This window comes from Phocaeicola sp. HCN-6420 (genome assembly GCF_037890145.1).
Lineage (GTDB): Bacteria > Bacteroidota > Bacteroidia > Bacteroidales > Bacteroidaceae > Phocaeicola.
Genome location: NZ_JBBKBJ010000009.1, coordinates 115,344 through 156,789 on the forward strand (window position 1 = coordinate 115,344; position 41,446 = coordinate 156,789).

Sequence of the window (41,446 nt, forward strand, 5' to 3'; positions counted from 1 at the left end):
CTGCCCGGATACAGCCAGCTTTCACGGCCGTTAACTTTCTGATTACGATGCAAATGCCCCAACAAGGCTAACGTAACACTTTCATCTATTTCATCCAGACTGACCATTTCCGAACCACCTATCACGATACGTTCCGAAGAGTTTTCGGCAATCTCACTCCCCGTAGCATACAAATGCGCCATCAGAATCAGCGCCTCTTTGTTCCGGTCACGCCGGAGATTCGCCGCCTCAACCGCCCGACGCAGGAACTCTCCTACACCCTCTCCGTAACTCATTCCACGGGTAAAGTCCCCATCACGCAAGTAAGGCACGGCAAGCACCCAGGCACGTTCTTCCGGATGCGCTGCCGAACAGACAGGCAACAGCAAATCGTCCGGCAAGAAGTCACCTTCCTCCTGCCTGCGTATCAGCCCGCGCACATAGACCCGATGCCTTTCCAGCATCAGGCGAGGCGCCTCAAGCCGTGCAGCCGAGTCGTGGTTTCCGGCAATTATTATCGTCTGCAACTGCGGGAAACGCTGAGTCAGCGTATCGAGAAAACTGTAATACAACTCCTGAGAGGCAGCCGAAGGATTACTCGAATCGAATATATCGCCCGACACCAGCAAGGCATCAGGAGCTTTCTGTCCGACAGCACCGAGCAGCCACCGAAGAAAATCGGCATGCTCTTCCTGACGGTCGAAGCCGTGGAAGGTATTCCCCAGATGCCAGTCGCTTGTAGCCAATATCTTTATCATGGTAAGTTATCTGTTAATTCAGGATGATTCACTCCATAACCGAAAAGTGCGAAGTCGCCCAGACACGGATCGCCGGGAAACACTTCTGCCAATGCCTGCGTAATACACCGCGCAGCCGACAACGAAAAAGAAGGTTTATTGATCAATCCCAGCAGGAAAGCCACCCGACACACATGCGTATCAAGCGGAATGATCAGGTCGGCAGGGCTCATCCGCCGCCAGATACCGAAGTCGACAGCCGAATCGCGGCGAATCATCCAGCGCAGGAACATGTTGAGTTTCTTCTGCGGACTTCGGTCGGACACCCCTAAAAACGCGCAAAGCTTCTGCATCGGGTTTCCCGAGAAAGCCAGCAAGGCATCCTCCAGCGTACGATTTTCTGCATACACCGCATACAACTTCTCGAAATAAGTACGGAATGCCGCATACGAAACCATCCGGTAAAAGCTCCGTTGGTTCTCCCGACTGAAATCATTCTCCCAGCGTCTGGAAAGCACATACTGCAAGGGAGCATACCCCATCAGCTCATCCAGTTCGTCCACCTTACGGAGAATCATCCGGCGATTGCCGAAACTCAGAACAGCAGTCAGCAGTCCCATTATTTCAATATCTTCCTGCCGGACATAACGGTGCGGGAATTGTATGGGATCATTCGCGATGAAATCCGCCTGATGATAAGCTTCCGCCCACTCACGCAACTGCCGGTAAAGTTCCTCTGTCATAATCAAAACACCTATAAAACAACGATGAGATTCACCACAGAAACCTGATTATCCTGTAATGAATCTCATCATCCTATTCAAAATATCTACAGCCAGTATGCCGTCTATCAGTTGAAGTAATACAGGAAAGTAGCGATACCTTCGAGTGCTTTCTTCTTCTGTCCTTCAATTTCGATGGCAAACTTAATCTCAGCCTTAGCTGTTCCGCGCAAGTTAACCAACGAATGCAGTTCGGCAACCATACGGATTTTCTGTCCCGACAATACAGCCTGACCGAATCTCATCTTATCCATTCCGTAGTTTACCATCATCTTCAGGTTGTTTACTTCGATAATCTGATTCCAGAAATACGGAAGCAGTGACAACGTCAGGTAGCCGTGTACGATTGTGCTCTTGAAGGGGCTTTCCACTTTCGCACGTTCTACATCGACATGAATCCACTGATGATCCAGTGTAGCGTCGGCAAACTGGTTGATGCGCTCCTGTGTAACTTCCAGCCAGTCGGAAATATGATCCAGTGTAGCGTCGGCAAACTGGTTGATGCGCTCCTGTGTAACTTCCAGCCAGTCGGAAATTCCGATCTGCTGACCAATCATTTTTTCAAATTCTTCGTAAGAATTGATAATTACTTTGCTCATATAGTCAGATTTTAGTGACAAATTAATGAGCAAAGGTAAGCAAAATATCGGACATTAACCTATGCCGGGGCAGATTTTATCCTATCAGACCGAATTTCTTCAAATCTTCGTCGACAGTGGTAATGCCTCCTATTCCGAAGGTGTCGACCAGTACTTTTGCCACATTCGGCGAGAGGAAGGCAGGCAATGTTGGGCCTAAATGAATGTTCTTCACGCCCAGACTCAGCAAGGCAAGCAGTACAATCACCGCCTTCTGTTCGTACCACGCGATATTATAGGTAATCGGCAGTTCGTTGATGTCGTTCAGCTGGAAGACTTCTTTCAGCTTCAGGGCGATAACGGCAAGCGAATAACTGTCGTTGCACTGGCCGGCATCGAGCACACGCGGAATACCGTTTATATCGCCCAAAGGCAACTTGTTGTATTTGTATTTTGCACATCCGGCAGTCAGGATAACCGTATCCTGCGGCAATGCCTTGGCAAAATCAGTATAATAATCGCGGCTCTTCATACGGCCGTCGCATCCAGCCATCACCACAAAACGCCGGATAGCTCCACTCTTCACGGCCTCCACTACCTTATCGGCAAGCTGAAGCACCTGATTGTGCGCAAATCCACCGATAATCTCTCCGGTTTCCAGTTCCACAGGCGGCTGGCACTGCTTGGCAAGCGCAATCACTTCCGAATAATCCTTATGTCCGTCGGCACCCGTTTCAATGTGCTTGCAGCCCGGATATCCGGTCGAGTTTCCGGTAAACATACGCTCCTTATATGTTGCATTTGAGAGCGGCGGCACAATACAGTTGGTTGTAAACACAATCGGACCGTTGAACGCCGTAAACTCCTCACGCTGTTTCCACCACGCGTTTCCGTAGTTGCCTACAAAATGCTTGTACTTCTTGAAAGCAGGATAATAGTGTGCCGGAAGCATTTCGCTGTGCGTATATACATCCACTCCCGTTCCCTCGGTCTGTTTCAGCAAGTCCTCGATGTCGTGCAAGTCGTGTCCGCTGATCAGAATACCCGGATTCTTTCCTACCCCGATATTCACCTTTGTAATCTCCGGATTGCCGTAACGGGTCGTATTTGCCTCGTCGAGCAGTGCCATCACCTTGACACCCATCTCTCCCGCCTGCATCACCTGCGCCACCCATTCGTCGGCAGTCAGTCCGCCGACAGCAATCTTTGCCAGTGCCGCCTGCATGAACGCATGAATTTCCTCGCTGTTATACCCCAGACGCATGGCATGTTCGTGATAAGCCGCCATACCTTTCAGACCGTAAACAAGCAGTTCTTTCAGTGAACGCAAGTCCTCGTTTGCCTCACGCAATACACCAACCGTAGCCGCCTTCTCTTCGAACGAAGCTTTTTCTCCCTTCCACTCCAGCTCGTCTACTTCGGGAAGTGCAATACCCCGCGCAGCAGCCTCAGCTTTCAAAGCATCACGCAGAGCGATTCCTCTCTCTACGCGGCGCAAAATACTTTCATCGTCGAAATTGGCATTCGTAATGGTAGAAAACAAAGCATCCGTTACAAACGAATCGACTTCCGCCGACACCTTTACCGACTGCTCACGCAAAGCACTGGCAGCCACCGATACGCCTCTTACCGTAAAGAGCAGCAAGTCCATATAACGTGCTGTACTACTATTCTTTCCACACACACCTTTCAGTATACAGCCGGTACCCTTGGCTGCCTCCTGACACTGATAGCAAAACATATTTCCTTCCATAATTTAGATAGTCATTAGTGATTTTTTATTAAGTTTGTGCAAAGATGCCGCTTTCTGCCGGCAATAACTGTAACCTATGTTACAGCCATTCTGAATAATCGTTAAATATAGACAAAATGAACGCCATACAACTTTTACAGCTTCCCTTATTTCAGGGAATATCCGAAGCAGCAGCCCGACAGTTGCTTGCCGAAGCTCCCAACAGTGTCCGTCGCTATAAAGAAGGCGACTTCATTGCCCGTCAGGGAGATCCCTGCCGCTCGCTCTATATATTATGTACAGGAAACGTACGTGCACAAATGGAAAATGCGGAAGGGAAACAAGTTACCATCGACCGGATAAGTGCTCCCGAAGTACTCGCTCCAGCCTTTATATTCGCATCGGAGAACCGCTTTCCGGTAAACATAGAGGTGCAGGAAAACTGTGAAGTACTTGTGCTCGACAAGAACTACTTTCTGGAATTCATGCACAGCCAGCCTGTCATCATGAAGAATTTTATCGAAATGATTTCCGACCGCAGCCTTTTTCTAAGTAAAAAATTAAATGAATTCGCCCTGCAAAGCCTGAAGTCGCGTCTGCTGAATTACCTGAAAATCAACGGACGGATAGACAATCAGCAGGAAGTGGCCTTCATTCTGGGAGTAGCACGTCCTTCGCTGGCACGAGCCTTATCGGAGCTGGTAGCCGAAAAGAAAGTCAGCATGAACGGAAAAGAAGCCATCATTACAGAATGACCAGTCGTGCCGCATAACAAAAACTACGGCACGCTGCTTTCCAAACCCATGCAACTGAAAATTACTTTTTGTCAAAATGACATGCTGATTTCTCCATTATCGCAAAATCCGGGGAAGGATCAAGTCGGCTGCTAAAAATCAAATTCTCACCGTTCCTCCGGAATCCAGATAGACAGCCATTCCTTTCGCCAAGAAACATTATTCATAAAACAGAACACAATCGTATCACAGCGAGAAACTTTCTCGCCTGTTTTAATAGCACAATGCCATGAGTAATCCGTTTCATTTAAAAGAAATTCCAGAGGCAAAAACAGGAAATTTTAGCCTGATTCCTGCTTCAACATAAAAGATGCCGAGATTTTAGATAAAACAACGAGACGTTTTATAAAAACCTCGGCATCTTTTTGAGGAAACAACAGGTCATTTTCACTTCCACAAGCTTTAACATAAAGATTATTTTTAACCTTTACAGGGATTTAGACTGCAAAAATCCGAAGCAGATACAGGTTTGTCATTAACATTTCTCTCTATTTACAGGAGGAATTACGGACTTCCATGCCAGACAAATTTGTCGGAATGCCGTAAAATCGTATATTTGCACAGCCAAAAGAAATGCAATGAAGAAAACAGCTTACTTCCTGCTGTTGCTTCTGCTGATAGGAGCATGCGGTTGCCGCAACCGGAAAACATCCTACCCTCCCCTGATCAGACAGGCGGAGTACTGGGCAGAAGCTTGTCCGGACAGTGCCATTACCTGCCTGGACTCGATCGACGCATCCTTGCAGGAACTGACGGAAGAAGAACGGATGTACTGCCACATGCTACGAATCAAAGCCGAAGACAAACTCTATATTCCGCACACCTCCGATTCGCTGATAAACCGCATAGTACGCTTCTACGAGCAGCAAGGAGATGACCGGAGGCTGGCGGAAGCACTTTACTACAAGGCAGGAGTGTACCGCGATTGCAACGAACCATCAAGGGCAATACGTACATACCTGAGTGCAGCCGAGGTGGGCTGCAACTACGATACGCTGAACGGTCGCATCTACGGACAACTGGCGGCCCTGTATGCTTATCAAAAAGCATACCACGAAAGCATGAAAGCCTTACGGCAGGCATTGGTATATAACATAAAATGCGATGGTTATCTGGGAATTGCCTACAGCTGGAGAGATATGGCACGAATATTCGACCGGCAGTACAGTCCGGACAGCGCAGAAGTGTATTACAGCAAGGCATATAACCTGATGAAAGAAAAAGGATTCACCAGACCGGCATACGGTGTACTGAGCGAATGGGCCGACTTCAAATATGGAAACGGCAGAACAGAGCAGGCAAAAGACATGGCATACGAAGTGCTGGCACACCGTTTCAGTTCATTGTCAGCACTTACACTTGCCAAATCTTACCAGGCTGAAAACCATCCGGATTCTGCCGAAGCATATTGTCGCAAAGCATTACAGGGAACCGACATTTATCATCACCGCACAGCCTATGGCATATTGAAGGAAATAGCACTCTCACAAGGCAAACAGGAAGATGCACACCGTTACGCCCGCTGCTATCGGGAGGTGTCCGACTCCATCAGCAGAATGACACGTACAGAAGCGACAGTACGCATCAATCACGAGGCTGAAAAACTTGATCTGCTCTCGCACATGAAAAGGCTACGGTATATACTGGCGCTGGCACTAATTATGCTGGTGGCAGGAATGATTTATATGGGCAGGAATACCCGTGCCCACCGCAAAGGGGCACAGAAGGATGAGGCACATATACTAACAAAGAATCAGCATGAGGAAAGCCTAACATTCTCGACTGCCAGAGAATCTTTTGCTGCATTCCTCACCGTAACACGTAGTTCAGAACTGACTGATGAATACTGGCAACAGCTGACAGAGACCATAAACAAGGCTTATCCAGACTTTATATCCAGACTGTATCAGTACTACCCGAAACTCTCCTCGCACGAATTCCGTGTCTGCTGCCTGACAAAGATAGGCATGTCACGCACGCAGATGGCAGAACTGCTGAGCCACTCGGTTTCATCCATCAGCAATACCCTGAGCCGATTGTACACAAAGATAACCGGAGAAAAAGGCAGCGTGCAAAAAATGACCGAGTTCTTATATAAATTGGTATAGTTTATCTATTTCAACACTCAAGCATAGCCATTTTATCCAACTGAATATTAGCCATTTGTAAAATGTGAACAAATTGTGAACATTGTTTTTTCGGCAAAAAGCACTTTTCCCATACATTTGATTCTACAAATTCGTTCATTCACAAAACGACAAAACATATCCTGATACTGCAAGTTATACTTTGTAAAACCTTATTTAGAGTATTGAAAAAATTTAATTACTTATGAAATTTATAGTAGGACTTCTATTTTTCAGCAGTAGTTTGCTAACTGTTTCTCTTCAAGCACAGTCTATACTGAAAGGTATTGTAAAATCAGAAACTGGAACTGCTGTTCCTTATGCATCAATTCAATTATTACAACCGGATTCTACTTTTGTACAAGGAACAGCAACCGATAGTACCGGTAACTATAAAATGACAGTACGGAAAGGAGAATATTTGATGTCTGTCAGTTCAATCGGCTATCTTACCAAGACAATTCCTGTAATTAGCAATGGTGAGAATGACAGGACATTACCAGTCATTACCTTACAGACTAACAATATAATGCTAAACAATGTAGAAATTAAAGGAAGTTCATTCATCCGTAAAGACGACCGAATACTGATAATTCCCGACAAGCAGCAGTTGAAACACTCACATACAGGATACGATTTGCTCTATAATCTGATGATTCCGGGCATGGATGTCGACCGCCGGAAAGGAACAGTATCAGCCATGGGCGGAAACGCCACTTTATATATAGACGGACGCGAAGCAGACTATCGGGAAATAAAGAATCTACGCCCGAAAGATATTGAAAGGATAGAATACATGGATATGCCCACCGGAGAATATGCCGGAGATAAAACTTCCGTGAATTTTATTACTAGGAAACGAATAAGCGGAGGTTATGTGTCGGCAGATGCGGACCAGACAATCGGTTATCTGAAAGGAGATTATAACTTGGGAGTCAAGCTGTATAGTGGTAATACTTCATATACGTTGTTTGGCGGACATTCTATGCAAGAATATGAGAATGAGGGAGGCATAAATACAGAAACCTATTATTTCCCGGAACATAGTATTGTAAAACAAGGCAATACGGACTTAGACCGCAAGAAGAACAATAGACAATATGCACAGTTGAGTATATTGAACCAGACCGACAAACGAAAACTGATGGCCAAGATAGCGTTGGTACGCAGTGAGGAGCCGGGCAGTGAACAGGAAAGCAGCCTGACCTATTCGGAGCTATACCCCAGCTCATCCTCCCATAGCAGGATGGAACAGCGCTCGCTGAAACCGTCGTTAAACCTATATGGAGAATTCCGTTTCAATAAGAATCAGAAATTGCAGTGTACGCTGAATGGAGATTACACCGATAACAGTTATGATCGCTCGTATCTGGAAAACAAGTTTATTTCACATAGTAATGTGCAGGAAGAAATGTACACGCTTTCTCCTTCGGTGAAATATTATGCCAAGTTTAAACACGGTAACTCTCTGACAGCTCAAGTTCGTCATATACATCGTATCAGTTCGACTACCTATAAAGGTGATTCTCCTTCCTGGCAACATCTGTGGTCGGGTGAAACCTTATTGTTTCTTAATTATAATCACAAGTTGAGCAAGAAACTCACGTTAGATGCACAAGCGGGTATGTCTTCCTTACAGTATCGTCTGCATGGTCAAGACAAAATCAGCCGGATCAGCCCGCGAGGTTCTGTAGCCTTGATGTACAGCATCAGCAAGAAGCAGTTCCTTGGCGGAGGAATGGCAGTAGGTAATGCCTATCCCGAAATCAATACCATCAACACGGCTGAGCAGACAGTGGATATGCTTCATGTGAAACGTGGTAATCCATATTTGCCTAAGATTTCCATGTATTCGGCATCAGCCAACTATAGCGTACAGTTCGGGCGCTTTAACTTGTTTGGAATCTTCATGTATGATACGGAGATAAACACCACCCTGCCTGCTTTCTTTATTGAAGGGGATAAAGTGGTGGAAACATTCAGAGGTGACGGAGATTATCATTCGTTCCGTGGTGGATTGGATCTTTCGTACAAGGTGACTGATGCGTTACGTTTGAAAATTAGCGGACGCTGGCAGCGTGGATTGATAACAGGAACAGAAAAAGAACATGAAAACAGTGTGTACGGTAAACTGGACATCAATTACTTCTGGAAAGATTTTGCACTGAACATCTACGGACAAATGAAAAGCAAGGAGTTGAGTATGAGTGGTATTTACAGCGAACAGGACGGCTGTTATGGGCTGTCATTGAGTTGGAATCACGGCAACTGGTCACTGGAAGGAGGTACGAATAATCCGTTTATCGACAACAGCAAGACACGAAATTATCTGACTTCGGAGGTATATAGTTTCGACCGTTACCAATATTACCGATATAATCAGCAAAGCGGATACGTAAAGGTAGCCTATACATTCGAATTCGGAAAGAAAACTTCCCGTGACAGAAATGATGTTGATTATAATATCAATAGCGCAATATTGAAAGTGGAATAATAGAAATAGGCAGCAACACAAGTAAGCTGCACGACTTCTACGGACTTCCATGCCAGACAAATTTGTCGGAATACCGTAAAATCGTATATTTGCACAGCGTAAAGAAATGCAATGAAGAAAACAGCTTACTTCCTGCTGTTGCTTCTGCTGATAGGAGCATGCGGTTGCCGCAACCGGAAAACATCCTACCCTCCCCTGATCAGACAGGCGGAGTACTGGGCAGAAGCTTGTCCGGACAGTGCCATTGCCTGTCTGGACTCGATCGACGCATCCTTGCAGGAACTGACGGAAGAAGAACGGATGTACTGCCACATGCTACGAATCAAAGCCGAAGACAAACTCTATATTCCGCACACCTCCGATTCGCTGATAAACCGCATAGTACGCTTCTACGAGCAGCAAGGAGATGACCGGAGGCTGGCGGAAGCGCTTTACTACAAGGCAGGAGTGTACCGCGACTGCAACGAACCATCAAGGGCAATACGTACATACCTGAGTGCAGCCGAGGTGGGCTGCAACCACGATACGCTGAACGGTCGCATCTACGGACAACTGGCGGCCCTGTATGCTTATCAAAAAGCATACCACGAAAGCATGAAAGCTTTACGGCAGGCATTGGTATATAACATAAAATGCGATGGTTATCTGGGAATTGCCTACAGCTGGAGAGATATGGCACGAATATTCGACCGGCAGTACAGTCCGGACAGCGCAGAAGTGTATTACAGCAAGGCATACAACCTGATGAAAGAAAAAGGATTCACCAGACCGGCATATGGTGTACTGAGCGAATGGGCCGACTTCAAATATGGAAACGGCAGAACAGAGCAGGCAAAAGACATGGCATACGAAGTGCTGAAACACCGTTTCAGTTCATTGTCAGCACTTACGCTTGCCAAATCTTATCAGGCTGAAAACCGTCCGGACTCTGCCGAAGCATATTGTCGCAAAGCATTACAGGGAACCGACATTTACCATCACCGCACAGCCTATGGCATATTGAAGGAAATAGCACTCTCACAAGGCAAACAGCAAGATGCACACCGTTACGCCCGCTGCTATCGGGAGGTGTCCGACTCCATCAGCAGAATGACACGTACAGAAGCGACAGTACGCATCAATCACGAGGCAGAAAAACTTGATCTGCTCTCGCACATGAAAAGGCTACGGTATATACTGGCGCTGGCACTAATTCTGCTGGTGGCAGGTATGATTTATATGGGCAGGAATATCCGTGCCCGCCGCAAAGAGCCACAAAAGGATGAGGCACATATAATAACCGAAAATCAGCATGAGGAGGAAAACCTAACACCCTCCACTGCCAGACAATCTTTTGCTGCATTCCTCTCCGTAACACGCAGTTCAGAACTGACTGATGAATACTGGCAACAGCTGACGGAGGCCATAAACAAGGCTTATCCTGACTTTACATCCACACTGTATCAGTACTACCCGAAACTCTCCTCGCACGAACTCCGTGTCTGCTGCCTGACAAAGATAGGCATGTCACGCACGCAGATGGCAGAACTGCTGAGCCACTCGGTTTCATCCATCAGCAATACCCTGAGCCGGTTGTACACAAAGATAACCGGAGAAAAAGGCAGCGTGCAAAAAATGACCGAGTTCTTATATAAACTGGTATAATTTCTCCATTTCAACACTCAAGCATAGCTATTTTATTCTACTGAATATCAATAATTTGCAAAATGTGAACAAATTGTGAACATTGTTTTTTCGGCAAAAAGTACTTTTCCCATACATTTGATTCTACAAATTTGTTCTTCTCCAAACGAAAGAGCATATCCTGATACTGCAAGTTAACCAAACGATTATTCAACATAACACATTTCTTATGAATAAAACCGGATTATTAATAATGTCATTGGCATTATTGGGCAACTCTATGCAAGCGCAGAATAAATTATACGGGACAGTAGAAAACAACGGAAAGCCATTGCCCTATGTAACAGTCCGCCTGCTAGAAACTGATTCAACTTTTGTTTCAGGAGTTACCACAGATACATTGGGGAAATATGTCTTCAGCAATATAGAGAAAGGAAACTATTTAGTAGCTCTCAGCTCAATCGGCTATAAGCCAGCGTTCATCCAGATAAAAATGTCTGATAAAAATTTAGAAGTTCCTCTTGTCACACTGGAAACAGAAAACGTTGTACTCGGAGAAGTCGTAGTAAAAGGTACTACATTCATCCGAAAGAAAGACCATACGTTAATTATTCCAGACAAGCAACAATTGAAGCACGCCTATTCGGGATATGATGTTTTGTATAACCTGATGATACCCGGAGTGGATGTAGATCCTCGCAGCAAGAGTGTTTCTACTTCACGGGGAGCTGTAACACTTTATATCAACGGTGTACAGGCAGACTTACGTGAAGTACAGAACCTGCGCCCCAAAGACATAGAGAAGGTAGAATACTATGATATCCCGAGTGGCATCTACACAGGTGATATTGCGTCTATTAATTACATTACAAAAGAGTATAAGGTGGGCGGTTACGTGACTTTAGATGCAGAACAGAATATAGGCTATACCAAAGGTGATTATAACATCGGAGCAAAAATAGCACATGGCAATACTAACTATACTTTTTTCGGTGGATACAATATGGCAGAGCATGACGGAGTACAAAATCAAAAGAATGAGCTGCTGTTTTTTCCAGACTATCAAGTCAATCGAAATCATATGAATGAAGGCGGCTTATACCACAACAATCAGCAGTACGCCCAATTCAAAGTGAATAACAAGACGGATAAGCGTAATCTGTATGCCCTAGTGTCGTTGACCCATAATGATACTCCGCATAATGACCAAAGCGAACAGTTAAATTATACCGGCTATGAAAATAAAAATGTAAGTTCATCGGAACGGGTAAGTGAAGAGAATCTGAAACCGTCCCTTTGTTTGGACGGAGTATTCTATCCCACAAAGAACCAACGTATACACGTCATGCTGAGAGGAAACTATGACCACAACACCTATCAGCGGAATTACTTGGAGGACGAACAGCGTCTGTTTACTAAAGCAGATGAAGACTTATACTCATTCAGAGCAATGGGTGTATATGGCATCAACTTAAAACATAATTCGTTTGGCGCAAGTTTTCTGCACGACCATCAGATTACTTCTTCCGCCTATACCGGAGATAATGAATCCTGGCAACACCTGTGGAAAGGCGAAACTCTATTTTATTTAAATTATACACAATATCTTTTTGACAAACTGACCATTACATTGTCACCCGGTGCATCACTGCTAAATTATAAGTTGCACGGACAGGACTTGCAAAAATATTGGACATTCCGCACTAACTCATGGATTCGTTACCTGATTAATGCCAAGCACCAGTTAGTAGGCGGTTTCGCCATGGGAAACTATCAGCCGGATATCAGCTATATTAATACAATGGATCAAAATATAGATTTTCTACAAATAAAACGAGGAAATCCTAATCTGAATAACCCGATCATACAAGAGCTTTTCTTCACTTATGATGCACAAGTGAAACCCTTTAATCTCCAGTTCAACTTCAACTATACGATTCTGAAAAATAATATTTGTGGGGATTATTATATTGAAAATAACAAACTTGTAAACAGCTACCGTTCAGATACTGACTATAAGAAATGGAAAGCTGAAGTTATATCATCTTGTAAATTGTCAAAGAATTTCCGTACAAACCTGAAGCTCAAATATGAGAAGCTGGACATTGCAAAGATTCCTATCTCGGAAGATAACTTTATGGCTACGCTTGATGTGAATTATTATTTCCATTCGTTTACGTTGAATGCTTACATGAAAACTCCAGAAAGAGGGCTTGACAGCGAATTGTTAGCACTCAAGAAATCACCGTGGAAGTATGGTTTCTCGCTTCGGTTTAACAAAAAGAACTGGCTGGCAGAAGCAGGTACAGATAGTCCATTTACCAAACATTCCCGCTATACGGAATATTCTCCTATCGGTATATATCAGTTCACGCAAGAAAGAACCAGCCGCATCTACCAGCGTACAGGTTACGTGAAACTTGCCTATACTTTCGATTTCGGACGGAAGACTTCGCGCGACAAGAACGATGTAGACCGAAGCATCAACTCGGCTATCATGAAAGTCAACTAAAATCATAGGCTGCTATGGAACACTTCCTGCTGGTATTCTATAGCAGCCTCACCAATTTATTCTCAAACCCTTTTCAATAGCGGACCAGTTTCTTCGGATTCCCGTGCCATGAACAGCCCAGGCAGAATACTTCGCTCACATCGAATCCGTCGAGCGACTCTTCCGGATTTTTAGGTATAACCTCTCCTCCCTCAACAACGTATACCAGACGGCGGTCGCCTGCTTCATTCTTTACATACATGGCAGCAATCTTACACTGCGGACAAAGCATTTTTCTCATTTCTCTATGCTGATTTTTATTAACTTTACAAAAATATAAGATAGAAACAAAAAAAGAATAGTTGTGGTTCTTTTAACAAAAGAAAATTCAGCAAACCGGCATATATTCATATTGAAAAGCTTTATTTTGCAGAAATTATTTTAAGACGCATGAACAATACAACGCTCTATATTAAAAACATGGTGTGCTACCGCTGTATTATGGTGGTAGAAGACTTGCTTGCCAAACTGGGCTTTACACCCTTGCATGTTGAGCTGGGAAAGGCTATCATACAGGAAACTGTCGAAAAAGCCGAACTGGAACATATCCGGCAAACGTTACAGTCTGTGGGATTTGAACTGATAGACGACAAACGCAACAGGCTGATAGAGCAAATCAAGCAGGAAATTATCCGGCTGGTACATAGCCAAAACGGTGAACTTAAAACAACTCTGTCGGACTTTCTTGCCGACAGGCTTCATCACGATTACAGCTCCTTAAGCAAACTGTTTTCGGAAACCAACGGAATCACCATCGAAAAATATTTCATCCTGCAAAAAATAGAACGTGTAAAGGAGCTGCTCGTATACGACGAACTGTCGCTCAACGAAATAGCTACTCTGTTGAACTACTCCAGTGCCGCCCACCTAAGCAACCAGTTCAAGAGCATTACCGGAATTACACCCAGCGAATTTAAAAAGCAGAAAACACATCCCCGCAAAGGGCTGGACCAAATCGTATAAATCATATCCATAATTTTGTAACATACATAAAGGTCTGCCACTGTATCTTTGCATCAGAATCAAAAGAAAAGAACAATGGCAAATCAACAAATAGTAAAACAGACATTTCCCGTACTGGGCATGAGTTGTGCCGCCTGCGCTGCGCGTGTAAGCAAAACACTGAACCGTCAGGAAGGAATGCATTCGGCCAACGTGAATCTGGCGGCAGCTATTGCCACCGTAGAATATGATCCGTCGCTCTGCTCGCCCGAAACAATGAAGCAGGCTGTACAAAAAGCAGGATTCGACTTGCTGATTGATACGACTAAAGAAGCTGAAAAAGAAGCTGAAGACGCACACGACGCTCACTACAAGCAACTGAAATTCCGTACAACATGGGCTATTATCCTGTCGCTCCCTGTCGCCATTATCGGCATGTTTTTCATGGATATGCCATACGCCAACTATATCATGTGGATATTATCGACTCCGGTGGTGTTCTGGCTGGGAAGCGGCTTCTATGTCAATGCCTGGAAACTGCTGAAACATCGTTCGGCCAACATGGATACGCTGGTGGCAAACAGCACCGGAATTGCTTACCTGTTCAGCTTGTTCAACTTGTTTTTCCCCGATTTCTGGCTGTCAAGGGGAGTGACTCCGCATGTGTACTTTGAAGCAGCCAGCGTGATTATCGCCTTCATCCTGCTGGGACGCACACTGGAAGAACGTGCCAAAGGCAATACATCGGCTGCTATCAAGAAACTGATGGGACTACAGCCTCATACGGTTATCCTCGACGACGGAACCGGCGAACGGGAAGTGAGTATTGATCAGATTGTTCCAAGCAACATGATTGTCGTGAAACCGGGAGAACGTATCGCTGTAGACGGAACCGTAACGGAAGGCAGTTCTTTCATCGACGAAAGTATGCTGAACGGCGAACCAATTCCTGTCTGTAAGTCGGCAGGAGCAAAAGTATATGCAGGAACCATCAATCAGAAAGGAAGTTTTCGCTTTCGGGCTGAAAAAGTGGGAGCCGATACGATGCTTTCTCACATTATTCATCTGGTACAGGAAGCTCAGGGAAGCAAGGCACCCGTACAGCAACTGGTCGACAAAATTGCAGCCGTATTCGTCCCTGTTATCATGACAATTGCCGTGCTTACTTTCATTGCATGGATCGTGCTGGCGGAGAACGGCTTTACGCACGGACTGCTGGCAGCCGTTACCGTACTGATTATTGCCTGTCCGTGCGCCTTGGGACTGGCTACCCCTACGGCTATTATGGTGGGTATCGGCAAAGGGGCCGAAAACGGTATACTGATCAAGGATGCCGAAAGTCTGGAAATGGCAAAAAAAATAGATACGATTGTGCTCGACAAGACGGGAACCATAACGGAAGGGAAGCCTGTGGTGACAGACATTGTCTGGGAGACAGAGAATGCTGATATGCAACGTGTCTTCTTGGAACTGGAAAAGCATTCCGAACATCCGCTGGCTACAGCTGTGGTACAGGCTTTGTCACGATTGGATTCCGAAAAGGGACAAGACATGTTGCTGACGGGTTTCGAAAGTATCACGGGACAGGGTGTAAAAGCAAGCTGTAACGGCAAGACGTATTACGCCGGAAACCGCAGTATGCTTACCGAAAAGGGAATCGCTATCTCTCCTGTCCTTTCGGCAAAGGCTGAAGCTTTCGCACAGGAAGCCAAGACCGTCATCTGGTTTGCCGACGAACAGCAGGCACTGGCAACCTGCGCCATTGCCGACCGGATAAAGGAAACATCGAAAAAGGCCATCGCCGAGTTACAGCAAAGAGGTATTTCGGTTGTCATGCTGACGGGTGACAATGAGCAGACTGCCCGTCGGATTGCTGCGGAGGCTGGTATCGCCGAATTCCGCGCGGAAGTGTTGCCTCAGCAAAAATCGGAGTATATCAAGCAGCTTCAAGCGGAAGGAAAACATGTAGCCATGGTAGGTGACGGCATCAACGACAGCGCCGCTCTTGCCCAGGCCGACCTGAGTATCGCCATGGGACAAGGAAGCGACATCGCCATGGATGTGGCAAAGATGACTATCATATCGTCCGACCTGACTAAAATAAGTGAGGCTATCCGGCTTTCGGTGCTTACCGTACGTACCATTCGCGAGAACCTATTCTGGGCGTTTATCTATAATTTGATAGGTATTCCCATCGCAGCCGGCATACTTTACCCTTTCACGGGATTCTTGCTGAACCCGATGATTGCCGGTGCAGCCATGGCCTTCAGCTCGGTTTCGGTAGTAACCAACAGCCTGCGACTGCGGATGAAACGAACCAGATAATCCTCTAAATCAATCAATAAAATCAACGCTGACGGCCTGCCTGCTGTCTTTTATGCATGAAACGTTTCGCAAGATATTTCCGCACCGGTTCATCGTATAACTTCAGACACAGGTAGGCTAAAGCTATGTTACCCGCCATCAACAAGGTTGCAACTCCCCATGTTTCTCCGAAAGTGAAATACTGATTCTTTATCAGCCACGCGTAAAACAGGTAATAGAAAGGATAGTGAATGATATAAACGGGGAAAGATATATCGCCCAAGAATTTACATACGGAAGAGGAAACCGTATCGGTGGTAGAACCGGAGGCACCCAACCATACCAGTATCGGGAAAACAATCATAATGCACACCATTTCAAACACGCCGTTGTAACAGATGGGTTCCAGGCCCGGAATAAACGGTACGTAAAACAGGCCTATCAACACCAGTGAACAAATCCAGAATGCGCCACGAACCTTCACGGGTTTAAAATAACGGCATACCAGCATACCAAGACTGAACGGGAAAAGCATGCGCAGCAAGCCTCCGATGAAATTGACAGAGTCGAGTGTCCATCCTACTCCGAGCGAACCGTAGCCCGAATAATCGGTCAGTGTAAAGAAGGCTAAACAAATTCCCATGACGGTCGTCCACACAGCCAATGCTTTGTTGCTGAAACGATGAATAAACAATGCGTACAAGATATTGCCTATATACTCGAAGAAAAGTGACCATGCAGGACCATTCAGCGGAAACATTTCGCCATTTCCGCGTATTTCGTAACTGCAACCCGGCACGGCAGGGATAAAGAACATAGCACACAATAGGGCAATCATCACTGCTGATGTGGCAACATGTGTTCCGTCCCACTGCACGCTGCCCTGTAACAAGAAGGTTATTACTCCCAATACAGCTCCCATTACGACCATGGGATGCAGACGAATCAAACGACGCTTAAAGAAGTTGCCGGAAGACATTGATTTTCCCCAGCGGTCGTCATACGCATAAGCGATAACAAATCCGGACAAGATAAAAAAGAAGTCCACGGCCAAATATGCATGATTAGGAGTTTCGATGATGGGGGCATTAGCCGCAAAAGCATATCCTTCAAAAACATGATACCATAAGACCAAGATAGCAGCTACTCCACGTAAGCCGTCAAACAGGTCGTAATGAGGCTTTGTATCAGAAAAGGCTGCAGATGCTTTCAATTGTTGCATGATTACTATTTTTAATTAGACAAAAATTCGTTTCGGTTAATCACCAAACAAAGTTAACACCTATCAGCCAATAAAAAGTTGTCCTACATCAAAATCGGCTGCTACAGCCCTCTATCGTTCTCATTCGACCGCAACCGGCTCAGCGTCGACAAGGTTATTCCCAAATAAGAAGCAATGTATCCCAAGTTCGTCCGCTGGCAAACGTAGGGGAACTGTTTCTGAAACTCTTCATACCGTTCTTTGGCGGGAAGTGTCAGCCGCTCCTTATGACTCCGGTGCAACCGCCGGTATTCGTTCTGGTGAATGATTCTTCCCCAGTTGCAGAACTCCAGATTGGTTTCAAACAAATGCCTCAAATCGGTCAGCTGTATTCTGTAAACTTCTACGTCTTCCAGTGTTTCGACAAACTCTTCGCTCTTCTTATTATAATACAATTCATCCATGCTGAAGACAATTCCACCTTCGCAGGAAAAGGAGGTCGTAATCTCTTCCCCGTCCACCAGCCAGAACGAACGTGTCATCCCCTTTTCAATGAAATAGGCATACTTGCAAAACATATTTTCTTTTATCAGCTGATACCTTTTGGGATAGTTACATTTTACGACAAGACTTTCCAGCTTCTCTACCGTTTCATCAGATATCGGGCACAAGGCTCGCATACACTCCACAACATGTTTCATAAGACAATCTCGTTTTTCATACCGACAAAGATAACAAAGAAAATATACAACATCAATCAAAACCTGCGACTTGCTTGTATTCTGACGCGAATCTCGCTCAAATAGACCCCGCTGCAAGCTAAATACGGCACGGAATTTACCATTCAACCCCCTCCTTTCGTATCAAACATCAAGTCCTCGATGTCTAAATACGGCACGGAATTTACTATCCCCATCCCAGCAAAAACCCTCTTCTCTGAAAGCGAAACGACCGTAAAAAGATGATACGGTTTCAGAAAATAGTTGTATATTTGAATCGTTATCTAAGTTTTTGATAAGTTTTTAATCCCGACATGCCCGTAAATTCGACCAACCATATAGAGTTACAGTCTTTCGATTTATATCACCGTATTGAACAAATACACCGGCAACCCGCCGCAGCTCTTGAAAATATCCGTGCCAAATATATTCTGCTTTACAAGGTTTTGGAACAAGCCTGTTACGAACTGACGACAGGGGTTACGTTTTCGTTTGCCAACTTGTTTTCGCGTCTGGACTATATTTGCAAGGAAAAACGGATGACTCCTTCCGACAAGTATGCCATACAGACCATGCGCCGCAATTGCAATGCAGCCATGCGCGACGACTTTCATCCGGTGATGGAAGAGTATTTATACGACCTGCGGGCGATTGTCCGCTTCGTATCGCTGGCTTTCGAGGAGGACATTCCGGCTTCGCTGATACCGGAAATTCCTCATTCCAACCGCCCCTACCACGGTACACGACATTCACGCATTCCGTATGTCCGCGCCGCAGTCAGCAGTTGGGACGATACAAAAATATTTGCCGCAACCGACAGTGACGAAGATCCTTTCATCATCATCGACTATGCCAAAGGCGGCTATAACGGCGACTTGCTGTACCTGAAAGAATTGCTGACAGAAAATCTTCAGTTGAATCTGCTGGACGTACGTGTAGACGAGGAGAATCATTACATCCCGAACCTGATAGTGATTCATCCTGATTATCTGATAGATATCAGTTCGCTGGCTGCCTGCTTCCGCGAATACGGGCATCATCCGCTGAACTTCTTCATGAATAAGGTAAAGCCTAAGGCTAATACGGCTCCGATCCTGATGGGTAACCTGGCAAGCCAGTTCCTCGATGATTACATCAACGAGCGGGACGACAAACCTGTAACTTATAAAGATACGATCAAGAAGTTCTTCGCTTCATCGGCACTGGAGTTCTGTACCTGCCCCATCCCTGCCAACTTTCACGAACAGGCGCAGGCGCAGATGATAAATATCCGGTCGTTTGTGCACGATATCTTACCGCATAACATTCAGGCTTTCGACAAGCACAATACCTTGCTCGAGGCTTCTTTCATCTGCGAACAACTTGGTTTGCAGGGACGTGTGGATATGCTTCAAAAGGATTTCAAGGTGCTTGTGGAACAGAAATCCGGGAAGAGGGATGAATACAACCACCGTCACAAGGAGGATCATTTCATCCAGATGATGCTTTATCAGGGGGTACTGATGTATAACTTCGGACGTAAGACGGAGGATTTGCAGACGTTCTTGCTTTATTCCAAATATACCGACGGTCTGATGATCGAGCACTTTGCCGAAACCTTGTTCCGTGAAAGTATCCGTCTGCGCAACCAGATTGTAGCACATGAGATTGCTTTCGGCGAAGGAGCCATCGCTCCCGTTACGGAAGAGCTGAATACCGACTTGCTGAACGAACTGCAAGTACACAGCAAATTGTGGAACGACTATCAGGAGCCGCAGTTGCAGGAAACCATCAATACGCTGAAACGTTGCACCCCATTGGAGCGGGCTTATTTTCAGCGTTTCTTTACGTTTGTTTCGAAGGAGCAGATTTTAAGCAAGACAGGCGGAAGAAACGATCCGTCCAACGGTTTTGCCGGACTCTGGCATACGCCTCTTGCCGAAAAGATAGAGTCGGGAAACATCCTGCTCGGGCTGACCATTACCGAAAAGCGCCAAAGCGCTCCGGGAAAAGGTTACGACATCATCGACTTGAACATTCCCGAACAGGGAGAGGATTTCCTGCCTAATTTCCGGACGGGCGATATCATTATCTTCTATGCCTATCGGGGAGAGCCGGATGTACGCCGGCAGATTCTGATGAAAGGGAATATTGTAGACATTCAGCCTCGGCAACTGACTGTACTTTTACGCAACGGTCAGCAGAATAAAGATATTATAGGTAAGGAGGATGAAGTCTTTGCCATAGAACATGATTCCTCGGATGCTTCGTCGGTGAATGCGATACGTGGACTCTATGCTTTCCTGTCTGCCCGTGCCGACCGCAAGGAGCTGCTGCTGGGACTGCGTACGCCTCAACAGCATCCGGAGCGTAGTCTGAATGGTTCGTACAAAGGTTTCGACGAACTGATCCTGAAAGAGAAGCAGACCGATGACTACTTTTTGCTGGTAGGCCCTCCGGGAACAGGAAAAACTTCGTGTGCTTTGCGCTACATGGTAGAGGAAGCATTAACCGATCCGGATGCCTCTCTCCTGCTGTTGTCGTATACCAATCGTGCGGTAGACGAAATCTGCAACATGCTGGTCGGTTCGGGAATCGCAGAAAAGACTCCTTTTATCCGCATAGGAAATGAGTTGTCGTGCGACAAGCGTTTTGTTCCTTATCTCTTAAAGTACAGCCTTGCTGACTGCCCGAAGCTGACGGATATTCAGAAGAAAATCTCGCAGACACGCATCTTTGTGGGTACGACCACTGCCATAAACAGTCGGTTGCATTTATTCAACCTGAAACACTTCACACTGGCTATCATCGATGAGGCGTCGCAGATACTGGAACCGGACTTGATTGGCATCTTGTCGGCACGCCACAACCGTGACAATGCCATCGACAAATTTATATTGATCGGCGACTACAAGCAGTTGCCTGCCATTGCTCAGCAAAATGAAGAAGAAGCCCGAATAGACGATCCGTTGTTACAGTCCATCGGACTGACCGACTGCCGTAACTCTCTTTTCGAGCGGCTATACAAACAAAGTGATGAGGCCTTCCGCAGCGTTCTGCACAAGCAAGGTCGCATGCATCCTGCCATATCGGAGTTTCCGAACAATACGTTTTATTATCGTGAGCAACTGGAACCTATTCCTCTGGCTCATCAGGAAGAAAGCCTGCCCTATCCGTCGGCACCTGCCCCTCAGGACAACCTGGACAGACTGATACAAACCCGGCGCATGGTGTTTATTCCTTCGGAAACGCCGGACAACATTGTTTACTCGGAAAAGACGAATATCAACGAGGCACGTATCGTCGCAACCCTCCTGACTCGTATCTACCGGATGACATCGGAAACATTTGATGCCAACAAAACGGTAGGCGTTATCGTTCCTTATCGCAATCAGATAGCCATGATACGCAGAGAAATCGCTCAAACCAACATTCCCGAGTTAAATAATATTTCAATCGACACCGTAGAACGCTATCAGGGAAGTCAGCGCGATGTGATTATTTACTCGTTTACCATCCAGAATTTCAGTCAGTTGAATTTCCTGACAAGCAATACTTTCCGGGAAGGAGAATACTTAATAGACCGTAAACTGAACGTAGCAATCACCCGTGCCAGAAAGCAATTGTTCCTGACCGGCAACCCGCAGATACTGGGAGCGAACATCACGTTTTACAAACTGATGGAATACATCCGTATGAACAACGGATACATCGATGTGGGTACCGAAGCTTTTTGTCGAGGAGATTTCGAATTGCCTGAATGTATCAGCGGCTGGGATGTGCAGTCGGATAGTTATCTGCTTCCGGAATCTTTCCGCAATGCGTTTCAGAAGATCGTGACAGTCGATGATGAAGTTCTGAACGATGAAGCTCGCAATCGGGAACTGACCGCTTACGGGAGGTACGACTTTTCCTCTCCGGATACTGAAATTCCAGCAAGCGAACGTCTGCAACTATACAACTATTATTATATGCGGCGGGCCTATTGTGCAGCTCGGGCATTGTATGAAACCAATGGCAACTGGCTGTTCAACGCTATCCGAAATGTATCGGGGCGTGTCGTTTTCTGCGATCTGAGTTATGAAAGCGGAGCTTCGGGACTGGCTTTCGTCGATGCCTGCCGTCGCCTTCCTCATTTAGACCTGACTTACTTAGGCATTTATCCCATAGAGGAAATGGATAAGGTAGCCCAACTTTTCTTTGAACAGGAAGCATACCGTTCGGTTATGTGCAGCTTCTATCCGAGAATCGGTGCCGTACCTTCCACTTTCTGGTCGACACACAGTGTACTGTCGGAACTGATTATATTCAATCTGTCCAGTCTGTTCGACCGTATTTCTCCTCGCGAGGCACGGGATCTGGCCTTACAGATTAACCAGTTGGTGCATGCCCGTCCGCTGAACCACTATGCAACTCTGTTCCGTGATGACGCAGGTGAACGTATGAACAATCATTCCTACAAGACATTCTGTGCACACCTCACGCAGGCAATCCGCCCGCTGAATGAACAAATGCCTTTTGCCGACCGGTTTTTCTATAGCCGTGAAGCCGAACATGTACCTGTATCTGAAACCTTCATGTACGAAATACGTAGTAACAAATAACTCCAAAACCTCAACTGCCATATGAATCCATCAACAACAAAACGTGCAATTATCATGGGAGCTACTTCTGGAATAGGCTACGAAGTGGCTAAATTATTAATAGCCGAAGGCTGGTACCTCGGGATTGCAGGCCGGCGTCTGGAAAAGTTACAGGCCTTTCAGCGGCAAGCCCCTGAAAGAATTCAGATCCGCCCCATTGATATTCGTAAAGAGGGAGCCGAAAAAGAGTTGGATGCGCTGATAGACGAAGTAGGAGGAATGGATTTGTATGTACACTGTTCCGGTATCGGCTTCCAGAATTTTGAGTTGGCTCCCGACATTGAGCTGAACACCTTGGAAACGAACGGAACAGGATTTACCCGCATGGTAGGACATGCTTTCCGCTTTTTCCTTCAACAAGGTAAGGGACATATAGCAGTTATCAGTTCCATTGCGGGAACGAAAGGACTGGGCATCGCTCCTGCTTATTCGGCAACCAAACGCTTTCAGAACCTATATATCGACGCACTGGAACAGCTTGCCCACATGCACCGCTCCCCTATCTGCTTCACAGATATACGTCCCGGCTTCGTTGCTACCGGACTACTCAACGACGGAAAACATTATCCCATGCTGATGAAACCGGAAAATGTAGCACGACACATCGTACGTGCCATCCATCGCAAGCAGCGCATTGCCATTATCGACTGGAGATACAGAGTGATGGTCTTTTTCTGGAAGCTCATTCCTGCCGGAATATGGAAACGAATGCGGGTTAAGAATTAAGCCTCTTTTGCTACAATAAGACGCAAACGACGGTATACATAAATAAATGCCGGAATCAGGAACAAGTTAGCGAAAAGCCATGCAGTAGGATCACCCATACAAACGCCGACGAATCCCCACATCGGAACAATGATCAGACTGACTAATATACGGGCAATCATTTCCGAAACTCCGGAGAACATGGCAAGTTTGGTATATCCCGCTCCCTGAATGGTGTAACGCAAAATACTAAGCATTCCCAATAAAGGGAAGAACGATACATTGATATGCAAGAACAAGGCTGTATCTGAGATAATTTCTGTTTCGTCGGGCGCAATAAACAACAGGGCAAACTTGTCGGCAAAGGCCCACATGATAGCAGCAACTACAGCCACATAAATGATCATCATCAGCGAAGCCGACTTGATGCCTTGCCAGATACGGTCTGGTTTCCCGGCACCATAGTTCTGACCGCTATAGGTTGCCATCGCCATTCCCAAGCTATCGAGGGCACACATCACGAACATCTTGATACGCATCGCCGCGGTGAAAGCTGCGACACATGCTGTACCCAGTGCGTTATTTGCACTCTGAAGCATGATACTACCGATAGCCGTTATGGAAAATTGAAGTCCCATCGGAACTCCGATATACATTAATTGTCGGGCAAGTTCCGGACGGAAACGACGATCGGAGGCCTCTGTTTTCAGAATATCAAACTTACGATACATGTAGAAATAGCATAGTACAGCCGATACTCCTTGAGAAAAGACAGTAGCCACGGCAGCGCCTGTTACTCCCCACCCCATAACCAATATGCAGAACAAGTCGAGGATAATATTCAATATGGTAGAGAAAAGCAAGAACCAGAAAGGTGTCTTACTATCTCCCAATGCACGGATGATACTGGAAAGCAGGTTATAAAAAAAGGTACACGGCACTCCGATAAAAGTAACCAGCAGATAATTGTAGGCTCCCTGAAAGATGTTCTCCGGAGTCTGCATGGTGCGAAGAATAAAAGCACACAATAAACTGGTCAATATGGCTATGACCACCGACATGACTCCGGCTATCTTCAAGCTGACGGAAACGTAACGCCGCATCGTCACATAATCGTGTGCCCCGAATTTCTGCGCTACCGGAATGGCAAATCCGCCACAACATCCGTTGCAGAAGCCTAAAATGAGAAAGACAACCGAAGTGCTTGCTCCTACGGACGCTAAAGCATTAATTCCAAGGAACTTTCCAACAATGGCAGCATCGACCAATGAATAAGTCTGCTGCAACAAGTTTCCCAACAATAAGGGTAAGGTAAAGTTGAAAATCAGCGGCAATGAAGGCCCCGCTGTCATCTCTCTCAATTGTGCCATATCTGTGTCTGTTTCTGAAATCGAATACAAAATTACGGAAACCCGCGCTTGATTGTGCTTTCAAATGAATATTTTTCTCATTTCAGGCCTCAAAATCTTGCGATAAATCAAGAGTTATCTCAATGTCCTTCCCTTGTCGCGTAAATAGATCAGGTGCTTGGGAGTTCCTACTACTTGTGATGTATAAATACCTGTATGTCCAGAAAATAAATAAGCTACTACGCAGGCTATTCCCAAATAAATGCCCGGTTCTATACCAAAAAGCTCAATGCCCATAAATGTACAAGCTATAGGGGTATTGGTTGCTCCGGCAAAAACGGCTACGAATCCCAAGCCTGCCAGTAAGCTCATTGGCAACGGAACTATGAATGATAACGCACTACCTAAGGTAGCTCCGACAAAGAACAGAGGAGTTACCTCTCCACCTTTAAAACCGACTCCAATGGTAAAAGTTGTAAAAAGCAGTTTCAGCAAAAAGTCGTACCACATCTGTTGCTCCGAAAAAGAAGCAACGATAGTCGGGACACCCAAGCCAATGTATTTAGTAGTGCCCAATGCCCAAACAGCCAAAGCTATGATTACTCCTCCTGCAACCGGGCGCAAAGGCGGATAGGAAATATACTTTTTAGCCAGTCCGCCCCAAAAGCCGATAGAACGAGAGAAAATCATCGCAACAATTCCGAATAATATACCCGAAAGAGCAACCCATAAAATACTGGCAACTCCCAGTGCCGGTACTACAGGTGCCGGATAAAGTGTATGCTCCACTCCCCACGCATGACAGGCCAACTGAGCAAAAGCAGCCGAAAGGAAAACCGGAAGAATCGCTTCATACCGCATTCGACCAACGACAATCACCTCCAAACCAAACACAGCTCCCGCCAAAGGAGTTCCGAATACAGAAGCAAAACCTGCACTGATACCGATTGCTACCATCACCTGATGGTCACGCTTAGGCAGACGGAACAGCTTGGAAAAACGATCGGCTATCGCTCCTCCCATCTGTACACCGGTTCCTTCACGTCCGGCAGAACCACCAAAAAGATGAGTCAACACCGTTCCGATATATACGAGAGGTGCCATACGGAAAGGAATAATATCGTGGGGAGAACGGATTTCCTCTATCAGAAAGTTATTCCCCCGTGCTGCTGTTCCCGCCAGATAATGATACATCAGTCCGATCAACAAGCCAGCTACGGGAAGCAAAGCGATAATCCATAAATGATGTTCACGATACTGAGTAGCCCACTCCAGAGAAACCAGCAAAAGTGCAGAAGCCGAACCTATGCAGGCTCCAGACACAGCTGAAAGAAAAAGCCATTTAATTAAATAAGGAAATAATGGAAATTGTTCCTGTCTCGTCACAAAGTTTTGTTTCTTTAAAATTTTCATCTCTTGTCTTTTTCAAATTTTTCTTATACCATAAATATATTTTCTCAAAAAATGAAAGCCGGAACTCTTTTCGGACAAGCAGATGAGGACATAATTACCCTGCCAGCCTTACAAAAGACTAACTCCGGCAGGAACTATCAGCTATTCTATTAGCGGTTTATAACAGGGAAGTCCCATTCCCCCGATTTCAGAAATCTGTCTGAATCTTCCAACAAATACCAGCCCGACTTAGGAAATCGGCCGCAAAGGTATAATAAAATCCAGAAATAAAAAAACTGTTTCTCGACTCACGTCGAGAAACAGTCACAACACAAACACAAAATAAAACACGACAAAACTACTATGCATAAACGCCCCGTCCCCTATAAGGGAACAGACAATACTTGTACATATTCACATACATCCAAGTACCTTAAGCGTCTGCATCAATAAAACATTTCTTCAAACGTTTTGGTTTTATATATTAACGTTTTTTATCAAAACAAATTTTAGCCACTTATTGTACTCCTCTTTCACGAAGTTTTAACTGCCAGTTCCAAGCTGAACGCAATGTTTCTTCTATTGAAGTTTCTGCTTTCCAGCCCAGCTCGTTATTTGCATAAGTAGGATCTGCCCATACTTTTTCAATATCACCGGCACGACGACCTGCAATCTGATAATTCAATTTAACACCTGTAGCAGCCTCAAATGCATGAATCAGTTCCAAAACGGAAACGCCTCTACCGGTACCGATATTGAATACTTCCACTTTATCCTTCTGCTTATTCTGCAGAATACGGTTCATAGCAATGACATGTGCCTTGGCCAAATCTACCACATAAATGTAGTCGCGAATACAAGAACCATCAGGAGTATTGTAATCATCACCAAAAACACTCAGTTTTTCACGAATACCAATAGCCGTCTGAGTCAGATACGGAATAAGGTTCTGCGGAACACCATTTGGCAATTCACCGATAAGAGCACTTGGATGAGCGCCAATCGGGTTGAAATAACGCAACAGGATAGCATGGATAGGAGAACCGGAAGCTACTGTATCACGAATAATTTCTTCATTAATCTGTTTCGTGTTTCCATAAGGAGACTCTGCTTTCTTAATCGGAGCTTCTTCCGTAACGGGAAGTTTGTCCGGCTGTCCATATACTGTACACGAAGATGAGAAGATAATGCCCGGCACATTGTGTTTAGGCATCAGTTCAAGTATATTGATCAATGAAACCAAGTTATTGCGATAATACAATAAAGGTTTCTGAACAGATTCGCCAACAGCCTTACTTGCTGCAAAATGGATAATACCTTTAATGCCCGGATATTTAGCAAAAACAGCATCCATTCCTGCATAGTCCAAGCAGTCTACCTGCTCGAATTCAGGACGAATACCTGTAATCTTTTCTATGTTATCGACTACGTCGGCACGCGAGTTCGAAAGATTATCTACGATAATTACCTCGTAACCACTATTCTGAAGTTCTACAACTGTATGAGAACCGATATACCCCGTTCCACCTGTAACCAGAATTCTTTCTTTCATATTGCTATTAAATTACGTCCTATAAATATTTGCTTCAACAAAAGTAGAAATAATTATCGAATATCACACAATCTGTCAGAAAAAACTATATCAAATTCTTTAAATAAATATACAGACATACAAAAAGAGCAGAGCCTCTTCATCCGTTCGGATATAAGAAGCTCTGCTCTCCTATATATATAAGGTGTACCTTATCCGTTATTGCAAGCCAAACAAAACAGCCAAACCTTTATCTACACCAGAGAATCCCATGAATGCCATTGCCAGCAAACCAGCAGTAACCAATGCAATAGACATTCCACGCATGCCTTTCGGAATATTGACCAAGCTGAGTTGTTCGCGAATACCTGCAAACACAATCAGCGCCAAAGCGAATCCGAGTGCCGTAGAGAATGCATAGATAACACCTGTCAGCAAATCATAGTTTTTCTGGATAACCAGAATAGTAACACCCAGAATACAGCAGTTTGTCGTAATCAGCGGCAAGAATACTCCCAGTGCCTGATACAAAGCCGGAGAAACTTTCTTCAAGATGATTTCCACCATCTGTACCAATGCAGCGATGACAAGGATAAATGCAATGGTCTGCAAATAACCCAGTCCGAAAGCATCAAGGACAAACTTCTGGATAACATACGTTACGATGGTAGCCAGTGTCAACACGAAAGCAACAGCAGCTCCCATACCCATAGCGGTTTCTACCTTCTTAGATACGCCCAAGAACGGACAGATACCGAGGAATTGTGACAACACAATGTTGTTCACAAAGATAGCGGTGATAAATATCAATATATATTCCATATCTTTTTCTTTTTAGGAGTTATGCCTTTTTCAGACGGTTTACGATAGCAATGAGGTAACCCAACACAATAAATGCACCAGGAGCCAGCACGAAAATCAACATGCCATAGTCTTCAGGCATGATGGCGATGTTGAACAACTTACCTGTTCCAAGGAATTCACGAACACCACCCAGCAATGTCAAGGCAATGGTGAAGCCAAGTCCCATACCCAGACCGTCGAAGAACGACGACAGCGGATTGTTCTTTGCAGCAAAAGCCTCTGCACGTCCCAGCAAGATACAGTTCACCACAATCAAGGGGATAAACAAACCAAGGGTAGCATACAGAGCAGGAACATATGCCTGCATAACCATCTGTAACAAGGTTACGAACGAAGCGATAACCACAACGAAGATAGGAATACGTACCATGTCGGGAACCAGATTCTTTATCAATGAGATTACCACATTCGAACAAATCAGTACGAACATCGTAGCCAGTCCCATACCCATACCATTGATGGCCGAAGAGGTAGTACCCAAAGTAGGACACATACCCAGAAGGAGTACAAACGTAGGATTTTCCTTAACAATCCCGTTCATCAATACTTTAAAATTATTCATAGTCTGCTCCTCTCCTATTAATTATTTTCAACATTTGTACTATCAGCCGCAGCAGCCGGTGCTTCATCTTTCGATGCAGCGTGTGAAGTAGCTCCACTCATGCTGTCTACATGCTGATTCTTATATGCAGCATACGCATTGTTCACTGCCAGCAAGAAAGCGCGTGAAGTAATGGTAGAGGCAGTGATTGCATCAATCTGTCCACCATCCTTGCTTACTGTCAAAGGTGCTTCACCCGGATTCTTTCCGGTAATGTCACCCTTGGCTCCTTTCTTAAACCAGTCGGCAGCCTTCGAACCCAGTCCCGGAGTTTCGGCATGGCTCAGCAAAGAATAGTCGATGATGTTGCCATCGTTATCAAAACCAACCAGAACAGTCAGCGTACCACCAAAACCATTAGCAGACGATTCTACGGCAGCACCAATAGGCTGTCCATCTTTCGTTGCCTTATAAATTTTGTAAGTTGCACCGTTTACTTCTACAGTTTCGGGCGCTTCGGCAGGATTATTGTCGAATCCCGGAACCACTACAGCAATTGCATCGCTCAATGTCTTGGCATTTGCCTGTGCAATCGGCTCAGCGGTCACATCGTTCACCCAGCCCAGCAGAGCTCCGGCTACAACAGAAAAGCCAGTCAGTGCCAGAGCCATATTCTTTAAAGATGATTCAAGTTTTTTCATTTCTTCACTACCTCCCCGAATCGTTTAGGTTTACAATAAGTGTTAATCAACGGAGTAAATGCATTCATAATGAAGATAGCGAATGACATTCCTTCCGGATAAGCACCGAAAAGACGAATAACAACTGTCAGGAATCCGATAGCCACACCGTAAATAATCATGCCTTTATGAGTCATCGGTGAAGTAACATAGTCGGTTGCCATGAAGATAGCTCCCAGCATCAGTCCACCTGTAAACAGATGAGCGAACGGCGATGCGTAAACAGTCGGGTTAGCCAGATGCATCAAGCCAGAGAAAACAAATACAGTTACAATGATTGACACCGGAATATGCCATGAGATAATCTTCTTCCACAACATATATGCCAGACCGATCAGCAAAGCCAATGAACTGATTTCACCGATACATCCCGGATTATTACCCAGGAACAGGCTCATCGTATCAGGCAACTGGCTCAATGCACTTGCATCGCCATGTACAGCCTGCTTCATCAGTGCAAGCGGAGTAGCAGCTGTTTCAGCATCCGTATAGCTTGCCCACTGTCCGGCAACAGGCCATGAAGTCATCTGTACCGGGAAAGAAATCAGCAAGAAGATACGTCCCACCAGTGCTGGGTTAAACGGATTGCATCCCAGTCCGCCGAAAGTCATCTTACCTACGCCGATAGCAACCAGCGCACCGATAATGATAATCCACAACGGAAGATTAGAAGGCAAGTTAAATGCCAGAAGAAGTCCCGTCAACGCAGCCGAACCATCGGTGATGGTTGTACGTTCACGTTTCAGGATGTATTTTGTAATAGCCCATTCAAAGAACAGACACGCAATGACAGAAGTCAGCGTAACGATAACAGCCCCCAGGCCGAACATGTAGAATGACACAAGCAAGGCAGGTATCAGAGCGATGATAACGCCGTACATATTCTTCTGTACGCTGTCACCGCTATGCACGTGGGGTGATAATGATACAATTAATTTGTTTGCCATAATTCGATTTCAATTATTTTTTAGCGTTACGTGCACGGATAATTCCGCCCACCTTACCTTTACCTAAACGAATGTAATCCAACATCGGACGATGAGAAGGACATGTAAACTGACATGAACCGCATTCGATACAAGACATGATCATTTCATGTTCCACACGTTCCCAGTCACCATGAGCCGAACAAGTAGCCAGCAAGAACGGTTCCAGTCCCATCGGACAAGCGCTTACACACTTGGCACAACGGATACACGGCTGAGGTTCCGCACGGCGTGCTTCCTTGTCGTTCATAATCAATACACCCGAACTACCTTTGCAGATAGGCACTTCTGTATTGGCAAGCGCCTTACCCATCATCGGACCGCCACCGATTACCTTACCCGTATCTTCGGGCAGACCTCCAGCAGCGTCAATCAACTGGCTCATCGGAGTACCCATACGAGTCAGGAAGTTAGAAGAATTCTTCAATGATTTACCTGTTACGGTAACAATACGTTCGAACAAAGGCTTGTTCTTCTGTACAGCTTCATATACAGCATAAGCAGTTCCTACGTTCTGCACAACCGCACCTACATTGATAGGAATGGCAGGAGGAGCCGGGACCTGACGTCCGATTACAGCATCAATCAACTGTTTTTCACCGCCCTGCGGATATTTCACTTTCAGAGGCACAACCTCGATGCCCGGATAAGAAGCAGCCTTCTCAGTCATCAGCTTGATGGCATCGGGCTTATTGTTTTCAATGCCGATATAAGCCTTGGTTACCTTGGCAGCCTTCATCAGGATCTGCACTCCTACCAGAATCTCATCAGGCTTTTCAAGCATCAAACGATGGTCGGCAGTCAGATACGGTTCACACTCTACGGCATTGATAATTACACACTCGGCCTTGCAGCCCGGAGGAGGAGTCAGTTTTACATGAGTCGGGAAGCAAGCACCACCCATACCAACAACGCCTGCATTTTTTATTTTAGCAACAATTTCTTCAGGAGTCAAGTTACATTCCTTTACCAGCTTAGTGCTGCGATCAATACTTTCTTCCCATTCGTCACCTTCTACGTCGATAAAAATAGCCGGTTTACGATAACCACTGGCGTCGATAACGCTATCTATCTTGTTCACCTTACCGGATACAGAAGAGAAGATAGCAGCCGAAACAAAGCCCCCGGCTTCAGCAATCTTGGTTCCCACCTTCACTACATCACCTTTTTTTACGATAGCAGTAGCGGGAGCACCGATATGCTGCGACAAAGGGAAAACAGCCTGCTTTGGAAGAGCAAGAGTTTCAATTGCTTTGCCTGCTGACAATTTATTTTCTGCTGGATGAACTCCACCAATTCTAAATGTCTTCACTGTAATATCTTTTTTAATTAATTACTAATTGTTGATTAAGCCTCAGCTTTTGGAGCTTCAGCAGCTTTCACTTCTACCGTTTCGTTCTTAGGTTCAGCGGTCGGCTGGGCAGCAGCCTTCGGTGCAGCAGGAGCAGCAGCCGGAGCAGGTTCTGCAGGTTTAGCCTTACGCGGCGGGAAGTTGACTGCGATAATTGCATTCTGAGGGCATTCGGTCTCGCACTTGCGACAAGATTTACACTTAGCAGGATCGATATATGCCAGGTTGTTTTCCAAAGTAATAGCTTCAAACGGACAAACCTTCACACACTTTCCGCAACCGATACATGCAGCAGTACAAGCCTTACGTGCTACAGCACCTTTATCTTTGTTGACGCACTGTACATACACACGGCGATTGTTCTTGCCCTTCGGACGAATTTCGATAATGTTGCGCGGACAAGCCTTGCTACAGGCGCCACAAGCCGTACACTTGCTTTCGTCTACCTCAGGCAATCCTGTTTCAGGATTCATGTGGATAGCATCAAACTGGCAGGCATTTACACAGTCACCGCAGCCCAGACAACCGAATGTACACCCGGTTTCACCTCCGTAAGTAGAATTGGCAACCACACATGAACGGACGCCATCGTACTGAGTCAGCTTCGGACGGTTGGCACATGTACCGTTACATCTTACTACCGCTACTTTCGGTTCCGAAGCAACAGCTTCCAGTCCCAAAATACCAGCGACCTTTTCCATAGTAGGTTGACCGCCTACCGGACATAGTTTTCCTTCCAGTGAACCAGCTTTTACGCAAGCTGCGGCAAAACCAGAGCATCCCGGATAACCACATCCACCGCAATTGGCTTGAGGAAGCACCTCGGCTACCTGAGCGATTCGCGGATCTTCATACACAGCAAACTTCTTCGAAGCCACGTACAAGATTACTGCGGCAATCAAGCCTATAGCTCCCAATGAAATTACTGCAACCAAAATTAAGTTCATAAAAGTATAAAATTAGTTTATTAATATATTGATTCTAATGTAAACATGAACGAACGGCTGATCTTCTTTCTGCATATATATATAATAAGGTAATAAGGAACCAGTGTCCCTAATGAAACCAAAGCAGAAAAAGCCTCGTCCCCTCCCGTCAGTTTCAGCGAAACAATCAATGAAAGCAACAGCACGACAAAAGGAAGCACGAAAGCCAGCAACACGGCTTTCATGCCCATCGACGTTGTTCCCACAATCATAACTTGCTCGCCTATCTGGCAAGGAACATTGTTTTTATTATAAACATCAATTATTTTTTCTTTCGTTTCGGAAGCGCTGCAGTGTGCCTTTACGCTACAAGATGAGCACGCAGAACTCTGCACTATTTTCACTTTCAGGCGAGAGCCATTGATGTTTTCCACAATACCTAGATGTTTAATGTTAGTTACCATCTTTTGCAAACCGTACTTTACAAATTCGTGGCAAATGTACTATAAATATTGTTTCATTGGTAACGTTAACAAAGTTTTTCTCATTAAAAAAAGTAAAAATTTATATTAAAGCATCATCGTATCCCATAGCCAACATCTTCTTTTCCAGCTCCTGATAGGCAGACTTTAAACGCTTTGCTACCGTGGAACGATTAATGCCTGTACGATCGGAAATTTCCTGATATGTCATGCCATACCAGATCTTCATCCGAACCAGTTCCGATAGATTTTCCGGCAATTCGCCAACGGCACATTTTAAATCAATAAACTTTTGCTCCTTGTTTTCGGCCGTAAGTAAATTATCAGCCGTACATTCATCTTTCAGCATATCCAGTTTCAGCGGCAAACACTCATGACTTTTCTTGCGATAAACGCTGCATAAAAAATTCCCCACTACACAATTCAGCCATGCCCCGAAGCGTCCGTCAGTCTGATATACATTCTTCAACTTTTCACAAACGTGAACTACTACTTCCTGATATAAATCGTCGGTACTCTCACTACAGCTAACAGTACTCCTCCTTATCGACTTCATTATATCACCCGTATAGCGGGCCAGTAAGATTTCGAAAGCATGATTATCACCGCCACGAAACATTGTCACCAGCTCATCGTCTGGAAATGCTTTTTCATTATCCTCCATAATAACAGAGAAAAGGTTAGAGGTTAAACAATCTGCCTGCATACACCGTAATCAGGCAAGACTTATCTTCCGGGATACCAAAGGGAATATAGTACAAAAGAGAGAATACCGTGCTACAGACCATTAATTCAAAGGTTAAAACCACAAACCAATCATATTCAACAGAAGTACCTTTAATTCCTATTAAACACAGTTTTGTTTAATGATTTGTTACAAAGGAAACTCTTTTTTCCGTATTTTCAAAATTTATCTTAAAGACTTTGCCGAAAAAGTGAAAATGTCTTTTCATAAAAAGACTTACAGATTTAAAGAAAAACGACGGCAAATTCAGCTTGTTTTTTGTACAAATAAAAAAATCTTTTGTACAAAAAAATAAAAAACGTCAGCACAAATTCCGAAAGACATGAAGGACATTTAAAATAAACGTATGGAAGTTTTTGTACGGATATAAAAACGCCCTTCGTACCATGTCTGCACCGGATACCGGAGAGATGATGACACAAAGGGCGCAAAAATAAAAGATATAAAAATTTAATCAAGTTTGAGGACAGCAAGGAATGCCTTCTGCGGTACTTCCACCGTACCGATCTGTTTCATTCGCTTCTTTCCTTTCTTCTGCTTTTCGAGCAGCTTACGCTTACGGCTGACATCACCACCATAACATTTGGCAGTTACATCCTTACGGACAGCCTTGATTGTTTCTCGGGCGATAATCTTCGCACCGATTGCAGCCTGAATGGCAATTTCAAATTGCTGGCGTGGTATGAGTTCTTTCAGCTTTTCGCACATGCGGCGTCCCAGGTCGTAAGCATTGTCGAAATGGGTTAACGTAGAAAGCGCATCGACCGATTCCCCGTTCAGCAGGATATCGAGCTTGACAAGTTTCGAAGGACGGAAACCAGACTGATGGTAATCGAACGAAGCATATCCCTTGGAAATACTCTTCAACTTATCATAAAAGTCGATTACAATTTCGCCTAACGGCATTTTATAATGCAGTTCTACACGATTTCCCGAGATGTAATCCTGACGAACCAATTCGCCTCGTTTTCCCAGACACAATGTCATAATCGGACCGATATAGTCGGTTGCCGTAATGATGGAAGCATCAATATAAGGTTCTTCGATGTGATCGATCAATGTCGGATCGGGCATACCGCCCGGATTGTGTACTTCCTGTACATTTCCCTGCTTGTCGTATACCATATACGAAACGTTGGGCACGGTAGTAATGACGTTCATATCAAACTCACGGTCCAGACGTTCCTGAACAATTTCCATATGAAGCAGTCCCAAGAACCCGCAACGGAACCCGAAGCCCAAAGCCAACGAAGATTCAGGCTGGAAGGTCAGCGAAGCATCGTTCAGTTGCAGTTTTTCCAGCGAAGCTCGCAAGTTTTCATAATCTTCGGCTTCAATGGGATAAACGCCGGCGAACACCATTGGTTTTACTTCCTCAAATCCGTCAATAGCCTTGTCACACGGACATTCTATATGAGTAATTGTATCGCCGACCTTAACTTCTCTCGAAGTTTTTATACCGGAAATGATGTATCCTACGTCGCCAGTACGAAGCTCTTTACGGGGAACCATGTCCATTTTCAGTACTCCTACTTCATCGGCATCATATTCCTTGCCGGTATTGAAGAACTTCACTTTGTCACCTGTACGAATCACTCCGTTTACAACCTTGAAATAAGCGATGATACCGCGGAACGAGTTGAACACAGAATCGAAGATAAGCGCCTGCAAAGGTGCGTTTTCGTCTCCTTTCGGACAAGGGATACGTTCTACCACAGCCTGAAGAATCTCCTCTACCCCCATACCGGTCTTACCGGAAGCGCGGATAATGTCTTCACGCTTACAGCCCAGCAGGTCGATAATTTCATCTTCCACTTCTTCGGGCATGGCACTTGCCATATCACATTTGTTCATTACCGGAATAATCTCCAGGTTATGTTCCAACGCCATGTACAGGTTCGAAATGGTCTGCGCCTGCACACCCTGCGAAGCATCCACAACCAACAAAGCTCCTTCACAGGCAGCAATGGAACGGGATACTTCATAAGAGAAGTCCACATGCCCCGGAGTATCAATCAGGTTCAGGATATATTTTTCTCCTTTATAGGTATACTCCATCTGGATAGCGTGGCTCTTGATGGTTATACCACGCTCACGTTCCAGATCCATGTCGTCCAGCATCTGTCCTTCTGTAATCTTAATTGTCTGTGTATACTCCAGAAGTCTGTCGGCCAATGTGGACTTTCCGTGGTCGATATGGGCAATAATACAAAAATTACGTATATTCTTCATTTCTTATCTTTAATATTTTCTGATTCATCGGGCGACGTAACACCTTTATTTTTCGTCATGCAAAGATAAAGAAAAATGAGTAAGGCACAAAAAATCATCCTTTATTAGAAGTCAGATTGACGTCTATCTCGAAAAATTACTCTATTTTTGCACCGATTTTATTATAAGATTCACAACATGATTACACTTGATTTTGCATCTACGACCTTTCTGCTGGCTGCAACCTGTGGCATACTTTGCATTATTCAATTATGCTATGTCTTCGGAATCTACAACCGCATACACCAACATTTCAAGAAAGACAACAGACCGTCTGCAACGGATTTGCCTCCGCTTTCGGTCATTATCGTAACAAAAGATTCCGGCAGTGCGCTGAACCAGAACCTTCCGGCAATCCTCGAACAAGATTATCCGAAATTTGAAGTCATTGTCATCAATGACAAATCGGCCGGTGAGGATGAAGACATTCTGAAACTGCTGTCCGACCGATACGAAAATCTTTACCATACATTCATTCCGAAAACAGCTCGTTATGTCAGCCGGAAGAAACTGGGTATTGCAATGGGAATACGTGCCAGCCGCTACGACTGGATAGTTGTGACGGAACCTTTCTGTAGCCCCGTCAGCAAGAACTGGTTGAAAAGTCTGGCAGCCCAAATGACTCCGGATACAGACATCGTTCTGGGCTACAGCAACTATCTGCCACAGAAAGGCTGGTTCGCACGAAGAATCACGACTGATTTATTCTTCCACTCCCTGCGGTATTTGGGAATGGCCTTGGCGGGACATCCTTATATGGGCGTGGGATGCAATCTTGCCTATCGGAAAAGTCTGTATGAAAAGCATAAAGGTTTTGCCGACCACTTGCAACTTCAGCGTGGAGAAGACGACTTGTTTATCAATGCTGTAGCAAACAAATACAATACGCGCGTGGCTTCGGGTACAGACAGTATCGTGCGTATGCCGGTTCCGCCCTACAAACGTATCTGGTTCGAACGGAAAATGAATGCAATGGTTACAGGTCATTATTATCAGGGAATGGCAAGATACTCGAATGCTTTCGAGACATGGACCTGCGGACTGTTTCATCTGGCTACAATCGGCGGACTGGCAATGAGTATCATAGAGCAGCAATGGATCGGGACGGGTATTGTAGCTTTGTTCTGGCTGGTTCGTTTCATCTCGACCATGAGCGTATTTCACCGTACTGCCCGCGACCTGAACGAAAATTTATGCTGTATTTTCCCGCTGTTCGACCTGTTTCGCCCGTTGTGGAGTCTGGTCAGACAAATGCAATATCTGTTGCGCAAGAAAAAGGATTTTCTGAGAAAATAAACGGATACAATTATTATCTGTTGAAGAGCTCGAAGGTAAATTTGCATCCTACTGATGTGAATTTACCTTTTTCATTGCCTATGAATACACCAAAATCGAAGAGATGGGTTCCTACCCCATAGCCCAGCTCCAAATAAGGATTCAGGTGAGGCATGAACAAGATGCCGGCATAGATTCGTTCCTTCTGAATAAACGAAAGCAAGTGTCCTACGGGATATAGCAGCAAGAAGGGAGTCTCGTATGTTATATTTCCACGAAAGTAATGGCGCGAAGCATTATACCAGCGTCCATCCAACATCTGAAATGTACCTCCAATATCGTCGTTCCATCCTTGAGGAAGGTTTCGATTGGCAAAATTCACATAATCGACAAAGTACATATCGTTCTGGTTGGTAAAGAATCCTCCGCCGATGTGGTAAGCTATCGTATGTAAGTCGCGGACGCGTATCTTCTGTTCTGCCGAAAACTCAAAGCGTTCATATTCGCCGGAATTCTTCATTACCTTTATACCCCGCTCGTAATCGATAAGAAAGGTGGGATAACGCGATCCGACATTTATCTTTCGGTGGCCGTTCATATAATAATGCATGCCCGGAGTCCACTCCACACGCAAACGAGGCGCGAAACTGTTATACTTTAAACGTACGCGTTGTGCTACTTCCGGAGTGCTTTCGGCTGCATAACGCCAGTGCATGGCTACGCCGGTCCAAATAGTCAGTCCGTTCAAGATTTCTATGTTATGCGCCACATTCAGGTAGACATCCTTAAAATAATCCAGCTCCAGTCCATCGAAACTAAATACGCTATCGGGAATTTCTTTCAACTGATCGAGTACCACACTACTATATATCCGGTTACCGTTTCCCACATTAATCGTAATGGCTCCATGCTTTTCAGGATTATAGACATATTCTGCATCCATCTTTGCATAGAGTTCCTTCTTCGTAAAATTATAACCTATCTGCGGTACAATATGCAACAATCTTCCATCGTGAAAAAGTTTATTGTACTTAAACTCCTGACGATACGAAATTCCGTTACGGTGACTATAGCTCACCAGCAGTGGATTTATTAAAGGAGAGCAGGTGATATTTCCTACTTTCGAAATATCAACATCATAACTATTAATCAAAGCATCGCCTAACTGTCCCATATAGACCAAATTCTTCTTGAATTTTGTTTCCACCTTTGGCAAGGTATCTCCTCTCTCCTTGCGGCGTCGTTCATCAAACGACAGGTAAAGACTGTCCTCCCAATCCGTAAGCGGCAACGGACGAATACGGGCAAACGAATCGCGGTCTTGCACCAATCTCGTCGTATCACAAGTCAATGTATACGAGTTGGACAGGTTGTAGTTATGTTTTTTCTTCAGGAGTAAATCCATTTCCTCCTTTTTCTTGAAAATCACCTCATCATATTTCAGCCAGCCGGTATAATTCATCTCCAGATTATTCCGCAAAAACTTAAACACGATATCCAGATTAATAAGTTGGGGAAGGCATCTAGTTTCTTCTGTTTCCCCCATACGCATGGCCAAATGGAAACGAGTCAGATCATACTTTCCATAAAAATTAAGATACCGTATGGTCCAGTCTTTTGTCGAAATCCAAAAGAAGCCTTCCAGCAACTGGGTACTTCGGTAACGCGGAATTACTCGTATTTTATAAACTTCTCCCGCTTTCCAGTAATCTACAGAGTCGAGCAGGTAATAATAATGTACACTCGATTGTTCATTCAGCGGAGAAAGGAGCTTGTCCTCCATCAATGACGGTGCATAAATATTAAACTTCACAAACTCCATGATATCGAAGAAACGGCTATCCCCTCCTATAAATGTAGTGGAAACAGCACGAATCTTACGGTCGTAAATACGAGGTGCCGTATAGTGAAGCTCACTGATAGATTCATGTATATAGTCGTTTACACCTTTTTCAAACCGGAACATGGAAGGTACATACTTGATAATCTTGTTTTGCTTATGTATCTGAAGTCTGCCTTTCAAGTATAAATCGGCTTTATATTCTCCAACTTCTTTGGCATAAACCGATGCAGAGTGAAATATATGAGTAAGTATGGTATCGGCGACATATGGCTTATAAGAGAAGGCCGACATATTATTGCCGCCCCAAGCTTCGGTAGTATACCCGCACAACCAAAGGCATACTAACAAACGGAATATTATATGATATATATTTCTTAACTTCGCCATAAATCGAAGCAAATATATAACAAATCCACATGTCTATACGACATTTTTCAAGGAGAAAATCAAGTTTTTAAATTTTTCTTCCTACCTTTGTGCTACAAAACATGGTTTTATAGCACTTATGGTCAAGAAGGAATTAACAGAAGCCGAGATTGCCGAAAGTATCCCTGATTTGTGGCAGCCTCTTACCGAAGCGCAACGAGAATTACTTGCGCAAAATTTTACTATACAGAAATATAAAAAAAATGAGACAATCTATTGCGAAGGAGAAACTCCGATGCACTTGATGTGTCTGCTCAGTGGAAAAGTAAAGATTTACAAAGACGGAGTTGGCGGACGCAGCCAGATTATCCGTGTCATCAAGAATAAGGAATACTTTGCTTACCGCGCATATTTTGCAGAAGAAAACTTTGTTACGGCAGCAGCAGCATTCGAACCTTGTACGATATGCCTGATTCCGATGCCGGTTATCGTCAAGCTGATACAGGAAAATGCGGAACTGGCTATGTTCTTTATCCGCCAGCTTTCAAAAGATTTGGGTATTTCGGACGAACGTACAGTAAACTTGACTCAGAAACACATCCGCGGACGCCTTGCCGAATCCCTATTGTTCCTGAAAGATACTTACGGACTGGAAGACGATCAGTGCACACTCAGCATCTATCTTTCAAGAGAAGATTTGGCAAACCTTTCAAACATGACAACATCGAACGCCATCCGTACGCTATCGAACTTCGCAACTGAAAAATTAATCATTATCGATGGAAGAAAAATAAAGCTCATCGATGAAGAACGCTTGAAGAAAATAAGTAAAATAGGATAATTCCTTATCAAACATCCAATACGGAAAATGTCCTGATATTTTAAGGCTATGTGA

The 41,446-nt window shown here is 44.9% G+C and carries 31 protein-coding genes and 1 riboswitch (1 of these 32 running past the window's edge); of the genes, 11 read left to right on the forward strand and 20 right to left on the reverse strand.

From position 1 onward, the window contains the following. From WKT12_RS07675 to hcp, 4 genes are all read right to left on the reverse strand, one after another. Positions 1-737, reverse strand: the 5' portion of a protein-coding gene (locus WKT12_RS07675) for an exonuclease SbcCD subunit D (RefSeq protein WP_340319315.1). The gene continues 520 nt to the left of window position 1, outside the view; only the first 737 of its 1,257 coding nucleotides appear in the window; the start codon lies at positions 735-737; its stop codon lies beyond the left edge, outside the window. Continuing rightward, positions 734-1,459, reverse strand: a complete 726-nt coding sequence (locus tag WKT12_RS07680; protein WP_340319316.1) for a TIGR02757 family protein — start codon at positions 1,457-1,459, stop codon at positions 734-736. Before WKT12_RS07680 ends, WKT12_RS07675 begins: the two co-directional genes overlap by 4 nt. A gap of 107 nt (positions 1,460-1,566) precedes the next feature. Continuing rightward, on the reverse strand, positions 1,567-2,097 hold the full coding sequence (locus WKT12_RS07685) for a MaoC family dehydratase (RefSeq protein WP_340319317.1): 531 nt from the start codon (positions 2,095-2,097) through the stop codon (positions 1,567-1,569). Between the two features lie 76 nt (positions 2,098-2,173). Beyond that, the gene (gene hcp, locus WKT12_RS07690; protein ID WP_340319318.1) at positions 2,174-3,829 is read right to left on the reverse strand and encodes a hydroxylamine reductase; all 1,656 of its coding nucleotides are present in this window, start codon (positions 3,827-3,829) and stop codon (positions 2,174-2,176) included. A 116-nt stretch (positions 3,830-3,945) separates the two neighbouring features. On the opposite strand from hcp, the gene WKT12_RS07695 reads away from it, so the two are divergent. The 5 genes from WKT12_RS07695 to WKT12_RS07715 all read left to right on the forward strand — a co-directional run bounded on the left by WKT12_RS07695 (position 3,946) and on the right by WKT12_RS07715 (position 13,357). Further along, positions 3,946-4,563, forward strand: a complete 618-nt coding sequence (locus tag WKT12_RS07695) for a Crp/Fnr family transcriptional regulator (RefSeq protein ID WP_340319319.1) — start codon at positions 3,946-3,948, stop codon at positions 4,561-4,563. Between the two features lie 617 nt (positions 4,564-5,180). Beyond that, positions 5,181-6,710 carry a tetratricopeptide repeat protein gene (locus WKT12_RS07700; protein ID WP_340319320.1) on the forward strand — a complete coding sequence of 510 codons (1,530 nt, stop codon included), beginning with the start codon at positions 5,181-5,183 and terminating at the stop codon, positions 6,708-6,710. A 223-nt stretch (positions 6,711-6,933) separates the two neighbouring features. Continuing rightward, entirely contained in the window at positions 6,934-9,222 is a 2,289-nt protein-coding gene (locus WKT12_RS07705; protein WP_340319321.1) for a TonB-dependent receptor, read from the forward strand. 111 nt (positions 9,223-9,333) lie between these two features. After that, the gene (locus WKT12_RS07710; RefSeq protein ID WP_340319322.1) at positions 9,334-10,866 is read left to right on the forward strand and encodes a tetratricopeptide repeat protein; all 1,533 of its coding nucleotides are present in this window, start codon (positions 9,334-9,336) and stop codon (positions 10,864-10,866) included. A 208-nt stretch (positions 10,867-11,074) separates the two neighbouring features. Beyond that, entirely contained in the window at positions 11,075-13,357 is a 2,283-nt protein-coding gene (locus WKT12_RS07715) for a TonB-dependent receptor (protein ID WP_278410255.1), read from the forward strand. A gap of 73 nt (positions 13,358-13,430) precedes the next feature. Here the strand turns inward: WKT12_RS07715 and WKT12_RS07720 are convergent, their stop codons facing one another. Further along, positions 13,431-13,637 carry a hypothetical protein gene (locus WKT12_RS07720; RefSeq protein ID WP_007566093.1) on the reverse strand — a complete coding sequence of 69 codons (207 nt, stop codon included), beginning with the start codon at positions 13,635-13,637 and terminating at the stop codon, positions 13,431-13,433. A 149-nt stretch (positions 13,638-13,786) separates the two neighbouring features. On the opposite strand from WKT12_RS07720, the gene WKT12_RS07725 reads away from it, so the two are divergent. Together WKT12_RS07725 and WKT12_RS07730 are read left to right on the forward strand one after the other, a co-directional pair. Then, a complete protein-coding gene (locus WKT12_RS07725) occupies positions 13,787-14,359 on the forward strand; it encodes a helix-turn-helix domain-containing protein (RefSeq protein ID WP_340319323.1) in 573 nt (190 codons plus the stop codon). 75 nt (positions 14,360-14,434) lie between these two features. Further along, positions 14,435-16,663 carry a heavy metal translocating P-type ATPase gene (locus WKT12_RS07730; protein WP_340319324.1) on the forward strand — a complete coding sequence of 743 codons (2,229 nt, stop codon included), beginning with the start codon at positions 14,435-14,437 and terminating at the stop codon, positions 16,661-16,663. Positions 16,664-16,685: 22 nt separating this feature from the next. On the opposite strand, the gene WKT12_RS07735 is transcribed toward WKT12_RS07730, so the two are convergent. Both WKT12_RS07735 and WKT12_RS07740 read right to left on the reverse strand, forming a co-directional pair. After that, entirely contained in the window at positions 16,686-17,864 is a 1,179-nt protein-coding gene (locus WKT12_RS07735; protein WP_340319325.1) for an acyltransferase family protein, read from the reverse strand. 101 nt (positions 17,865-17,965) lie between these two features. Then, positions 17,966-18,544: a Crp/Fnr family transcriptional regulator gene (locus WKT12_RS07740; RefSeq protein ID WP_337420215.1), complete on the reverse strand. Its 579-nt coding sequence runs from the start codon at positions 18,542-18,544 to the stop codon at positions 17,966-17,968. A gap of 332 nt (positions 18,545-18,876) precedes the next feature. On the opposite strand from WKT12_RS07740, the gene WKT12_RS07745 reads away from it, so the two are divergent. Both WKT12_RS07745 and WKT12_RS07750 read left to right on the forward strand, forming a co-directional pair. Next, entirely contained in the window at positions 18,877-23,145 is a 4,269-nt protein-coding gene (locus WKT12_RS07745; RefSeq protein ID WP_340319326.1) for an AAA domain-containing protein, read from the forward strand. Positions 23,146-23,166: 21 nt separating this feature from the next. Continuing rightward, the gene (locus WKT12_RS07750; RefSeq protein ID WP_340319327.1) at positions 23,167-23,910 is read left to right on the forward strand and encodes an SDR family NAD(P)-dependent oxidoreductase; all 744 of its coding nucleotides are present in this window, start codon (positions 23,167-23,169) and stop codon (positions 23,908-23,910) included. Here WKT12_RS07750 and WKT12_RS07755 read toward each other — a convergent pair. The 12 genes from WKT12_RS07755 to lepA form a co-directional block, all read right to left on the reverse strand. Next, positions 23,907-25,259 (reverse strand): MATE family efflux transporter, encoded by a 1,353-nt coding sequence (locus tag WKT12_RS07755; RefSeq protein ID WP_021970936.1) that lies wholly within the window; start codon positions 25,257-25,259, stop codon positions 23,907-23,909. The genes WKT12_RS07750 and WKT12_RS07755 overlap by 4 nt on opposite strands. A 114-nt stretch (positions 25,260-25,373) precedes the next feature. After that, positions 25,374-26,651, reverse strand: a complete 1,278-nt coding sequence (locus WKT12_RS07760) for a voltage-gated chloride channel family protein (protein ID WP_021970935.1) — start codon at positions 26,649-26,651, stop codon at positions 25,374-25,376. Between the two features lie 121 nt (positions 26,652-26,772). Next, positions 26,773-26,841, reverse strand: a riboswitch (Fluoride riboswitch). 306 nt (positions 26,842-27,147) lie between these two features. Continuing rightward, positions 27,148-28,182: a UDP-glucose 4-epimerase GalE gene (gene galE, locus WKT12_RS07765; RefSeq protein WP_340319328.1), complete on the reverse strand. Its 1,035-nt coding sequence runs from the start codon at positions 28,180-28,182 to the stop codon at positions 27,148-27,150. Positions 28,183-28,380: 198 nt separating this feature from the next. Next, positions 28,381-28,983 carry an electron transport complex subunit RsxA gene (gene rsxA / locus WKT12_RS07770; protein ID WP_021970933.1) on the reverse strand — a complete coding sequence of 201 codons (603 nt, stop codon included), beginning with the start codon at positions 28,981-28,983 and terminating at the stop codon, positions 28,381-28,383. Between the two features lie 19 nt (positions 28,984-29,002). Further along, the gene (rsxE, locus tag WKT12_RS07775; RefSeq protein ID WP_007561420.1) at positions 29,003-29,587 is read right to left on the reverse strand and encodes an electron transport complex subunit RsxE; all 585 of its coding nucleotides are present in this window, start codon (positions 29,585-29,587) and stop codon (positions 29,003-29,005) included. A gap of 17 nt (positions 29,588-29,604) precedes the next feature. Then, a complete protein-coding gene (locus tag WKT12_RS07780; protein WP_340319329.1) occupies positions 29,605-30,267 on the reverse strand; it encodes an RnfABCDGE type electron transport complex subunit G in 663 nt (220 codons plus the stop codon). Further along, on the reverse strand, positions 30,264-31,253 hold the full coding sequence (locus tag WKT12_RS07785; protein WP_021970931.1) for an RnfABCDGE type electron transport complex subunit D: 990 nt from the start codon (positions 31,251-31,253) through the stop codon (positions 30,264-30,266). The genes WKT12_RS07780 and WKT12_RS07785 overlap by 4 nt, the downstream gene beginning before the upstream one ends. A gap of 13 nt (positions 31,254-31,266) precedes the next feature. After that, positions 31,267-32,604 (reverse strand): electron transport complex subunit RsxC, encoded by a 1,338-nt coding sequence (gene rsxC, locus WKT12_RS07790; RefSeq protein WP_340319330.1) that lies wholly within the window; start codon positions 32,602-32,604, stop codon positions 31,267-31,269. A 35-nt stretch (positions 32,605-32,639) separates the two neighbouring features. After that, entirely contained in the window at positions 32,640-33,590 is a 951-nt protein-coding gene (locus tag WKT12_RS07795; RefSeq protein ID WP_340319331.1) for a Fe-S cluster domain-containing protein, read from the reverse strand. A 20-nt stretch (positions 33,591-33,610) separates the two neighbouring features. Beyond that, a complete protein-coding gene (locus tag WKT12_RS07800) occupies positions 33,611-34,033 on the reverse strand; it encodes a SoxR reducing system RseC family protein (RefSeq protein WP_340319332.1) in 423 nt (140 codons plus the stop codon). Between the two features lie 100 nt (positions 34,034-34,133). Then, on the reverse strand, positions 34,134-34,715 hold the full coding sequence (locus WKT12_RS07805; RefSeq protein ID WP_340319333.1) for an RNA polymerase sigma factor: 582 nt from the start codon (positions 34,713-34,715) through the stop codon (positions 34,134-34,136). 531 nt (positions 34,716-35,246) lie between these two features. After that, positions 35,247-37,028 (reverse strand): translation elongation factor 4, encoded by a 1,782-nt coding sequence (gene lepA / locus WKT12_RS07810; RefSeq protein ID WP_021970925.1) that lies wholly within the window; start codon positions 37,026-37,028, stop codon positions 35,247-35,249. A 177-nt stretch (positions 37,029-37,205) separates the two neighbouring features. On the opposite strand from lepA, the gene WKT12_RS07815 reads away from it, so the two are divergent. Next, on the forward strand, positions 37,206-38,363 hold the full coding sequence (locus WKT12_RS07815) for a glycosyltransferase (protein WP_340319334.1): 1,158 nt from the start codon (positions 37,206-37,208) through the stop codon (positions 38,361-38,363). A 13-nt stretch (positions 38,364-38,376) separates the two neighbouring features. On the opposite strand, the gene WKT12_RS07820 is transcribed toward WKT12_RS07815, so the two are convergent. After that, entirely contained in the window at positions 38,377-40,572 is a 2,196-nt protein-coding gene (locus tag WKT12_RS07820) for a DUF5686 family protein (protein ID WP_340319335.1), read from the reverse strand. A 118-nt stretch (positions 40,573-40,690) separates the two neighbouring features. Between WKT12_RS07820 and WKT12_RS07825 the strand changes: the two genes are divergently transcribed. Beyond that, complete coding sequence (locus WKT12_RS07825) at positions 40,691-41,392, forward strand: Crp/Fnr family transcriptional regulator (RefSeq protein WP_340319337.1); 702 nt, start codon at positions 40,691-40,693, stop codon at positions 41,390-41,392. Positions 41,393-41,446: the final 54 nt, after the last annotated feature.

Excerpts from the sequence above, each read along its gene's own strand:
- WKT12_RS07705 (WP_340319321.1), top strand. The coding sequence starts at position 6,934 with ATGAAATTTATAGTAGGACTTCTATTTTTCAGCAGTAGTTTGCTAACT.
- WKT12_RS07700 (WP_340319320.1), top strand. The coding sequence starts at position 5,181 with ATGAAGAAAACAGCTTACTTCCTGCTGTTGCTTCTGCTGATAGGAGCA.
- WKT12_RS07760 (WP_021970935.1), bottom strand. The coding sequence starts at position 26,651 with ATGAAAATTTTAAAGAAACAAAACTTTGTGACGAGACAGGAACAATTT.
- WKT12_RS07805 (WP_340319333.1), bottom strand. The coding sequence starts at position 34,715 with ATGGAGGATAATGAAAAAGCATTTCCAGACGATGAGCTGGTGACAATG.
- WKT12_RS07820 (WP_340319335.1), bottom strand. The coding sequence starts at position 40,572 with ATGGCGAAGTTAAGAAATATATATCATATAATATTCCGTTTGTTAGTA.
- WKT12_RS07695 (WP_340319319.1), top strand. The coding sequence starts at position 3,946 with ATGAACGCCATACAACTTTTACAGCTTCCCTTATTTCAGGGAATATCC.
- WKT12_RS07685 (WP_340319317.1), bottom strand. The coding sequence starts at position 2,097 with ATGAGCAAAGTAATTATCAATTCTTACGAAGAATTTGAAAAAATGATT.
- WKT12_RS07780 (WP_340319329.1), bottom strand. The coding sequence starts at position 30,267 with ATGAAAAAACTTGAATCATCTTTAAAGAATATGGCTCTGGCACTGACT.
- WKT12_RS07750 (WP_340319327.1), top strand. The coding sequence starts at position 23,167 with ATGAATCCATCAACAACAAAACGTGCAATTATCATGGGAGCTACTTCT.
- WKT12_RS07800 (WP_340319332.1), bottom strand. The coding sequence starts at position 34,033 with ATGGTAACTAACATTAAACATCTAGGTATTGTGGAAAACATCAATGGC.
- WKT12_RS07715 (WP_278410255.1), top strand. The coding sequence starts at position 11,075 with ATGAATAAAACCGGATTATTAATAATGTCATTGGCATTATTGGGCAAC.
- WKT12_RS07785 (WP_021970931.1), bottom strand. The coding sequence starts at position 31,253 with ATGGCAAACAAATTAATTGTATCATTATCACCCCACGTGCATAGCGGT.
- lepA (WP_021970925.1), bottom strand. The coding sequence starts at position 37,028 with ATGAAGAATATACGTAATTTTTGTATTATTGCCCATATCGACCACGGA.
- WKT12_RS07740 (WP_337420215.1), bottom strand. The coding sequence starts at position 18,544 with ATGAAACATGTTGTGGAGTGTATGCGAGCCTTGTGCCCGATATCTGAT.
- hcp (WP_340319318.1), bottom strand. The coding sequence starts at position 3,829 with ATGGAAGGAAATATGTTTTGCTATCAGTGTCAGGAGGCAGCCAAGGGT.
- WKT12_RS07720 (WP_007566093.1), bottom strand. The coding sequence starts at position 13,637 with ATGAGAAAAATGCTTTGTCCGCAGTGTAAGATTGCTGCCATGTATGTA.
- rsxE (WP_007561420.1), bottom strand. The coding sequence starts at position 29,587 with ATGAATAATTTTAAAGTATTGATGAACGGGATTGTTAAGGAAAATCCT.
- WKT12_RS07730 (WP_340319324.1), top strand. The coding sequence starts at position 14,435 with ATGGCAAATCAACAAATAGTAAAACAGACATTTCCCGTACTGGGCATG.
- WKT12_RS07735 (WP_340319325.1), bottom strand. The coding sequence starts at position 17,864 with ATGCAACAATTGAAAGCATCTGCAGCCTTTTCTGATACAAAGCCTCAT.
- WKT12_RS07745 (WP_340319326.1), top strand. The coding sequence starts at position 18,877 with ATGCCCGTAAATTCGACCAACCATATAGAGTTACAGTCTTTCGATTTA.
- rsxA (WP_021970933.1), bottom strand. The coding sequence starts at position 28,983 with ATGGAATATATATTGATATTTATCACCGCTATCTTTGTGAACAACATT.
- galE (WP_340319328.1), bottom strand. The coding sequence starts at position 28,182 with ATGAAAGAAAGAATTCTGGTTACAGGTGGAACGGGGTATATCGGTTCT.
- WKT12_RS07710 (WP_340319322.1), top strand. The coding sequence starts at position 9,334 with ATGAAGAAAACAGCTTACTTCCTGCTGTTGCTTCTGCTGATAGGAGCA.
- WKT12_RS07755 (WP_021970936.1), bottom strand. The coding sequence starts at position 25,259 with ATGGCACAATTGAGAGAGATGACAGCGGGGCCTTCATTGCCGCTGATT.
- WKT12_RS07725 (WP_340319323.1), top strand. The coding sequence starts at position 13,787 with ATGAACAATACAACGCTCTATATTAAAAACATGGTGTGCTACCGCTGT.
- WKT12_RS07680 (WP_340319316.1), bottom strand. The coding sequence starts at position 1,459 with ATGACAGAGGAACTTTACCGGCAGTTGCGTGAGTGGGCGGAAGCTTAT.
- WKT12_RS07825 (WP_340319337.1), top strand. The coding sequence starts at position 40,691 with ATGGTCAAGAAGGAATTAACAGAAGCCGAGATTGCCGAAAGTATCCCT.
- WKT12_RS07795 (WP_340319331.1), bottom strand. The coding sequence starts at position 33,590 with ATGAACTTAATTTTGGTTGCAGTAATTTCATTGGGAGCTATAGGCTTG.
- WKT12_RS07815 (WP_340319334.1), top strand. The coding sequence starts at position 37,206 with ATGATTACACTTGATTTTGCATCTACGACCTTTCTGCTGGCTGCAACC.